The sequence below is a fragment of the Sanguibacter biliveldensis genome (assembly GCF_033798665.1).
Taxonomy (GTDB): Bacteria; Actinomycetota; Actinomycetes; order Actinomycetales; family Cellulomonadaceae; genus Sanguibacter; species Sanguibacter inulinus.
Genome location: NZ_CP138359.1, coordinates 745,323 through 802,993, shown reverse-complemented (window position 1 = coordinate 802,993; position 57,671 = coordinate 745,323). Strand labels below are relative to the sequence as shown.

The window sequence follows — 57,671 nt, the reverse complement described above, 5'->3', positions numbered from 1 at the left end:
TCGACCGCAGGCGGCATCAAGGTGACGACCCTCGCCGTGATGATGATCGCGATCGTCGCCGAGGCGCGCGGTGACCGTGACGTCGAGGCCTTCGGCCGGCGCATCCCGCGCGAGACCCTGCGGCTCGCCGTCGCCGTGGTGTTCGTCGGCGCGACCGCTGTGCTCGTGTCGTCGCTGCTGCTCCTCGAGATCACCGGCTGGTCGCTCGACGTGGTCTTGTTCGAGGTGATCTCCGCCTTCGCGACGGTCGGCCTGACGACAGGCGTGACGCACGAGCTCCCCGAGGCCGGGAAGTACGTGCTCGTCGCCTTGATGTTCATCGGCCGTACCGGCACCATGACCTTTGCTGCAGCTCTTGCGCTGCGCGACCGCCGCCGGGTCATCCGGCTGCCCGAGGAGAGGCCGATCATTGGTTGACAGCACCGCCGGACGCGTGGACCGCGCCGCGAAGGCGTCGAAGTCCGACGCCGGCGTCCTCGTCGTCGGCCTCGGCCGCTTCGGCTCCGCGATGGCCATGACCCTCGACAGGCTGGGGCAGGACGTGCTCGCCGTCGAGAGGTCTCCTCAGCTCGTCGCGCACTTCTCCGACCGCCTGCCGATCGTCGAGGCGGACGCGACGAGCCCCGAGGCTCTCGAGCAGCTTGGCGCGCGCGACTTCTCGGTCGCGGTCGTCGGGGTCGGCACCTCCCTCGAGGCGAGCGTGCTCATCACCGGCAACCTCGTCGACCTGGGGACCGCGCAGATCTGGGCGAAGGCGATCTCGGCCGAGCACGGGCGCATCCTCCAGCGCATCGGGGCGCACCACGTCGTCTTCCCCGAGGCCGACGCGGGCAACCGCGTCGCGCACCTCGTCTCCGGCAAGCTGCTCGACTACATCGAGGTCGAAGACGGGTTCACGATCGTCAAGATGCGTCCCCCGCGCGAGACGCAGGGCTTCACGATCGCGCAGTCGAAGGTCCGTGAACGGTACGGCGTGACGATCATCGGCGTGAAGTCGCCCGGGCAGGAGTTCGTCTACGCCGAGCCGCAGACCCGGATCGCCGCCACAGACCTGCTCGTGGTCTCGGGCCACTCTGATCTCCTCGAGAGATTCGCAGCGCGCCCCTGACGGGTGGAAGACCACCACTCAGCACCACATTCCCTGCACGGTAGATCCTCCGCTCCGCCACCTATCTCCCGGCTTCTTCGCAGCCAGCACTGGCACGCTCGAGGCATTGTTGCGGAGCCCTGCGCCCGCACCCCTCGAGGAGATGCCGACCCCGATGCTCGACCGACTACCCCCGATGCCGTCGCGCCTGCGGTTCACCCCGGACCTCAGCACGAGGTCCGTCCTGAGCCTGCCCGTGCGCGAGGCCGTCGCAGCCGCCGAGGGCCGCACGGGATGGATGTCCCGCCTGGGGGCCTACAGGCCCGCAGAGCCCCCGTCACGTCCCTGGACGGGGCCGGCTGGACCGGAGCGCGCACCTCGGGCGGAACGTCGTCCTGACGGTGCGGGGTGCTCTCCGTGCAGCTGTGGGCGTGCACCCCAGGCCGGGGACCTCGAAGGCCGCCGGGACGGCTGAGCCGCTCGCGCCGGTCTCGCGACGGAGCTGCGGCAGAGTCACGACGATGCTGTCGAGCTCGGCCGCGTCGATGGCGTCGACGGGGAACGCCGACCAGCACCGGCCCGAGATATGACAAGACCGCCGTCGCCCTCGGTCTGCGCCCCCTGCGGCGCTCGTCGAGGACGACGGCGGGTCTGAGCTCGGGACGCAGGACGCCCCGAGAGTCTGTGACGGTTCGAGCCTAGAGCCCGGGAGCGGTCCGTGCAGCGCAGCGGTTGTGGACCGCTCCCGGGCTCAGGTGCTGGTCAGGGGGTCAGAAGCCCTGGGCGAGCCTGTAGTACGCCTGGTTCCAGCGGAGCTCCTGGGCGAAGCCGCGCGACGTGGTCGTCTCGTCGATCGTCGCGAGCTCGGTCCGCGCCATGTCCGAGAAGTCCTGGAAGGCCTCGAGGCCCACAGCCGTGCTCATCACGGTGTGGTGCGCGGCGCCGGCGATCAGCCAGGCCTCCGCAGAGACCGCGAAGCTCGGCTGCGGCTTCCACACGGCGCGGGCCACGGGCAGGTTCGGCAGCTCGTGGCCGGGCTCGACCACGTCGACCACGTTGACGGTGAGGCGGAAGCGCTCGCGCATGTCCGACATCGCGACCACCACGGCGGGCCCGGGGTCGGTGTCGAAGACCAGGCGGACCGGGTCCTCCTTGCCGCCGATGCCGAGCGGGTGCACCTCGAGCGAGGGCCTGGACGTGGTGAGCGAGGGGCAGACCTCGAGCATGTGCGCCCCGAGGATCTTCTCGTCGCCGGGGGTCAGGTCGTAGGTGTAGTCCTCCATGAGGGACGCCCCACCCGGGAGGCCGTAGCCCATGACCTTCGCGGCGCGCACGAGCAGCGCGGTCTTCCAGTCGCCCTCGGCGCCGAAGCCGTAGCCCTCGGCCATGAGCCGCTGGACGGCGAGCCCGGGGAGCTGGCGCAGCGCGCCGAGGTCTTCGAAGTTCGTCGTGAAGGCGCCGAAGTCGCCCGCCTCGAGGAAGGACCGCAGCCCGGCCTCCTGGCGAGCGCCGTAGCGCAGCGCGTCGTGCCGCTCTCCGCCGGCCCGCAGCTCCGGGGCGACGTCGTAGAGCTCTTCGTACTCGGCGACGAGGGCGTCGATCACCGACTCCTCGACGGCGTCGACAGCCTCGACGAGCTCGTTGACGCCCCACGTGTTGACCGAGACACCGAGGCTGATCTCGGCCTCGGTCTTGTCGCCCTCGGTGACGGCCACGTTGCGCATGTTGTCGCCGAAGCGCGCCAGGCGCAGGTTGCGGACGGCGTCGAAGCCGGCGGCGGCACGCGACCACGTGGCGATCTTGGCGATGACGGCGGGGTTGGAGACGTGCCCGACGACAGTCTTGCGCGGGACGCCCATGCGCGTCTGGATGTACCCGAACTCACGGTCGCCGTGCGCGGCCTGGTTGAGGTTCATGAAGTCCATGTCGATGTCTGCCCAGGGCAGCTCGACGTTGGCCTGCGTGTGCAGGTGCAGCAGCGGGGTGTCGAGGGCGTCGAGACCGCGGATCCACATCTTGGCGGGCGAGAAGGTGTGCATCCAGGCGACGAGGCCGATGCACGCCGGGTCGGCGTTGGCCTCGAGGGCCGTCCGCTTGATCGACTCGGAGTCCTTAAGCACGGGCTTCCACACGACGCGGATCGGCACCTCGCCGGCCTCGTCGATGGCCGCGGCGATCGCCTGCGACTGCTCGGCGACCTGCTGGAGGGTCTCCTCTCCGTAGAGCCCCTGCGACCCGGTCAGGAACCAGATCTCTTTGCCCTCGAACGGGTTCTTCATGGTGTGTCCTCACTCCGGCGGGGTGTGCCGGTAGGCGACGCGGCACGGGGCCGCTGTCATGGGTGGTGTGACGTGCTGTGCGCTCGGGGCAGATCAGCGTCCGTAGACGTTCTGGTACCTGTCGTAGAGCGAGTCGATCTGCTCCTGCGGGATGCGGGTGGGCTCGCCGAGCTGCCGCGAGATGTGCACCGTGCGGGCGACCTCTTCGACCATGACGGCGGCCTTGACCGCAGCCTTCGCGTCGGCACCGATCGTGAAGGGCCCGTGGTTGCGCATGAGGACCGCCGGGGACCGGCTGCCGGAGAGCGTCTCGACGATCCCCTGGCCGATCGAGTCGTCACCGATGAGGGCGAAGGGACCGACCGGGACGTCACCGCCGAACTCGTCCGCCATCATCGTCAGGACGCAGGGGACAGCCTCGCCGCGGGCCGCCCAGGCCGTCGCGTAGGTCGAGTGGGTGTGCACCACGCCCCCGACCTGCGGCATGTGCCTGTACACGTAGGCGTGGGCCGCGGTGTCCGACGACGGCGACCGGGTCCCGTCGACGAGCTCGCCGTCGAGGGTGCAGACGACCATCGACTCCGGGGTGAGCTCGTCGTAGGTCACCCCCGACGGCTTGATGACGAAGAGGTCCGCCGTGGTGAGCCGCTGCGAGACGTTGCCCGCGGTCCACACGACCAGCTCCCAGCGCGGGAGCTCGGCGTGCAGGCGCGCGACGACCTCACGGACGCGGGCCACCTCCTCGCGGACCTCGTCGCTGTAGCCCGCGAGGCCAGGAGCCTGGGCGGCGCTCACGCGTCAGCCCCGGAGGACTTGCTGCTGGTCTGCTCGGCGCCGTCGTGTACCGAGCCGGTCTGCGCTGCGGAGGCCGGGGCGCTCTTGGCGGCACGGCGGATGTCCTTGAGACGGTGCATGACCTCGTTGACCCCACGGCCGAAGTAGTCGTGGAGCGCCGTGTACTCGGCGAAGAGCGCGTCGTAGCGGACGGCGTTCTCCTCGATCGGCAGGTACGCGGCGACGGTGCGCTTGCCCATCACCTGGGCGGCGGCACGGACGTCGGGGTAGGCGCCGGCAGCGACAGCCGCGTGGATGGCCGAGCCGAGCGCGGGTCCCTGGTCCGAGGCGATCGTCGACAGCGGCAGACGCGTGACGTCCGCGTAGATTTGCATGAGCAGCGTGTTCTTCAGCAGGCCGCCGGCCACGACGAGCTCGGTCACGGGGACGCCCGAGCCCTGGAAGGCCTCGACGATCGTCCGGGTGCCGAAGGCTGTCGCCTCGAGGAGCGCACGGTAGGTGTCCTCCGGGGTGGTCGCGAGCGTCTGGCCGACGACCACTCCCGAGAGCTCGTGGTCGACGAGGACAGAACGGTTGCCCGAGTGCCAGTCGAGGGCGATCAGGCCGTGCTCGCCGATCTGCTGCGGGCGGGCCAGCTCGGTGAGGTGCTCGTGGACCGAACGACCGGCTGCGGCCGCGGCGTCGACGTAGGCCGGCGGCACGGCGCTCTTGACGAACCAGCCGAAGATGTCGCCGACACCGGACTGACCCGCTTCATAGCCCCAGAGCCCGTCGACGATCCCACCCTCGACGACCCCGCACATGCCGGGGACGGAGTGCAGCTCTTCGCCGTTCATCACGTGGCAGGTGGACGTCCCCATGATCGCTGTCATCTGACCAGGCTCGACGGCGTTGGCTGCCGGGGCCGTGACGTGGGCGTCGACGTTGCCGACCGCGACGGCGATGCCCTCGGGCAGACCGGTCCAGTCGGCTGCCTCGGCGGAGAGACGTCCTGCCGCGGCTCCGAGCTGACCGATGGTGTGCTCGACCTTGTCGGAGACGAAGGAGCCGAAGTCGGGGTTGAGCGCCGAGAGGAACTCCTCGGAGGGGTACTGACCGTCCTGGTAGATGCCCTTGTACCCGGCTGTGCAGGCGTTGCGGACGTAGTCACCGCTGAGCTGCCACACGATCCAGTCAGCAGCCTCGACCCAGTGGTCCATGCGGTCGTAGACCTCGCGGTCCTCCTCGAGGATCTCGAGGCCCTTGGCGAACTCCCACTCGGAGGAGATGAGTCCGCCGTAGCGCGAGATCCAGGACTCGCCGCGGCTGTGCGCGAGCTCGTTGATACGGTCCGCCTGGCCCTGCGCGGCGTGGTGACGCCACAGCTTGACGTAGGCGTGGGGACGGTCGCCGAGCCCGTCGAGCTCGCAGAGCGGCGTGCCGTCGGAGGTCGTGGGGACCATGGTGCAGGCAGTGAAGTCTGTGCCGATGCCGATGATGTCGGCGACGTCGATCCCGTGGTCCGCCTGGGCCTGCGCGATGGCAGCAGGGACAGCGACCTTGAGGACGTCGACGTAGTCCTGAGGAACCTGGAGCGCCCAGTCGGGGGCGAGGGAGACGGGCGTGCCGGCCTCCCAGGCAGGGCCCGTGGTGAGCTGCCGGTCCATCACCGCGTGCGGGTACTCGTGCACCCCGGTGCCCAGCTCGGCTCCGTCGTGCACGCGCACGACGACAGCACGGCCAGAGAGAGTTCCGTAGTCCACGCCCACGACCAGGGCGCGCTGCGAGTCAGTCATTCGAAGCCTCGTTGCTTGTGAAGACGGCTGGACGACATCGACCACGACCGGACGAGCCACCCGACGTCGGGAGACAGGGGACGGAGCGCACGGGCTCCCGCCCGACTCCGCGCCGACGAGACCGGGTACCGGACCTGACCCCCTCGACTCAGTCATGTTAACGTTCACAATCACCGCAGCGCAAGAGCGCGGATGGCGGGTTCGACCCTCTGTGGTTCTCACGGTGGACCGGGCCCGTGATCCGGCCGCGCGGGGGCACTGGGGGCACTGGGGGCACTGGGGGCACGGAGTCTCCCGGTCACGCGATCACGCGTTCACAGCGTCAGGCGGAAACGCGGACACGGCGTCCGGCGGAAACGGCGTCACGGGGTCACTCGGTCACTCGGTCACGCGCTGATGCGAGAAACGTCACGCTCGAGCCTCAGAACATCCGGGTACGACAAGAGCCCACCCCTGTGAAGGGGTGGGCTCTTGTTGAATGGTTGTCCGGCGGCGACCTACTCTCCCACACAGTCTCCCGTGCAGTACCATCGGCGCAGAGGGGCTTAGCTTCCGGGTTCGGAATGGGACCGGGCGTTTCCCCCTCGCTATGACCGCCGTAACTCTATTGGGTTGTCAACCGGTTCTCGGCCGTTACCCGAGAACCGCACAGTGGACGCGTAGCACACAAAATTTTGAGTGTTATCAAGTTGTCGGCTTATTAGTACCGGTCAGCTCCGAGAGTCGTTAGTCCTCTCTTCCACATCCGGCCTATCTACCCAGTGGTCTGCTGGGAGCCTCTCGAGGGTCAAGCCCTCATGGAAACCTCATCTTGAAGCAGGCTTCCCGCTTAGATGCTTTCAGCGGTTATCCCTTCCGAACGTAGCCAACCAGCCGTGCTCCTGGCGGAACAACTGGCACACCAGAGGTTCGTCCGTCCCGGTCCTCTCGTACTAGGGACAGCCCTTCTCAAGTTTCCTGCGCGCGCAGCGGATAGGGACCGAACTGTCTCACGACGTTCTAAACCCAGCTCGCGTACCGCTTTAATGGGCGAACAGCCCAACCCTTGGGACCTACTCCAGCCCCAGGATGCGACGAGCCGACATCGAGGTGCCAAACCATGCCGTCGATATGGACTCTTGGGCAAGATCAGCCTGTTATCCCCGGGGTACCTTTTATCCGTTGAGCGACGGCGCTTCCACAAGCCACCGCCGGATCACTAGTTCCGACTTTCGTCCCTGCTCGACCTGTCAGTCTCACAGTCAAGCTCCCTTGTGCACTTGCACTCGACACCTGATTGCCAACCAGGCTGAGGGAACCTTTGAGCGCCTCCGTTACATTTTAGGAGGCAACCGCCCCAGTTAAACTACCCATCAGGCACTGTCCCTGATCCGGATTACGGACCGAGGTTAGATGTCCAGAGCGACCAGAGTGGTATTTCAACGTTGACTCCACGAACACTGGCGTGCCCGCTTCACAGTCTCCCACCTATCCTACACAAGCCGCACCGAACACCAATACCAAACTATAGTAAAGGTCCCGGGGTCTTTCCGTCCTGCTGCGCGTAACGAGCATCTTTACTCGTAGTGCAATTTCGCCGAGTTCACGGTTGAGACAGCGGAGAAGTCGTTACGCCATTCGTGCAGGTCGGAACTTACCCGACAAGGAATTTCGCTACCTTAGGATGGTTATAGTTACCACCGCCGTTTACTGGGGCTTAAATTCTGAGCTTCGCCTTGCGGCTAACCCGTCCTCTTAACCTTCCAGCACCGGGCAGGCGTCAGTCCGTATACATCGTCTTGCGACTTCGCACGGACCTGTGTTTTTAGTAAACAGTCGCTTCTCCCTGGTCTCTGCGGCCCTTGCACGCTCGGCCAGCTAGTGGCTTCACGCTCCGGGCCCCCCTTCTCCCGAAGTTACGGGGGCATTTTGCCGAGTTCCTTAACCATGATTCTCTCGATCGCCTTAGTATTCTCTACCTGATCACCTGAGTCGGTTTAGGGTACGGGCGGCTTGAACCTCGCGTCGAAGCTTTTCTCGGCAGCATAGGATCACCAAATCCCCACCTAGGGTGGGTCCCGTCAGATCTCAGGCTATATGAACAGCGGATTTGCCTACTGTTCGCCCTACGTCCTTAGACCGAGACAACCGTCGCTCGGCTTGGCTACCTTCCTGCGTCACTCCTGTTAATACGCTTACCTACTACAAGTTCGGGTCCCGCGCTCCCCTGAGTCCTCAGCCCCGAAGGGCCTGTGGACCAGGCTTGGGCGGTTAGCATCACCTGGCTCGGTATGGGCGGTTCTTCGCCGGTAGGAGAATATCAACTCCTTGTCCATCGACTACGCCTGTCGGCCTCGCCTTAGGTCCCGACTTACCCAGGGCGGATTAGCCTGGCCCTGGAACCCTTGATCATTCGGCGGACGGGTTTCTCACCCGTCTTTCGCTACTCATGCCTGCATTCTCACTCGTGTAGGCTCCACCACTGGGTTACCCCGCAGCTTCACTGCCCACACGACGCTCCCCTACCCATCCACACACCTGGACCACGAAGGCCTGGTTATTATGTGAATGCCACAGCTTCGGCGGTGTACTTGAGCCCCGCTACATTGTCGGCGCGGAATCACTTGACCAGTGAGCTATTACGCACTCTTTCAAGGGTGGCTGCTTCTAAGCCAACCTCCTGGTTGTCTGTGCAACTCCACATCCTTTCCCACTTAGCACACGCTTAGGGGCCTTAGCTGGTGGTCTGGGCTGTTTCCCTCTCGACTATGGAGCTTATCCCCCACAGTCTCACTCCCGCGCTCTCACTTACCGGCATTCGGAGTTTGGCTAACGTCAGTAACCTTGTAGGGCCCATCGGCTATCCAGTAGCTCTACCTCCGGCAAGAAACACGCGAGGCTGCACCTAAATGCATTTCGGGGAGAACCAGCTATCACGAAGTTTGATTGGCCTTTCACCCCTACCCACAGGTCATCCCCCCAGTTTTCAACCTAGGTGGGTTCGGTCCTCCACGCGGTCTTACCCGCGCTTCAACCTGCCCATGGGTAGATCACTTCGCTTCGGGTCTAGACCCAGCGACTCATTCGCCCTATTAAGACTCGCTTTCGCTACGGCTTCCCCACACGGGTTAACCTCGCCACTGAGCACTAACTCGCAGGCTCATTCTTCAAAAGGCACGCTGTCACCCCTGCTAAGGAGGCTCCAACGGATTGTAGGCACACGGTTTCAGGTACTATTTCACTCCCCTCCCGGGGTACTTTTCACCTTTCCCTCACGGTACTTGTCCGCTATCGGTCACTAGGTAGTATTTAGGCTTATGAAGTGGTCTTCACGGATTCACACGGGATTTCTCGGGCCCCGTGCTACTTGGGATCCCCTTCGGGAGGTCACGTCATTTCGTCTACGGGGGTCACACCCTCTACGCCGGGCCTTTCAATGCCCTTCGACTATAACGAGACTTTCTGACTCCCTGACAAGCCGGCAGACTCATCTGAAAGGTCCCACAACCCCGCCCATGCAACCCCTGCCGGGTATCACACATGAACGGTTTGGCCTCATCCGCTTTCGCTCGCCACTACTCACGGAATATCTCTTCCTGTCGGTACTGAGATGTTTCACTTCCCGACGTTCCCTCCACACACCCTATATATTCAGGTGCAGGTAACACGACATAACTCGTGCTGGGTTTCCCCATTCGGAAATCCTCGGATCACAGTTCGTTTGCCAACTCCCCGAGGCTTATCGCAGGCTACTACGTCCTTCATCGGCTCCTAGTGCCAAGGCATCCACCCTGTGCCCTTAAAAACTTGACAACAAAAAATTGCAAAGAACCAAAGATAAATCTTTGATCTTACAAAGATGCTCGCGTCCACTGTGCAGTTCTCAAGCTACGGACGATCCCACCCAACACCACCGCCTACCCCCGAGCAAAGCTCAAGAGCGGTTCAACTGGTTCAGGGTGACCCGTGTCGAAAGCAACCAACCCGATCCGCCACCACCCGAAGGTGCTAGCCGGCTTGGCGCCTGAAGTTCACTTGCGTACAAGACGCCCGTGCCTTCAGGACCCAACAGTGTGCTCATGTCCCCACCCTCACAAGCCACCCGTTCCAACCAGACGAAGCTGGTGTACTGAAGCGACCGCTCGAGGCGAGTCCTAGTCAATGTTCCACCCGTGAGCAACCACCCACACCCTCATTCGGAGTGTGGAAGTGGCCACCTGAACCCTGCCGGGGTAGTCCCCGACTCGAGCCAGTGTGTAGCTCCTTAGAAAGGAGGTGATCCAGCCGCACCTTCCGGTACGGCTACCTTGTTACGACTTAGTCCCAATCGCCAATCCCACCTTCGACGGCTCCATCCCACAAGGGGTTAGGCCACCGGCTTCGGGTGTTACCGACTTTCGTGACTTGACGGGCGGTGTGTACAAGGCCCGGGAACGTATTCACCGCAGCGTTGCTGATCTGCGATTACTAGCGACTCCGACTTCATGGGGTCGAGTTGCAGACCCCAATCCGAACTGAGACCGGCTTTTTGGGATTCGCTCCACCTCGCGGTATCGCAGCCCTTTGTACCGGCCATTGTAGCATGCGTGAAGCCCAAGACATAAGGGGCATGATGATTTGACGTCATCCCCACCTTCCTCCGAGTTGACCCCGGCAGTCTCCTATGAGTCCCCACCATAACGTGCTGGCAACATAGGACGAGGGTTGCGCTCGTTGCGGGACTTAACCCAACATCTCACGACACGAGCTGACGACAACCATGCACCACCTGTACACCAGTCCGAAGACGCACACATCTCTGCATGATTCCGGTGTATGTCAAGCCTTGGTAAGGTTCTTCGCGTTGCATCGAATTAATCCGCATGCTCCGCCGCTTGTGCGGGCCCCCGTCAATTCCTTTGAGTTTTAGCCTTGCGGCCGTACTCCCCAGGCGGGGCACTTAATGCGTTAGCTGCGGCGCGGAACTCGTGGAATGAGCCCCACACCTAGTGCCCAACGTTTACGGCATGGACTACCAGGGTATCTAATCCTGTTCGCTCCCCATGCTTTCGCTCCTCAGCGTCAGTAGTGGCCCAGTGACCTGCCTTCGCCATCGGTGTTCCTCCTGATATCTGCGCATTCCACCGCTACACCAGGAATTCCAGTCACCCCTACCACACTCTAGTCTGCCCGTACCCGATGCAAGCTCAAGGTTGAGCCTTGAGTTTTCACACCAGACGCGACAAACCGCCTACGAGCTCTTTACGCCCAATAATTCCGGACAACGCTTGCGCCCTACGTATTACCGCGGCTGCTGGCACGTAGTTAGCCGGCGCTTCTTCTGCAGGTACCGTCACTTTCGCTTCTTCCCTACTGAAAGAGGTTTACAACCCGAAGGCCTTCATCCCTCACGCGGCGTCGCTGCATCAGGCTTTCGCCCATTGTGCAATATTCCCCACTGCTGCCTCCCGTAGGAGTCTGGGCCGTGTCTCAGTCCCAGTGTGGCCGGTCGCCCTCTCAGGCCGGCTACCCGTCGACGCCTTGGTGAGCCATTACCTCACCAACAAGCTGATAGGCCGCGAGTCCATCCTTGACCGAAAAACTTTCCAGACGCCGACCATGCGGTCGCGTCTCGTATCCGGTATTAGCCCCGGTTTCCCGGAGTTATCCCAGAGTCAAGGGCAGGTTACTCACGTGTTACTCACCCGTTCGCCACTGATCAACCAGAGCAAGCTCTGATGTCACCGTTCGACTTGCATGTGTTAAGCACGCCGCCAGCGTTCGTCCTGAGCCAGGATCAAACTCTCCGTAAATGTTTGCTATCAACTGGCCGAAACCAGTTAACAACCATACGAAGCAAGCCTCCCTGCAAAGAGAGAACTTGATTAATCAAGGCTACAAACCGAAAACTTGCGTTTTCAATTCATACCAAATAAACCTTGCCACCAGACCAGCCCCGACCGAAAGGCCGAGCACCAATCCAAGACAAGGGGTCTTGGCATTGACTATTAAGCACACTGTTGAGTTCTCAAGGAGCGGACGCGCACCACCATCGAGCCATTCTCAGGCTCATCCGCATGGGGCTGCCGTTCAAGTTGACCTGTCGTTCTCCGGTCAGCCGTCCCCGCGACTAGCGCAGGTTCTTCCGGCCTGGAACAGGTTACCTCATGTCTTCGGAGTCGATGTCCAGACTGTGTCTGGCCTCGGTACTTCTCGATGAGGTTCGGTCACGCCCCGGGAACAGCCACTTCGCGGCGGCTCTTGCGAGCTTCGCAGTGGTGTCTGTGCCTCCCTGTCGGGCTGACATCCAGAACACTACGTTACGGATCGGGGACTTGGCCAATCCGGTACCAGTGACCCCGGTCACCCGCCACCGGAACGAGAGATCGGCGGGCACTCGGGCACTCGGGCACTCGGGCACTCGGGCACTCGGGCACTCGGGCACTCGGGCACAGCCGACCACGCCCCCTGGCAGGGAACGGTCAGACGGCCCGAGGGGCTGCGGTGCTCGCGCGCACCACGAGCTCGGGCACGAGCACAGCGTCTCCGACGGTCATGCCGTCGAGCAGGCCGCGGAGCGTCTCGATGATCTGGTGCCCCAGCGCGACGAAACCCGGGCGGACCGTCGTGAGCGGCGGGATGAAGTCCTCCGAGCCGGTGATGTCGTCGAAGCCGACCACCGAGACGTCGTGCGGCACGCGCATCCCTGCCTCGTGGAAGGCCCTGAGCAACCCCAGCGCCAGGTGGTCGTTCGCCGCGAAGACAGCGCTCGGCGCTCCTTCGGCAGCCATGCGCTGGCCGAGCTCGTAGCCGCACCCCGAGGTCCAGTCCCCCTCGACCACCTCTGGTACCCCCAGACCTCTGGCCCGCGACTGCTCGCGCCACCCCAGCACCCGCGCCTCCGCGTCCAACCAGCCCGCGGGCCCCGACACGTGCACGACGTCCCGGTGACCGAGACCTGCCAGGTGGTCGACCACGGCTCGCGCGCCGAGCACCTGGTCGACCGACACCGTGGTCACCGACTCGGGCGGGTCCGCGAGCGCAGCCACGACGACGACGGGGAGCTGCTCGTGCGCGGCGCGCACGGCGTCGACGACCTCGGCGTGCGGGGCGATCACCACGATGCCGTCGACCCCCTGCTGCATGAGGTGGTCGAGCGCGTCACGCATCGACTCCGCGTCGACGGTGCGCAAGGTCGCCACGGTGATGAAGTAGCCGGTCTCCCGCGCCGCCTCCTCGATCGCCACGAGGGTCTGCGACGGGCCGAAGGAGAACGAGCCCGTCGTGACCACCCCGACGGTGCCGGACCGCTGGGTCACCAGCGTCCGCGCGGCAGAGTTGCGGCGGTAGCCGAGGTCCGCGATCGCGGCGAGCACCTTCTCCCGGGTCTCGTCGCGCACGTTGGGGTGGTTGTTGAGCACCCTGGAGACCGTCTGGTGCGAGACACCGGCAGCGCGCGCGACGTCGTTCATGCCCGGTCGCCTGGTGCTCACCCGCATCAGAGGCCGAAGGCCGTCGCGAAGTTGACGAGCTCGGACGACGGGCCGACCGCGCGGATCGCGACGGTCCCGTTGGTCCACACCGCTGTCCCGGTCGTGCCGCCGGACGGGTAGTAGGACAGGGAGCCGGTGACCTCGCCACCGACGGTCACCTCTTCGGTCGTCGCGGGCTCACCGAGCTCGGCCGCGAGCGCCTGCGCTCCCGCGGTCGCCTGCTCGGCGTCCTCCCACTGTCCGACGGTGACGGTGAAGGCCGGGGTCCCGGACGCGGGGACCTCGGCAGCGGCGCTCTCGTCTGCCTCCTCTGCGGGTGCACCATCGGACGAGGAACCGTCCGAGGGGGCGGCGTCCGACGCTGCGTCTGCACCCTCGACCGGCGTGCCGTCCTCTCCGAGGACCTGGCCCGAGTACGTCACGGTCCAGGCCTCGAGAGCTCCGTCGAGGGTGTCGGTCGGCTCGACGGTCCCCAGGACGAACTGACGGACCGTCCCGGGGAGCGCCTGGACGAGCGCTGTCGCACCGGTCCTGTCGAGAGGCTCGGCCGTCGGGGTCGGGACGTCGATCGTCGTCGTGACCGTCTGGGCTGCAGGCTCTGCCTCGTCACCGGAGAGGAGAGCGAAGAGCACGACAGCCGCGACGACGATCGCGACCGCGCCACCGATGACGGCCCACAAGACCCAGGTACGCCGCCGGGTCTTGTCGTCTGGGCGTGTCCCGTCGGGCTCCGCGTCCAGGCCGTCGAGAGGGTGCGCACCAGGTGTCTCGTCGACAGCACCAGCGGCGCCCCCTGCACCTGCGGCGCGTCGGGCCGAGCGGGTGGGCTGCGCCGGGCTACGCGTCTCGGGCTGCGCGTCCTCGGCCGTGTCGCGCTCGGTCGCGTCGTCCGACGTGCGGCGGGCTGACAGCGCCTCGCTGTCCGGGTCCGTCGCGACCGCACCTGCACCGTCCGCACGACCGCGTCCACCGCGGCGGGGCGGAGGTGTCCAGGGGATGTCGGGCATGCCTGACGCGGGAGCCGGCTCGGCTGCCGCTGCGTCGGTCGTCGTGCGCGTGGCGTGCTCGCCTCGAGGGGGCTGGCCGGGGACTGCTGACCCGGTCTGCTCGTTCTCGGACATGGTGCTCCCTCGTGGCAGGCGCGGGTCGGACCCGGCGGTGCGCCGGAACCTGTCGGCCGGCGAGACGTGCAGATGACGAGGTCAGCCTACGGTCAGGGTCTGTCAGCGTGGTGGAGCCACGACGACGCCGGTCGCCCCGGGGGTGTCAGGGGGTGCCGTTACCGTTCTCGGCATGGCCACCACCACCAGGACCACGTCCTCCGCCGCCCGGGCGACCCGTCCGGGCTACCGCTGCTCCGAGTGCGGCTGGACCACGTCCAAGTGGGTCGGCCGCTGCGGGGAGTGCCAGGAGTGGGGCACCGTGGCCGAGACGGCCGCAGCCGCGTCCGGGCCCAAGACCGTGGCGTCCGCACCGACCCGTTCTGTCGCGCAGCCGATCGGCGAGATCGACGTCGACACCGCACAGGCGTCCCCGACAGGCATCAGCGAGTTCGACCGTGTCCTCGGCGGCGGGATCGTCCCCGGCGCCGTGGTGCTCCTCGCCGGTGAGCCCGGCGTCGGCAAGTCGACCCTGCTGCTCGACGTCGCGAGCACGACCGCCCGCGCGGGTCGCAAGGTCCTGTACATCACGGGCGAGGAGTCCGCGGGGCAGGTGCGGCTGCGCGCCGAGCGGATCGACGCCCTCGCCCCGAGCCTGCTGCTCGCGGCAGAGACCGACCTCGGGCAGGTCCTCGGCCAGATCGAGGCGACCGACCCCGACCTGCTGATCGTCGACTCGGTCCAGACGATCGCGTCAGCCCAGGTGGACGGCTCACCCGGCGGTGTCAGCCAGGTCCGGGAGGTCGCCGGCGCGCTGATCGCCGCAGCCAAGGGACGCAACATGCCTGTCGTGCTCGTCGGGCACGTCACCAAGGACGGCTCGGTCGCCGGGCCGCGCACCCTCGAGCACCTGGTCGACGTGGTGCTGCAGTTCGAGGGTGACCGCCACTCGCGTCTGCGCATGGTGCGGGCCGTCAAGAACAGGTACGGACCGACCGACGAGGTCGGCTGCTTCGAGCTCACCGAGGACGGCATCACCGGTCTCGCCGACCCGAGCGGCCTGTTCTTGTCGCACATCAACCTGGCCGTACCGGGGACCTGCGTGACCGTCACCCTCGAGGGCCGCCGACCGTTGGCCCTCGAGATCCAGTCGCTGGTGGTCGCGAGCCCGCTCGCCAACCCGCGGCGGACCACGAGCGGGATCGACTCGAGCAGGCTCGCGATGATCCTCGCCGTGATCCACCGCCACCTCGGCGCCCGGCTGACGGACGCCGACGTGTACGTCTCGACCATCGGCGGCGCACGGGTCACGGAGCCCGCGGCCGACCTCGCGATCGCCCTGGCGACGCTCAGCGCGCTCGAGAACAAGCCTGTGCCCGTCGGGACCATCGCGATCGGAGAGGTCGGTCTGGCTGGCGAGCTGCGCGCGGTCGCCGGGATCTCACGCCGGCTCAGCGAGGCCGCCAGGCTCGGTTTCACCCGCGCCGTCGTGCCTCCAGGCACGTCCGGGCCTGCGCCCGCAGGCATGACGCTGCTGCCCGCCGCGAACCTGGCCGAGGCCGTCCAACGCACCCAGCAGAGCCTCCTGCCGCAGACGCGTCCTGACGCGTAAGATCGCCCCGTGGCCAACTCCCCCGCGCACGTCGACGAGCTTCTCCGCGAGACCCTGGCCGCCGTGGCGCCAGGGACCGAGCTGCGGGACGGGCTAGAACGCATCCTCCGCGGCCGGACCGGCGCGCTCGTCGTGCTCGGCTTCGACGAGACCGTCGAGACGATGAGCTCAGGCGGCTTCGCCCTAGACGTCGAGTTCTCGGCCACCCGCCTGCGTGAGCTCGCCAAGATGGACGGTGCGATCGTCATGGACCGCGAGGCCAGCCGGATCTTGCGGGCCGCCGTGCAGCTCCTTCCCGACCCGTCGATCGAGACCACAGAGTCGGGCACCCGGCACCGCACCGCCGAGCGGGTCGCGAAGCAGACCGGCTTCCCCGTGATCTCCGTCAGCCAGTCCATGCGCATCGTCGCCCTGTACGTCGGCGGCTCCCGCTACGTGCTCGAGGACCCTGACACGATCCTGTCCCGCGCGAACCAGGCGCTCGCGACCCTCGAGCGCTACAAGGCTCGCCTGGACGAGGTCAGCGGCACCCTCTCAGCACTCGAGATCGAAGACCTCGTCACCGTCCGTGACGTCTGCGCCGTCGTGCAGCGTCTCGAGATGGTCGGACGCATCTCCGAGGAGATCGCCGGCTACGTCGTCGAGCTCGGCACCGAGGGACGTCTGCTCGCGCTGCAGCTCGACGAGCTCATCGGCGGGCTCGGGTCGGACCGGGAGTTCGTCATCCGTGACTACGTCGAGGTCGGGCGCAAGGACCACTCCGTCCAGGACGTGCTCGCGAGCCTCGCGGTCCTCGACTCGACCGAGCTCCTCGACCTCGGGCTCATCGGCCGCGTGCTCGGTCTGCCCGGCGGCGGCGAGGCGCTCGACGCTGCTGTCGCGCCGCACGGGTACCGCCTGCTCGCCAAGGTGCCCCGACTGCCAAGCACGATCGTCGCCCGTCTCGTCAGCCACTTCGGCGGTCTGCAGAAGCTCCTCGCGGCCACTGTCGAAGACCTCATGGTCGTCGACGGCGTCGGCGAGCAGCGCGCACGCTCGGTCCGAGAGGGTCTGTCCAGGCTCGCAGAGTCCAGCATCCTCGAGCGCTACGTCTGACCTGGGTGCAGCCACCGGCCCGCTTTGACCCGGCCCTGCACAGCTCCTGAGCAGCGCGCCGAGCCGAGAGGCCAGACCGTCGTCAGCCGACGGTGAAGACCAGCGGCTCGGTCGCGGTCGTCGAGGTCGTGACTGTCGCCTGGTAGGTCCCTGCCCCGATCGGCGGGAGGTCGGCGGGGCACTCGGGGGCAGAACGGTTCGTCGCCCACTCGATGGTGCTCACGTCGGAGCTGCCGGAGTCGAGCAGCAGCAGCCTCGGGTCACCGGGCTCGCAGTCGGCGCTCGACCAGATCCTGTCGGCTCCGGAGGTCACGACCAGCTGGGCCGCCGTCCGGCCCGCGTCGATCGTGCACGGTGCCTCGCCGACGTTCGTGAGGGTCAGCGTGAAGACCGCGGTCTGGCCGAGGGCGTACGCCCCGGCGTCGGAGGCGAGCTCGACGGCGAGACCCTCTGCGCTGCACTCCGCAGGGGTGGCGGGGTCGGATGTCGGTTCGGCGGCCGCCTCGGAGGTCGCCGGGGCTGGGTCCGGGGTGTCGTCGGTCCCGCCCCCGCCGAGAGCACCGGCGATGGCTCGGATGCCGAAGGCGATCCCGGCGACGACGACGGCGAGCACGAGGAGCACCACCGCCCACCGCACGACCAGGACCCTCGGGCTGGGGCGTCCGCTGCCTGTGGGACGGGGTGCGCGCGGCCCCTGCCCACCGGGCCCTCGTCCACCAGGACCAGCTGCGGGACCGGCACCGGTCCGCGCGGCGTGCGGGACCCCGGGTCGCGAACCGCCGGGCCTGCCTGAGCGAGAGTCGTCAGGGCGCGGGCTGCCGTCCTGGGGGTGCTGCCGGCCTTCGTGCTCCATGCGTGTGAACCACCCTCGTCTGCCAGCCCGACCACGGATCTCGCCACGCGGCGTCGGCCCACCGTACGGGGACGCGACACTGCGGCGACGACTGCTGAGAACTACCATATGCGGCGCGACCTCGTCACGCGGGCCGCGACCCGCGACCGGACGCCACCGGGGCCCAGCAGCCGGTGGCCCGTGCACCACCTAGCCGAGACCGAGGACATGACCGCACCAGACAGCGTCGCCCCGGCCCTGGTCGCCGAGCTCCAGGAGACTCTCGGCGACTGGTTCGAGCGCACAGCGCGCCCGCTCCCGTGGCGTTCCCCCGACCGGACCCCGTGGGGTGTCCTGGTCAGCGAGGTCATGTCTCAGCAGACCCCCGTCGCGCGGGTGGCTCCGGTCTGGCTGGAGTGGATGGAGCGGTGGCCGACACCCGCAGCCTTCGCGGCGGCCTCGACGGCCGACGTCCTGCGTGCCTGGGGACGGCTCGGCTACCCACGACGCGCGCTGCGCCTGCAGGAGTGCGCCAGAGCCGTGGTCGAGCGTCACGACGGCGAGGTACCCGAGGACGAGGCTCTGCTGCTCGCCCTCCCCGGGGTCGGTGCCTACACGGCTGCGGCCGTCATGGCCTTCGCCTTCGGGCGACGGTCAGTGGTCGTCGACACCAACGTGCGCAGGGTCCTGGCCCGCACCCTCGGCGGCGATGCGCTGCCGATGCCCGCGCTGACGGCTGCCGAGTCTGCGCGGGCCGCGCGGGTCGCCCCGGTCTCCGACGACGACGCCGCGCTCTGGGCAGCCTCGTCGATGGAGCTCGGCGCTGTCGTCTGCACGGCGCGCACCCCCTCGTGCGACAGCTGCCCGGTGAGCCACCTGTGCGCCTGGCGGGCGGCGGGCTACCCGCCCGACGAGCACGCCGGGCGCAGGCGCACCCAGGCGTGGAAGGGCACGGACCGGCAGGCCCGCGGCACCGTGATGGGCGCGCTGCGCGCCGCGCACGGTCCTGTCGCGCGGGCGGTCCTGGACGACCTGTGGCCTGACGCGGCTCAGCTGGGGCGGTGTCTCGCCTCGCTCGTCGAAGACGGTCTGGTCGAGCAGTGCGACGCGGACCTCTCAGGAGGCCCGGACGGACGCGCTCCCAGGCGCGACGCCGGCGCAGCTCAGGTGTACAGGCTGCCCGCCTGACACGACCCGTCGCGCCGGGGGAACGGGCGGCGGCTCCCGGCCTCCGGGGCACGTTCGGCCCTGGTCGGTCCCGCTCCTGCCCTGCCCTGCCCTGCCCTGCCCTGCCCTGCCCTGCCCTGCCCTGCCCTGCCCTGGTCAGCCGTGCCCTCTCCTGGTCAGCCCTGCACTGCCCCGCCCTGTCCTGGTCGGTGCTGCTCTGCCCAGGCCTTTCTTCGTCAGCCCTACAGCTCGATGAGCATCCGGCTGTTGCCCAGGGTGTTGGGCTTCACGCGGGCGAGGTCGAGGAACTCGGCGATGCCGTCGTCGTGCGAGCGCAGGAGCTCGGCGTACACCGCAGGGTCGACCGGTGTGCCCTCGATCTCGTGGAAGCCGTGGCGGACGAAGAAGTCGACCTCGAAGGTCAGGCAGAACACCCGACGCAGACCGAGCGTCCGAGCGCGGGCCAGCAGCTCGTCGACGAGGGCGTGGCCGAGCCCGCTGCCGTGCATCTCGGGCGCGACGGCTAGCGTGCGGATCTCGGCGAGGTCCTCCCACATGACGTGGAGCGCCCCGCAGCCGACCAGGCGCGGCTGGTCGACCGGTCCGGCCTCGGCGACGACGAACTCCTGGACCGACTCGTAGTACGCGACAGCCTCCTTCTCGACGAGGATCCGGCGCTGCGCGTAGGGCTCGACGAGCGCGCGGATGTGCCGCACGTCGGAGGGGCGCGCAGCTCGGACTGTCGCGGTCTGCGTCGGGGGTGCAGGAGTCACGCGGACAACCTACGCCCATACTCAATCGACTGCATACTTATCCACCTGACGGTCACCCGGCCACGTCCTGGTCGCGCTCCGCCTGCTCGGGGGGGTGCGAGGACCCCGGTCTCCCCCTCCGCCATCCGCGAGACCCAGCGCTCCCCCGCTCAGGCGTCGGCGAGACCCAGCGCTCCCCCGGTCAGCCGTGCGCGAGGTCCTGCGTCTCCCCGCTCAGTCGTCCTCGAGCAGCTTGGTCGCCGTCACCTCGTCGACGATGAGGTGCGTGACGACCCGGGCACGCAGCGCGGCCCGCAGCGGCACCACCTTGTTGTCGCCCGCGACGGCGCACACCCTCCGCGGCACACGACGCAGCTCGCTCGGCGAGGGCCCTGTCGCCCGGGCGTTGAGCGCGACGTCCTTGTACGTCCCGTCCTCCCGCAAGAACACCGTGCAGACGTCCCCGACGACACCCTCGTGGTCGAGCACGGCGACGTCGCTCGCCTCGAGGTACCCGGCCGTGTAGACGTGGCTCGGCAACCCGCCCGACAGCGCGCCGACCGAGAACAGCGCGATGTCTGCCCGCCGTTGCTGGGCGAGCACCCTGCGCACGGAGCGCTCGCGCCACATGGCCTCTTTCGTCTCGGCGTAGTCGAAGAACGCCGGCACTGGGAAATAGTGCACGTGGGCGTCGAAGGCCTTGCCGAACTCCGCGATGAGGTCTCCGGCGTACTCGACACCCGAGGTCCGGGTGTTCGCCGCACCGTTGAGCTGGACGACGGCGCTCCCCCGCGTCGTCTTGCGCGGCAGGTTCCGGGCGATCGCGCTGAGCGTCGTGCCCCAGGCCACGGCGAGGATCATGTTGGAGTCGAACCAGGTGCCGATCAGGCGCGCCGTCGTCAGTGCCACCTGCTCGAGCCTCTCGACCTCGCTGTTGTGGTCGGGAACTGCGACGACGTAGGCCTCGATGCCGTAGACCTCACGGATCTTCTGCCCCAGGCTCGGCGCGTTGGAGTGCGTCGGGCGCAGCGTGATCTCGACGAGCCCGGTCTCGCGGGCGTGCTTGACCATCCTGGAGACCGTCGACCTCGACGTGCCGAGGTGCTTGGCGATGGTCTCCATCGTGAGGTCCTGCAGGTAGTACATGGACGCAGCCCTCAAGACGTCCTTGTCTCGAACCGCCATAGCGCAAACTCCCTCGTGAGACGACCCTTGCACCCGCCGGTGCACATATGTGCATCCAGGTTGCGCGAACGTTCTGACAGTGTGACCTTAGTCCTAGCCGTAGTGCGAGTCGAAAGGTCATCCATGTCCACGTCCGGAACGTCGTCCAAGCTCACCCCGCAGAGCCGAGCACAGTCGCTCGACGCCCTCCGCGCGAGCGCCGAGGGAGAACCTCTCGATGTCCTCGTCATCGGTGGTGGCGTCACCGGCGCTGGCATCGCGCTCGACGCCGTGACGCGTGGACTCACCACAGCCGTCGTCGAGTCCCAGGACTGGGCGGCAGGCACCTCGAGCCGCTCGAGCAAGCTCGTGCACGGTGGCCTGCGCTACCTGCAGATGCTCGACTTCAACCTCGTCCACGAGGCGCTGACCGAGCGCGACCTGCTCATCAAGAAGCTGGCCCCGCACCTCGTCAAGCCCGTCTCCTTCCTCTACCCGCTCGAGCACAGGGTGTGGGAGCGCGGGTACGTCGGCGCGGGCATCATGCTCTACGACACCCTCGCGAGCCTCATCCCGGGCAAGCGCGCGCTGCCGTTCCACAAGCACGTGTCCCGCAAGGGCATGGAGCGCCTGTTCCCGGACCTGCGCCACGACGCCGCAGTCGGAGCCGTCCGTTACTGGGACGGCTCGGTCGACGACGCACGTCTCGTCTCGACCCTCATCCGCACCGCAGCGTCCTACGGCGCGAGCGCCGCGTCCCGCACGCAGGTCGTCGAGCTCACCAAGGACCCGAGCGGCCGTGTCGACGGTGCCGTGCTCAAGGACCTCGAGACCGGTGACACCTTCCCGGTCAAGGCCCGCAACGTCATCAACGCGACGGGCGTGTGGACCGAGGAGACCGAGGCTCTCGCCGGCGGGACCGGCGGTCTGCGCGTGCTCGCCTCGAAGGGCGTCCACATCGTCGTCCCGCGCGAGCGCATCAAGGGCACCGTCGGGCTGATCCTGCAGACCGAGAAGAGCGTGCTCTTCGTCATCCCGTGGTCGCGCTACTGGGTCATCGGCACCACGGACACCCCGTGGAAGCAGGAGCTCCAGCACCCCGTCGCAACCGCTGCGGACATCGACTACGTGCTCGATCACGCCAACGCCGTGCTCGCCGACCCGCTCACCCGTGACGACATCATCGGCACGTGGGCCGGTCTGCGCCCGCTGCTCCAGCCGGGCACCAAGGAGGGCACCTCGTCCGCCAAGGTCTCCCGCGAGCACACCGTGGCCTCGCCCGTCCCCGGCCTGACGGTCATCGCGGGCGGAAAGCTCACGACGTACCGCGTCATGGCAGAGGACGCCGTCGACTTCGCCCTCGGCGAGGGCGCCAAGGCCCGTCCGTCCATCACGACCGAGGTGCCGCTGCTCGGCGCCGTCGGCCTCGACGTCCAGCAGAACTGGGGCCGCCGCTACGCCGCCACCTACGGGTGGACCCCGGCGCTCGTCGACCACCTCCTGCACCGCTACGGCTCGCTGCTCTCCGACATCGTCGAGCTCTGCGAGTCCGACCCGGAGATGGCCAAGCCTCTGCAGCACGCCCCGGCGTACCTGCGGGCCGAGATCGCGTACGCGGTCAGCCACGAGGGCGTCCTGCACCTCGAGGACATCATGCTGCACCGCACCCGTCTCAACTACGAGGTCGCCGACCGCGGTGTCGCCGCCCTCGAGGAGATCTCGCAGATCGCCGCTGCCGGACTCGGCTGGGACGAGGAGACCCGCCTCGCCGAGGTGGCCTCGTACACGGCTCGCGCCGAGGCCGAGGCCGCTGCCGAGCACGACCTCGACGACGCTGCCGCCGAGCGCACCCGCCTCGCGGCCACGGACGTCACCCCGATGACCGCGCTCTCCTCCTGACAACCCTGTGGTGCGGCGGACCTGCTCGGTCCGCCGCACCTCTCAGCGCTACTCCCCGATCTGCCAGGGTCGGCGACGACCCTGGCCGCACCACACCTCCACAGCACGACCTCGGACGCAGAGCCGCTCCGAGGAGCCCGGGACGCAGCAGTCCCTGACACATGAGGACACGACATGAATTTCTCCGCTGGTGAAGTCTTCGCATCAGAAGTCGTCGGAACCGCACTCTTGATCCTGCTCGGTGCAGGCGTCGTCGCCAACGTCATCCTCCCCAAGACCAAGGGGTTCGCAGGCGGCACGCTGATGATCAACTTCGGCTGGGGCCTCGCGGTCTTCACAGGTGTCTACGCCTCGTGGAAGTCCGGAGCCCACCTCAACCCCGCCGTGACCATCGGCATCATGACCAACGGCCAGGACACGTTCGCCCCCGACGGCCTGCCGGTCAACTTCGGCAACATGCTCCTCTACCTCGCCGCCCAGATGATCGGTGCCGTCATCGGTGCCGTCCTCGCCTTCCTCGCGTACAAGAACCACTTCGACCTCGAGGCTCCTGCAGCCACCAAGCTCGGCGTGTTCTCGACGGGCCCGGAGATCCGGTCCTACACGTGGAACTTCATCACGGAGGTCATCGCGACCTTCGTCCTCGTCTTCACCATCCTCAACTTCGGCAACACCCCGAGCGAGCTCGGTCCGCTCGCTGTCGCGCTGCTGGTGGTCGGCATCGGTGCGAGCCTCGGTGGCCCGACCGGGTACGCCATCAACCCGGCTCGTGACCTCGGCCCGCGCATCGCCCACGCCTTCCTGCCCATCAAGGGCAAGGGTGGCAGCGACTGGTCTTACGCCTGGGTGCCCGTCGTCGGCCCGCTCGTCGGTGGCGCGCTCGCCGGTCTCGCCGCGACGGCGATGGCCTGAGCCGATCCACCTGCGGGTGGCCGCGCACGACCCCGGCCACCCGCACCCCTCCTCTCGCTCTTCCGGGACACCGCACGACCCGTCCGTCTCGACCGCACACCGAAGTGAAGGACTCACCTCATGACCGAGCAGTACGTACTCGCCATCGACCAGGGCACCACGAGCTCGCGTGCCATCGTCTTCAAGCACAACGGCACCATCCACTCCTCCGGGCAGCTCGAGCACGACCAGATCTTCCCGCGGGCTGGCTGGGTCGAGCACAACCCGGAGCAGATCTGGAACAACGTCCGCGAGGCTGTCGGCCTGGCGCTCACCCGCGGCAACCTCACGCACGACGACATCGCCGCCGTCGGCATCACCAACCAGCGCGAGACCGCTGTGGTGTGGGACCGGAACACCGGCAAGCCCGTCTACAACGCGATCGTCTGGCAGGACACCCGCACGCAGAAGATCGTCGACGAGCTCGGCGGCGAAGAGGGCGCAGACAAGTACAAGGCGATCGTCGGCCTCCCCCTCGCGACCTACTTCTCGGGCCCGAAGGTCAAGTGGATCCTCGACAACGTCGAGGGTGCCCGCGAGGCGGCCGAGCGCGGCGACCTGATGTTCGGCAACACCGACTCCTGGGTGCTGTGGAACATGACCGGCGGGACAGAGGGCGGCGTTCACCTGACCGACGTCACCAACGCGTCGCGCACCATGCTGATGAACATCGACTCGCTCACCTGGAACGAGGACATCGCGAAGGACATGGGCATCCCGATGTCCATGCTCCCCGAGATCCGCTCCTCCTCCGAGGTCTACGGCACCGGCCGCGCACGCGGTATGGTCCCCGGCGTCCCGATCGCCGGCATCCTCGGCGACCAGCAGGCGGCGACCTTCGGCCAGGCCTGCTTCGAGAAGGGCACGGCCAAGAACACCTACGGCACCGGCAACTTCATGCTGCTCAACACGGGCACCGAGCCCGTGCACAGCAAGAACGGCCTGCTGACCACGGTCTGCTACAAGATCGGCGACGCCCCGCAGGTCTACGCGCTCGAGGGCTCGATCGCCGTGACAGGCTCGCTCATCCAGTGGATGAGCGACAACCTCGGCATGTTCGAAGAGGCCAAGGACGTCGAGTACTACGCGAGCAAGGTCGACGACAACGGTGGCGCGTACTTCGTGCCTGCGTTCTCCGGCCTCTTCGCTCCGTACTGGCGCCCGGACGCCCGCGGTGCGCTCGTCGGCCTCACCCGGTTCGTCAACAAGAACCACATCGCCCGCGCGGCCCTCGAGGCCACGGCCTTCCAGACCCGCGAGGTCCTCGACGCCATGAACGCCGACTCGGGCGTGGACCTCACCGAGCTCAAGGTCGACGGCGGCATGGTCGCCAACGAGCTGCTCATGCAGTTCCAGGCCGACATCCTCGACGTCGACGTGGTCCGCCCGCAGGTCGCCGAGACCACCGCTCTCGGTGCCGCCTACGCGGCCGGCATCGCGGTCGGCTTCTGGAACGGCGAGCAGGACGTCATCGACAACTGGGCCGAGGACAAGCGCTGGTCGTCGACGATGGAGAGCTCCGAGCGCGACCGCCAGTACCGCCTGTGGAAGAAGGCTGTCTCGAAGACCCTCGACTGGGTCGACGAGGACGTCGTCTGACCCGACGCACGACCGGACCCTCTCTGCGGTCTGAGGCACGACAGACGCCCGGCGTCTGGTGGGATCTCTCCCGCCGGGCGCCGGGCGTCGTCGTGCGATCAGAGGGGCGACGAGGCCGATCACGTAGACCCGCACGGCATAGGCTGTCCGGACCGACAGCACCTCAGCCTCCTGGAGCCCTCCCCCGTGACGAGCGTCAGCTATACGATCCCCGGCCTGCACGTGACCGACCACGAGGCCGAGGTACCGCTCGACTGGGCGTCGCCCGACGACGGCCGGACGCTCACGGTCTTCGCGCGCGAGCTCGTCGCACCGTCCCGACGGCACGACGACCTGCCGCTCGTGGTCTTCCTCCAGGGCGGGCCTGGCGGCAAGGGCCCGCGTCCGACCGCAGCCGACGGCTGGGTCGGGCAGATGCTCGCGACCCACCGGGTCGTGCTGCTCGACCAACGTGGCACGGGCCGGTCGAGCGCCGTGCGCGGCGCGGCGCTGGCGGCGCTCGGAACCCCGACCGAGCAGGCCGCGTACCTCGCGCACTTCCGTGCCGACTCGATCGTCGACGACGCCGAGCACCTCCGGAAGACCGTCTACGGCGGTCGGCGATGGGCGACGATCGGGCAGAGCTACGGGGGTTTCCTCACCCTGACCTACCTCTCCAGGGCACCGCACGCGCTGACCGCCTGCTACGTCACCGGCGGCCTGCCGAGCGTCTGGCCGGATGCCCACGAGGTCTACAGGCGGACGTACCCGCGGACGGCCGCGAAGAACGCCCAGTACTACGAGCGCTTCCCGCAGGACGTCGAGAGGATCGCGCGCATCGCGGACAGGCTCGACGCCGGGGACGTCCGTCTGCCCGACGGCGACGTGCTGAGCACCCGGCGCTTCCAGACCCTCGGCATGGACTTCGGCATGAAGCCCGGCTTCGAGCGGGTGCACTGGCTCGTCGACGAGGCCTTCGACCGTGGGTCTGACGACCTGAGCGACACCTTCCTCGAGGCCGTCATGGACCTCACCTCGTACAGGTCGCGCCCGCTCTACGCAGTCCTGCACGAGTCCATCTACGCCTCGGGAGAGGCGACGACGGGCTGGGCCGCGCACACGGTGCGCGCCGAGCACCCGGCCTTCGACCCGTCAGCCCGGCCGCTGCTCTTCAGCGGCGAGATGATCTACCCGTGGATGTTCGAGGAGATCTCCGGGCTGCGCCCCTTCCAGGCCGCCGCGGAAGAGCTCGCGGCGCGCAGCTCCTGGACGACTCTCTACGACCCTGACGTCCTCGCGTCGAACGAGGTCCTGGTCGCCGCGGCGGTCTACCACGACGACATGTTCGTCGACGCACAGCTCTCGCTCGCGACGGCCGCGCACGTCGGCTCTGTGCAGACGTGGGTGACGAACGAGTTCGAGCACGACGGCCTGCGCACCGGTGACGTGCTGAGCCGGCTGGTCCGACTCGTGGCCGACCAGGGCGGGCCGCGGCCAGAGACGGACGAGCCGTCCTCGGTCCGAGGCGCGAGGCACCTGTGACCCCCGACCTCGTCGTCGTCGGAGCCGGGTTCTTCGGTCTGACCGTCGCCGAGCGGATCGCCGAGGAGCACGGCCTCAAGGTCCTCGTCGTCGACCGCCGTCACCATGTGGGCGGCAACGCCTACTCGGAGGTCGAGGCGCAGACCGGGATCGAGGTGCACCGCTACGGCGCCCACCTCTTCCACACCTCGAACGAGCGCGTGTGGGAGTACGTCAACAGGTTCACCTCGTTCACGGACTACGAGCACAGGGTGTACACCACGCACCGCGGCGAGGTGTTCCCGATGCCGATCAACCTCGGCACGATCAACCAGTTCTTCCGCTCCGCGCACGGGCCGCAGGCTGCGCGCGACCTGCTCCTCGAGCAGGCCGCCGAGCTCGGCGGCAAGAGGCCGGAGAACCTCGACGAGCAGGGGATCTCGCTCGTCGGGCGCCCGCTGTACGAGGCGTTCATCCGTGAGTACACGGCCAAGCAGTGGCAGACGGACCCCAAGGACCTTCCGGCGAGCATCATCTCGCGCCTGCCCGTGCGCTACACGTACGACAACCGCTATTTCTCGGACACCCACGAAGGTCTGCCGACAGACGGGTACACCCGCTGGATCGAGCGGATGGCCGACCACAAGAACATCGAGGTCCGTCTGGACGTCGACTTCTTCGACGAGTCGCAGCCTGTCAACAAGAAGAATGTCGTCGGCAACGTGCCCGTGGTCTACACGGGCCCCGTCGACCGCTACTTCGACTTCGCGGAGGGCGACCTCTCATGGCGCACCCTCGACTTCGAGGAGGAGGTGCTCCAGGTCGGCGACTTCCAGGGGACCTCGGTGATGAACTACGCGGACGCCGACGTGCCGTACACGCGCATCCACGAGTTCCGCCACTTCCACCCCGAGCGGGACTACCCGAAGGACACGACCGTGATCGTGCGTGAGTTCTCGCGCTTCGCGGAGAAGACCGACGAGCCGTACTACCCGATCAGCACCGCGGCCGACCGTGAGCGCCTGCTCGCCTACCGCGACCTCGCCGCGGGCGAGAAGGACGTCTTCTTCGGCGGGCGTCTGGGGACCTACCAGTACCTCGACATGCACATGGCGATCGGTTCGGCGCTCTCGATGGTCGACAACCAGCTCACGCAGACCTACGGCTCCGCCTGACCCGCTCTGACCCGGACCTCGGTCTGACGAGCGCCTGTCCGCGCAGACGAGATCGGCGGGTGGCGTGACGACCAAGAGGTCGCCCCACCACCCGCCGACGGTCGGGTCCGCGCCGAGGCGGCGGGTCGGGCTACTTCGCGTGGGCGCCGGTGTGCGCCTCGTGCTTCGGCTCGTGGTGCGTCTCCGTGCGGGCCTCGAGGGACGCGCCCTCGATGTCGACGTTCGGCAGAGCCTTGTCGAGCCAGCGCGGCAGCCACCAGGCGGACTTGCCGAGGAGCGCCATGACGGCCGGGATCATCGTCATGCGCACGACGAGGGCGTCGACCGCGATGCCGAAGCCGAGCGCGAAGGCGATCGGACCGATGGTCGTGTTGCCCGAGAACACGAAGCTCGCGAAGACAGCGATCATGATGAGCGCGGCGGCGAGCACCACCCGCGCACCGTGGGCGTAGCCCGACCGCACGGCCTGCATGGCACCGGCACCGTGCGTGAAGTCCTCCCGCATGCGGGAGACCAGGAACACCTGGTAGTCCATCGCGAGGCCGAAGAGCACACCCACGAGCAGGACGGGCATGAAGCTCAGCAGCGGCGCCGGGGTCGCGACGCTGAACACGTCAGCCAACCAGCCCCACTGGTACACGGCCGTGGTCGCACCGAAGGCTGCGGCGACGGTGAGCAGGAACCCGAGGACCGCGGTGACCGGGACGAGCAGCGAGCGGAAGGCGACCAGCAGCAGGATGATCGCGAGGCCCACGACGATCGCGAGGAACAGCGGCAGAGCGTCCGCGAGCTTCTCGGTGACGTCGATGTTGGCCGCGGCCGCGCCGGTGACCCACACGTCGGCCCCGGTGGCCTCCTCGACGGCGCCGCGCAGGTCGCGGATGTCGTGGACGACCTCCGCGGTCTCCTCGGCGTTCGGTCCCGTCGTCGGGATCACCGTGATGATCGCGGCGTCGGCCTGCGGGGTTCCCGGGGCGGCCTCCATGCCCTCGACGGCCCCGTTGGGGATCGCCGGTGCGACGGCGGCGACGTTCGCGACGCCCTCGAGCGCAGCCGACATCTGGGCCATCGCGGCGGGCAGCGCGTCAGGGTCGGACTCTGCGTCGAGGAGCACGACGAGCGGTCCGTTGATCCCGGGGCCGAAGCCCTCGGCCAGCAGGTCGTAGGCCTGGCGGTCGTGCGAGGTGGCCTGCTCCTGGCCGGCGTCGGGCAGCCCCAGGCGCATGGACGTCGCGGGGAGCGCGACCGTCCCGAGGAGCAGCACCCCGACCAGCAGCGTCCACACCGGGTGCGTGGTGACGAAGGTGCCCCAGCGGTTCTCGGCCTTGGTCGAGCGCTGGGCACGAGCGGCAGCCCGGCCCTTCGGGATGAGCCTGTCGCCGGCGAAGCCCATGATCGCGGGCAGCAGAGTGGTGGCGATGAGCACAGCGATGGCGACTGTCGCGGCGGCTGCGAGACCCATGGTGGCGAGGAACGGGATCCCGGTGACGGAGAGTCCGGCAAGGGCGATGACGACGGTCAGACCTGCGAAGACGACCGCGGACCCAGCGGTGCCGACCGCACGGCCTGCGGACTCTGCCGGGGGGATGCCCTCGGCCAGCTGCTGACGGTGCCTGGAGAGCAGGAACAGCGCGTAGTCGATCCCGACGGCCAGGCCCAGCATGAGTGCGAGCGTCAGCGTCGCCGACGAGATCGTGACGACGGCCGAGAGCGAGAGGACACCGGCGACGCCGATGCCCACACCCAGCAGCGCGGTGAGGATGGGCATCCCGGCGGCGAGCAGCGAGCCGAAGGTGACGAGCAGGACGAGCAGCGCGACGACCACGCCGACGAGCTCGGTCGGTCCGAGGAGCTCGAGCGGCTCGGTGAACGGGCCACCCGCGACGGCGACCGTGAAGCCGTCGTCGCTGAGCGTGCTCTCGGCCGAGGCGATGGTGTCGAGGGTCGCGTCGCTCACGTCGTCCGCGGGGACCGTGAACTGGATGTCGACGTAGACGGCCCCGCCGTCGGGGGCGATCGTGCCCGTGGTCATGGGGTCGGAGACCGACTCGACCTGGCTCTCCTCGGAGATGGGCGCGAGCGCGCCGAGGACGGTCTCGAGGCTGCCGTCCTCGATGAGGTTGGTCCCCTCGGGCGCCTGGACGACGAACTTGGACGACGCGGGCTTCTCGGCCTCGGCCCCTGCGGCGGCCTGACCACCGGTCCCAGCACCGACACCCGAGGCGGCGTCGCCGAAGCGCTCTTCGAGGATGGTCTGCGCCGTCGCGGACTCGACGCCCGGGATGGTGAGCTCTTCGGTCATCTTCATGCCCGAGGCGACGGCTCCGGCGCCTGCGGCCGCGAGCACGAGGAGCCAGGCGATGAGCACGGTCCACCGTCTGGTGAACGAGAAGTGCCCGACCCTGTACAGGAAGGAGGCCATGGTGATCCCTTGGTCGTCCGGGAGGGGTCCCGGGGGTGGAGAACGGTCTGCGGGCGTGCCGCTGCGTCGCACCTCGTTGAACGACGTTGCCACCGTAAGCAACGATCGTCGTGTACGCAACACGTGTTGGCTTTCCGGTTTCGCGGATCGCTCTGGGCTGACAGAATGAGGGCATGGACCCCCGGATCGCCCGCACCCGAGCGCTGCTCCAGGACGCGCTGCTCTCGCTCGCCCGCGAGCGCGACCTGGACGAGATCGCCGTCGCGGACATCGCCGACAGGGCCACGATCAACCGCAGCACCTTCTACCAGCACTACGCCGACAAGGAGACGCTGCTCGCCGACGCCCTCGACACCCGGGCACGCCAGGCCGGCGCGGACCTGTCCGAGGCCGGCACCCTCGAGCTCACCGACGCCCCGCCCCTGCTGCTCACCCGGTACGTCGAGCACCTCGACGAGAACGCGGCGCTGTACAGGCGCGCCCTCGGCGAGGGCGGCTCGAGCATCGCGGCTGCCCGGTTGCGGGCCCGCATCAACACCGTGGTCATCCAGGGCGTGAGCGAGCACAGCGACCACCCCGAGACGGAGATGCCCCTCGAGATCGTCGCGGCGGGCATCACCGGGTCTCTCGTCGGCGTGCTCACGGCCTGGCTCGAGATGGAACCGCGCCCGTCGGTCGCCGAGGCGTCCGGGTGGGCGTGGCGGATGCTGGTCCCCGCCGTCGCGAAGGAGATCGCGCAGGGGGCTGCCGGGGGCGCCCCGGTGTGCACGGTGACCGGACCGCCGGAGGCCTGAGACCTCCCTGTCGTGCACGGGTCACGTGTAGGACGTGCCCATGAGCTCTCGGACGTCGTCGAGGGTGCTGTCGGCGATCTGGTTGGCGCGGGCGTTGCCACGCTCGAGCAGCGACAGCGGGTCGAGCGTGCTCTCCGTGAGCGCCGTCCGCCGCGCACGGACCGGTCGGAAGTACTCCACGAGAGCCTCGGTGACGAGCGCCTTGAGGGCTCCCGCTCCCCGGGCACCGATCTCGTCGGCCACGGTCTCGGGCGTCTCCCCCGTGCACAGCGAGGCGAGCGTCAGCAGGTTCGCGACCCCGGGCCTGCGCTCGGGGTCGTAGGTGACATGCCTGTCGGCATCGGTCACGCACCGCCTCACGAAGGCCGCGGTCTCGTCCTCCGTGGCCGAGATCAGCAGGCTGTTGCCGCGGCTCTTGCTCATCTTCGCGCCGTCGTGCCCGAGGATCGTCGGGGACGGCGCGAGGAGCGCGTCGGGCTCGGTGAAGAAGGGACGAGCCGGGCTGAACCTGTGGTTGAAGCGACGCGCGAGCGTGCGCGTCGTCTCGAGATGCGGCAGCTGGTCCTGCCCGACGGGGACGAGGTTCGCGCGGCAGAACAGGATGTCTGCCGCCTGGTGCACCGGGTAGGTGAGCATGAGGCCGCTCATCGCGCGGCCTCCCCCGGCACGCACCTCGTCCTTGACCGTCGGGTTCCGCTCGAGCTCGGCGACGCTCACGAGACTGAGGAAGGGCAGCACCAGCTGGTTGAGCGCGGGGACTGCGGAGTGCGTGAAGATCGTCGTGCGCTCGGGGTCGATCCCCGCAGCCTGGTAGTCGAGCAGGATCTCGCGGACCGTCCCGCGCAGGTCACCCGTCTCGTCGCGGTCGGTGATCACCTGGTAGTCGGCGAGCACGAGCAGCAGCTCGACGCCTGCCTGCTGGAGGCGCGCGCGGTTGGCGACGGTGCCGAAGTAGTGGCCGATGTGCAGCGCGCCCGTCGGACGCTCCCCCGTGAGGACCCGGAAGGCCGAGGGATCTTGTGCGATCTGGTCTTCGAGCTCGCGGCTGCGGACGCGGGCTGCGGCGACAGAGCCGGTCTCGTGGGTCGGTGCGGGAGGGGAGTCGTCCGGCCTCGCTGTCTTGGCTCCGGCCGGAGAGAGGACGGGCGCACTCGTGCTGGGCGCGAGGGGGTGGGTCACGGGCTGTGCTGGGACGTGGGTGGTCATCTCGGGGCTCCTCAGGTGGGGAGCGGCTCGACCCAGACCTGGAGGTGCACGACGATGGCGACCCGGCTGCGGCGAGCAGCTCGGGGACACGACAGGTCACGGCTGCTGAGGCAGCCACCACCATGCGCGCGTGATCATCGAGCCAGGCTACCCCCAGTTCCACTCGCTCACCTCTGCCCCTCTCCTCGCTCACCTCTCCCCCCTCGCTGACACGAGGTCGCATCCTCAGGCACGAGGTCGCACGGACACGCCAAGAACACCGCGCTGGGTCCGCGAGCCGGGGTATCCCTACGACTTCGCTGTTCGGCGGGCGACCTCGCGGGGAGGCAGGCGACCCCGGGGGGGCAGGCAGGCGCACGCCGGTGTGGGTGGCAGCCCGCACACTGGTGTCATGCTCGTCGTCGTCTGCCCTCAGCCCGACGGGACCGTCGTGGTGCAGGACGTCGACAGGGCGCAGCCCGGGCTGCCTGTCGTCGCGACGGAGACCGTCGAGGTCGAGGAGCTCCCGGCTCTGGTCCGCGCCCGTGAGGCTGCCGCCTCACCCACTGGGACAGCCCCGGACGCCGGCCTGCGGTGGGTCTGGGCCGACACCGCGGCGACCTACCCCGCGCTCCTCGACGCCGACGTCCGCGTCGACAGGTGCTGGGACCTGCGCCTGTGCCGCACGATCCTGCGCGGCAGCGCACTGACCGCTCGCACCCCGTACGCGAGCGCGCCGCGCTCAGCCTGGGACGAGGCACGGACGGCGGCCGCCCCCGAAGGCCTCTTCGACCTCACCCCGCCCGTCGCGCTCGACCCGCTGCGAGAGCTGCGCGATCAGCAGCGCGCCCTCACGGCAGCGGTCGGCGAGGACGGCCGTCCGGAGTCGTCCCGGTTGTGGTTGCTGCTCGCCGCCGAGTCTGCCGGAGCGCTCGTCGCCGCCGAGATGACCTTCGCGGGGGTGCCGTGGGACGTCGTCGAGCACGACCGTCTGCTCTCCGAGCTCCTCGGCCCCCGTCCTGCTCCCGGCTTCCGCCCCGCGCTGCTCGAGGCGAAGGCCGCGCAGGTCAGCGCGGCCCTCGGGGTCGGCGAGATCAACCCGGACTCCCCCGTCGAGCTGCTGCGGTCGATGCGCCTGGCCGGGCTGCCCGCGACCTCCACCCGCTCGTGGGAGCTCCAGCAGATCGACCACCCGGCGATCGCGCCGCTCCTGGAGTACAAGAAGATGTCGCGGCTGATGACCGCCAACGGCTGGCACTGGCTCGACACCTGGGTGGCCGGCGGCAGGTTCCGGCCCGTCTACGTGCCGGGCGGTGTGGTCACCGGGCGGTGGGCCTCGGACGGGGGTGGTGCCCTGCAGCTGCCGCACCAGGTGCGCAGCGCGGTCCGCGCCGACCCGGGCTGGGTGCTCGTGGTCGCCGACGCCGCGCAGCTCGAGCCGCGGATCCTCGCGGCGATGTCGGGCGACGAGGCGATGGCCACGGCCGGGCAGGCCGCCGACATGTACGAGGGCATGGTCGCCACGGGCGCCGTGGCGACCCGTCAGCAGGCCAAGTTCGGGATGCTCGGCGCGATGTACGGCGGGACGCAGGGTGAGAGCGGTCGCATGCTCCCCCGCATCACGCGGGCCTTCCCGCAGGCGCTCGCCCTCGTCGAGGCCGCAGCACGGGCCGGCGAGCAGGGCGAGATCGTCTCGACGTGGCTCGGGCGCAGCTCACCTCTGCCGAGCGCCGAGTGGCGGTCAGCGCACTCTGCGGCGGGCGCCGAGGGCGGGTCGGCCGCCGAGCAGGAGGCTGTCCGTTCCCAGGCCCGGTCGTGGGGACGTTTCACGAGGAACTTCGTGGTGCAGGGGACCGCCGCCGAGTGGGCCCTGTGCTGGATGGCTCTGCTGCGACTGCGGCTGCGAGCCCTGAGCGAAACCGTCACCGGCGGTCCGCACCTGGCGTTCTTCCTCCACGACGAGATCATGGTCCACACCCCGGCCGAGCTCGCCGACCAGGTGGTCGAGATGGTCCAGGAGACCGCGCACGAGGCCGGGCGCATCCTCTTCGAGGGCTCCCCCGTGGAGTTCCGGCTGACGACAGCCGTGGTCACGGCATACTCGGACGCGAAATAGACGTCCGAGCACTGGAGACCCGATGACGCGTCAGACCAGCAGTCGTGCCGAGAGCAGCAGCGGAACGAGCAGCGAGACTCACGAGAGCACCGAGAGCACCGCACCGTCCTCGAGCGCAGCCGAGGTCGTCCCGCCAGGCCTGGGACGCCCACGCCTGCTGCTCGGCGCCTACGCCCTCGCACCCGGCGACCCCGCCGGTGAGGCGGCCTTCCTCGCCGGTCTGGACGGGCTCGGGGTGCAGGCCCTCGAGATGCCGTCGCCCGCTCCCGGGACGGCCGCCGAGACGGCACGCTGGGTCCGGGCGCACCTGCCCGAGCACGTCGACCTCGTCGTGACGGCCGTCCCCCGGACGATGCAGCGACTCGCCTCTGACCCCGGCTACGGCTTGTCGTCGGCTGACCTCGTGCAGCGCCGGGCCGCCCTCGACGACCTGGCCGTCCTGCGGGACCTGGCACTCCGGCTCGCCGACGACGCAGGCCGTGCCCGCCTGGCCGCGGTCGAGCTGCACAGTGCCCCAGGCCCCGGCCTGGGGACCCTCACGGCCTTCCGCGAGTCGCTCGACGAGGTCCTCGCGTGGGACCTCGGTGGGGCGCACCTGCTCGTCGAGCACTGCGACGCACTCGTCGAGGGGCAGCCTCCAGCCAAGGGATTCTGGCCGCTGCACGAGGAGATCGCCGTGCTGCAGGCGATCGTCGACGACGTCCCTGGCTCCGCGTCGAGGCTCGGTGTGAGCATCAACTGGGGTCGTTCGGCGATCGAGGGGCGTTCCGCCCGCACTCCGGTCGAGCACGTGCGGGCTGCGGCCGAGGCGGGGCTGCTCCGGGCGGTCGTCTTCTCTGGAGCTGCTGCCTCCCAGACCCCGTGGGGCCTGGCCTGGGGTGACCAGCACATCGCCCCTCGTGGCTCTGACCCCGCCCTGGAAGCCTCCTCGAGGTCGCTCCTCGGCGCAGACGAGATCGTCGAGACTCTCGAGGCGGCTCGAGGTGCCACGCTAGAGGCTGTCGGGATCAAGGTCACCGCCCGTCCCGATGGTGCCGACGTCGAGACTCGGCTGGCTGTCGCGCGGGCCAGCCTCAGGCTGGTCTGCGAGGCCCTGCGCGGCGGGAGCGTGCACGGCGGCTGAGGGGCACCGCACACAGCCGGGGGAGGCTCTCCCCGGAGCCCAGCGCTCGGCGCCGGGCCACGCAGTGGCAGAATCGGCGGGTGAGTGAACTCCCGAGCATCGTCTTCCACGAGCCCCGCATCCCCCAGAACACCGGGAACGCGATCCGGCTCGCCGCCGTCACCGGTGCCGCCCTGCACCTCGTCGAGCCGCTCGGCTTCGACCTGTCCGAGCCCAAGCTCAAGCGCGCCGGCCTCGACTACCACGACCTCGCGCACCTGACCGTGCAGCCGGACCTCGAGACGCTGCTCGCGACCGACCCCGAGGCCCGCGTCTTCGCCTTCACCACCAAGGCGACGACGCGGTACTCCGACGTCGAGTACCGCCCGAGCGACCTGCTGGTCTTCGGCCCCGAACCCACGGGGCTCTCCGACGAGGTCCTCGCGCACCCACGGATCACCGACCAGGTGAAGATCCCGATGCTCCCCAGCCGGCGGTCCCTCAACCTCACGAGCAGCGCGTCGATCGTCATCTACGAGGCCTGGCGCCAGCTCGGGTTCCCCGGCGGCGAGTAGTGGCCCGGTCTGCCACGACCGCGAGCGCCCAGGCTCGCGGTCCTCTGCCCGTCACAGTCCTCGCCGGGTACCTCGGCGCGGGCAAGACGTCGCTCCTCAACCACCTGCTGACCCATCCCCGGGGACTGCGCATCGCGGCTGTCGTCAACGACTTCGGCGACGTCGGGATCGACCCGATGCTCGTCTCGACGAGCGCGACAGCCGTGTACGCGACGAGCGGCGGATGCTTCTGCTGCGTGCTCGACTCCGAGGACGACCTGCACCCGTTGCTCACCCGCCTGGCCCGTCGTGGCGCGGGCGTCGACGCCGTGCTGCTCGAGGCGAGCGGCCTGGCCGACCCGCAGGCCCTCGCCCGCAGGGTCGCCGACCACCCCGCGACGGTCCTCGCCGGGATCGTCCAGGTGGTCGACGCCGTCGAGACCGAGGCTCTGCTCGCCACCCACCCCTCCCTCGCGCGGCACATCGCCGGTGCCGGTCTCGTCGTGGTGACCAAGGCCGACCTCGTCGAGGACGTCGCACCCGTCCTCGCGCTGTGCCGTCGGCTCAACCCGCACGCCCCTGTCGTCGCGACCGTCGACGGCGCGCTCGACCCGCGACTCGTCCTGGACGCCGCCCCGGGGCCCTCCGGCCCGCAGGAGCAGCTGCTCGCGCACGCAGTGCTCGACGACGACGGGCACCGCGACGGCGGAGGCACCTCGCCGATCGCGCACCCGCACCTGCACCACAGCGCTCAGTCGCTCGACCTCGTCACCGACGCCCCCGTCGACCCCGGTGCGCTCATGGACCTTCTCGACGACCGACCGACGGGCCTGTTCCGCGTCAAGGGAGTGGTGCACCTGGCGATCGCGCCGGGCCAGACCGCACCTGTCGTCGTGCACGCCGCGGGCCGGCAGGTCCGCATCGACGTGCTGCACGAGACCCTCGACTCCACGAGCCGGCTCGTGGCCATCGGCTCCGGTCTCGACCTGCCAGAGCTGCGCCGCCGGCTCGACGCCTGCCGGGCGACACCGGACACCGCACCGTCGGAGGCCGACCTCGCCCGTGCGCGCCGCGCGACGGTCCGTCCGGGACGCCACCTCGACCCCCGGCATGCCCCTCAGCCAGACCCGCAGGCGAGCCCTCCGGCAGTCCCGAGCACAGCGTCAGAGACGCAGATCTCACCCACCCTGTGACCGGGCACAGAGGAGATGGTGCGGAATGCCCTCTCCGGGGTGGCCCTGCGTGTCCCTAAGATGACGGACATGACCGTCACCCTGAGCGATGTCGCACGCGAGGCCGGCGTCTCGCTCGCCACGGCGTCGCGCGCCATCAACGGCAGCGCGAACCGTACAGTCCGCCCGGAGCTGCGCGAGCGCGTCCTGGCCGCCGCAGCCCGTCTGCGCTACTCCCCCGACGCCAACGCGCAGGCGATGGCCCGTGGTCGGACCACGGCGCTCGGACTGATCGTGCACGACATCGCCGACCCGTACTTCTCGACCATCGCCTCGGGCGTCACCGCCGCCGCCGAGCGCGCCGGCCTGGTCGTCACGCTCGCGAGCACAGACCGCGACCCGGACCGCGAGATGGCCTTCGTCGAGCTCATGCAGCGTCAGCGTGCCCGGGCGATCATCGTCGCGGGCGGGCGCTACGACGACGAGGCGGCGAACGCCGCGCTGGCCGAGGCCCTCGTCGAGTACAGGTCCCGCGGGGGCGGGGCCGCAGCCGTCGGCCAGCCGCTGCTCGGCGTCGACACCGTGGTCATCGAGAACCGCAGCGCGACAGCCGAGCTCGCCCGCCAGCTGCACGGACGCGGGTACAGGCGCTTCGCGGCGCTGGCCGGTCCGGCGCACCACCTCACCGCGCACGAACGCTTCGACGGCTTCCGCGGGAGCCTCGCCGAGCTCGGTGCACCCGTCGACCCTGACCTCGTGGTCCCCTGCGCCTTCACCCGTGACGGTGGCTACGAGGCGATGGAACAGCTCATCGCCCGCGGCGTGGTCGGGCGACGCGACGACCCGTCGACGAGCGTGGACGCCGTGTTCGCCGTCAACGACGTCATGGCCGTCGGTGCCATGGCCGCGGCCCGCGCCGCCGGGCTGGACGTCCCGGCCGACGTGGCGATCGCCGGCTTCGACGACATCATCACGCTCCGCGACATCACACCGTCGCTCACGACCATCCGGCTGCCCCTCGCCGACATCGGCGCGATGGTGACCGAGCTCGCGCTCGCCCCGGACAACGAGAGCCCGCGTCTGGTGCCCGTCGACGGCGAGGTCATCCTCCGCGACTCGACGCCGCCGCGCAGCTGACGGCTCGCGGTCGCGCCGCTGCTGGTGCGTCACCGGCCGGACTGCCGCTGCTGTCGTCTCACGCCGACGTGCGACGGCCGGCACCTCCCACCGGACGTCTCGCCGCTCGGGCGCGGCTTGGTCCGGACCACGCCGTGGAATACGCTTCCCGGATGGCTCTCACCGACGCGAACCGCCCTCAGACCCCTGCCGCCACGACCCCTGAACAGCAGCCCGACAGCACTCCGGGGGGCCGCCCGGGCTGGCCCACGGGCCTCGAGGGATTCGGCTACGGCGGCGACTACAACCCTGAGCAGTGGCCCCAGGTCACCCGCGTCGAAGACGTCGAGCTCATGGTCGAGGCCGGTGTGACCATCGTGAGCGTCGCGATCTTCGCCTGGGCGACCATCGAGCCGGCCGAGGGCGAGCAGAACTTCGGGTGGCTCGACGAGACGATGGACCGCCTGCACGCCGCAGGCATCCGGGTCGCCCTCGCGACGGCCACCGCGAGCCCACCCCCGTGGCTCACCGCCCGCCACCCCGAGATCCTCCCGCAGACGGCCGACGGCACGGTCCTGTGGCAGGGCGGACGACAGTCCTACTCCGTGACGCACCCGGTGTTCCGCGAGCACGCGCTGCGCCTGGCGACCCTCGTCGCCGAGCGCTACAAGGACCACCCCGCGCTGGCGGTCTGGCACGTCGACAACGAGATCGGCTGCCACGTCCCGCGCGACTACTCCGACGCGGCGGCAGCAGCCTTCCGCTCGTGGCTCGCCGCCCGCTACAGCACCGTCGAGGCGCTCAACGAGGCCTGGGGCACGGCCTTCTGGTCCCAGCGCTACTCCGCCTTCGAGGACATCCTCCCCCCGCGCTCGGCCCCGACCTACGCCAACCCGACCCAGCAGCTCGACTTCGACAGGTTCAGCTCCGACGCGCTGCTCGGCTACTACCGCGAGCACCGCGACGCGCTGCGGGTCATCACGCCCGACGTGCCGATCACCACGAACTTCATGATGTCCTCGGCCACCAAGGGCATGGACTACTTCGGCTGGGGCCCGGAGGTCGACGTCGTCGCCAACGACCACTACACGATCGCCTCCGACGAGGCCCGCCACATCGAGCTCGCCTTCTCGGCGGACCTCTCGCGCGGGATCGCCGGCGGGCGCCCGTGGATGCTCATGGAGCACTCCACCTCGGCGGTCAACTGGCAGCCGCGCAACCGGCCCAAGCTGCCCGGCGAGATGCTCCGCAACTCCCTCGCGCACGTCGCGCGCGGCGCCGACGCCGTGATGTTCTTCCAGTGGCGCCAGTCGAAGGCCGGTGCGGAGAAGTTCCACTCGTCGATGCTGCCGCACGCCGGCCGCGACACAGACGTGTGGCGCAGCACCGTCACGCTCGGCGAGACCCTGAAGAAGATCGCCCCTGTCGTCGGCTCGAGGGTCCGCTCCCGTGCCGCCCTGCTCTTCGACTACGAGGCCTGGTGGGCGAGCGAGCTCGACTCGCACCCGACCCAGCAGCTGCGCTACACCGACGAGGTCCTCTCGACGTACACGGCGCTGTGGAACCGGGGCGTGAGCACCGACGTGGTCCACCCCTCGGCCGACCTCTCCGGCTACGACCTCGTCGTCGTCCCGACGCTGTACCTCGTGTCGGACGAGGACGCCGCGAGTGTGGCAGCAGCCGCCGAGCGTGGCGCGACAGTGCTGGTCACGTACTTCTCGGGGATCGTCGACATCAACGACCACGTGCGTCTCGGCGGCTACCCCGGGGCCTTCCGCACGCTGCTCGGGGTGAGCACCGAAGAGTTCTACACGCTCCAGGAGGGCGAGGCCGTGCGTCTGAGCGGCGCTGGAGACGCGCTCACCGGGACGTTCTCGGCCGACCTCTGGACCGAGAAGACCCACCTGGTCGGCGCGACGGCTGTCGCGACCTACGACGAGGGCCCGCTCGCCGGTCTGCCGGCGGTCACGCGGGCCGACGTCGGGACCTCGGGAGGGTCCGCCTGGTACGTCGGCGCGCGCCTCGACCCAGCCGGCATCGCGGCTGTCGTCGACGCAGCCCTCGCCGACGCCGGGCTCACCGGCGAGTCCGACGTCCCGGCAGGCGTCGAGGTGGTCCGCAGGCACGCAGCCGACGGCACGAGCTATCTGTTCGTCCTCAACCACACCGGTGCTGCGGTGACCGTCAAGACGACGGGCACCGAGCTCACCGGCGGGGTCGAGGTCGACGGCGAGCTGACCGTGCCCGCCGGCGGCGTTGCCGTGGTCCAGGAGTCCTGACTCTCGGCCATCCCCTCGTCCCCCTGTCTGCCTCGTCTCCTCCGCCTCCCTGTCGCCCCTCGCCCCCTTCTCCCCTCCAGGTCGCACCGGCCAGTACGAGGTCGTACAGACACGCCAGATCCACGAGCCCGTGCCTCGTCTCTGGCGTGTCTGTACGACCTCGCCGGGCGAAGGACGACCTCGCGGGGCGGCGTGCGACCTCGCGGGGCGAAAGACGACCTCGCCGGGCGGGGTGCGACCTCGCGGGGCGCGGTGCGACCTCGCCGGGCGGGGTGCGACCTCGCGGGGCGCGGTGCGACCTCGCGGGGCGCGGTGGGACGTCAGCGGCGTGCTGCACGGGGGCGCGCGACACGGCATGATCGCTCGCACGGGAACCTTCCCGCGGGGCCGGCCGTTGTGCTGGCTACCTACCCCCTCCCCCGGAAGAGATGATGGACGCAGACAGTAGACATCCCCTCGTGCAGAACGACGTCACGAGGGGATGTGAGTGCCCGTGTGGATCCTGACCCTCCTGCTCGGAGTAGCGGTCATCGTGCTGATCACAGCAGCGACCGGCTACTTCGTCGCCCAAGAGTTCGCGTACATGGCGGTCGACCGGTCCAGGTTGAACGCCCGCGCCGCTGCCGGGGACGCCGGTGCCAAGCGCGCCCTGGCCGTCACCCGGCGGACCTCCTTCATGCTGTCCGGCGCCCAGCTGGGCATCACCGTGACCACCCTGCTCGTCGGCTACGTCGCCGAGCCCCTCGTCGGCCAGGCCCTCGGTGAGGCCCTCGGCGGCGTCGGTGTGCCGACGGGCGTCGGCATCGCTGTCGGCACCGTGCTCGCGCTGGTCTTCTCGACCTTCGTGCAGATGCTCTTCGGCGAGCTGTTCCCCAAGAACCTCGCGATCGCGCGCCCCGAACCTGTCGCCCTCTGGCTGGCGACGTCCACGACCGTCTACCTCAAGGTCTTCGGCTGGCTCATCACGATCTTCGACCAGGCGTCGAACCTGCTGCTGCGTGCGCTGAAGATCGAGCCCGTGCACGACGTCGAGCACTCGGCGACGGCCCGGGACCTCGAGCACATCGTGGCCGACTCGCGCCTCAGCGGCGACCTGCCCGCCGAGCTCTCGGTCCTGCTCGACCGCATCCTCGACTTCCCGGAGCAGGACGCCGAGCACGCGATGATCCCGCGGTCGCGGGTCGACGTGCTGCACGACGACGACACCCTCGACCACGTCCGCGAGACCATGTCCCGCGGCCACTCGCGCTACCCCGTGCTGTCCGAGGACGACCAGGTCCTCGGCGTCGTGCACCTCGACGACGTGCTGCGGGCGCCGTGGAGCGGCGACACCACGGTGACGACCTTCATGCGTCCCGCCGTGATGATCCCCACCACGATGACCCTGCCCGACGCCCTCAACCACCTCACGTCGACCCACAACCAGCTGGCCTGCGTCATCGACGAGTACGGCGGCTTCGCCGGTGTGCTCACCGCCGAAGACCTCGCCGAAGAGCTCGTCGGGGAGATCACCGACGAGCACGACCCCGCCACCCCGACGATCGCCCCGCGCGACGACGACGGCACCTGGGTCATGGCCGGCGACGTGCACATCGACGAGGTCGAGCGTGCGCTCGAGCACGACGTCCCGCGCGGGGACTACGAGACGATCGCCGGGCTCGTGATCGCCGAGCACGGCTCGCTGCCCACAGTCGGGACCCGCGTGCTGGTCCAGCTGCCCCTCGACCCCGCAGACCTCGCGTCCGCGGAGGAGCCCGAGGTGGTGTGGATGTCCGTCGAGGTCCTCGACGTGGAGCGGCACGTGCCAGCCCTGGTGCGTGTCCTCATGCCCGCCGACCCCCCTGAGCCCGACCCCGAACCTGGCCTGGTCACCGACCACGCCACGACCGTCGACGACGGAGAGGACGCACGATGAGCAACCCGTGGACCATCCTCGTCATCACCGCTGTGCTCATCGCCCTGAGTGCCTTCTTCGTCGCCGTCGAGTTCGCGCTCCTCGCCGCCAAGCGGCACAGGCTCGAAGACGCGGCACCGACCAGCCGCTCGGCACGGGCGGCGCTGCGCAGCTCGACCGAGCTCACGGTCCTGCTCGCCGGTTCACAGCTCGGCATCACCGCGTGTGCCCTCGCCCTGGGAGCCGTCACCAAGCCCGCCGTGCACCACTGGCTCACCCCGCTCTTCGAGACGTGGGGCTCGCCGCTGTGGCTGGCCGACGTCGCCGGGTTCGTCCTGGCGCTGGTCATCGTGACCTTCCTGCACCTGGTGGTCGGCGAGATGGCACCGAAGTCGTGGGCCATCGCGCACCCGGAGACCTCCGCGACGATGCTCGCGATCCCCATGCGCGTCTTCATGTGGTTCACCCGGCCGCTGCTCATCGCCCTCAACTCGATGGCGAACTGGTGCCTGGTCAAGGTCGGCGTCGAGCCGGCCGCGCAGGTCAACAACGGTCAGAACCCTGACGACCTGCGTCACCTCGTCGAGCACTCCGCGAACGTCGGGGCCCTCGACGCGTCCTACGTCGGCCAGCTCGCCGGAGCCCTGGACCTCCAGACGCTCACGGTGCGCGACCTCGTCCGGGGTGACGGCCGCCCGACGACAGTCCCGAGCGGAGCCACGGTCTCGGCCGTGCAGGACGCCACGCGCGAGTCGGGTCACCTGCGCATCCTCGTGGGCGACATCGAGTCGATCACGGGTGTGGTGCACGTCCGCGACACCCTCGGCGAGCCCGACGACAGGCCGATCACGCACCTCGTTCGCGAGGTCCCGTCCTTCGCGCCCGAGACACCCGTGTACATCGCGCTGGCGACCATGCGCGAGACCCGCAACCACCTCGCGATCGTCACCGACGAAGAGACGATCCTGGGGGTCATCACCCTCTCGGACGTCCTCTCGAGGCTGTTCCCGCGCGCACCCGAGGAGCCCACGCTCCAGCACGCCTGAGGCCCGGGCGCACCAGCCCGGCGACGTCGGCTGAGACAGCACAGCACGCACCGCACGGCCCGTCCCGCTCTGGGGGCGGGCCGTCGGCCTTCCGGGACCCGCCTCGTGCGGGTCTCCGGACCCGTGGGGAGTGCAGCTTCTCCGGTGCACAGGCTCCGAGCCACCTCCGGCCGTCAGCCCATAGTTCAGCAGGCAGCGCCCGCCACGCCACCTCCCGTTCACCCCACCTACGCCTGGCTCCGCGACAGTGGCCGCACCTCTGCCTCGACGAACGGATACGCATGCGCGCGCCCTCCCTCCGGCCCGGGGCGATGCTGATCGCCGGCACCCTCGCCGCCAGCAGCCTCGTCACCCTCGCCGCCTCCCCCGCCCTCGCTGTCACCGACCCGCCCGTGTCACCTGCCGGCGCGACCGCCGACCTCGTGGTCAACGAGGTCGAGTCGAACGGTGACGACACCGACTGGGTCGAGCTCACCACGACAGGCTCCGGGCCCGTCGACATCTCGGGCTTCACCTTCCGCGACGACGACGACGCGCGGACGCCGTACACGCTGCCCGCGGGCTCGGTCGTCGAGCCCGGCGAGTTCTTCGTGATCGACCAGGTGTCCGGCTCCAACCCTGTCGGCTTCGACTTCGGCCTCGGCAACGCCGACTCGGTCCGGCTCTACGACACGACAGGCACCCTGGTCGCCGACTACTCCTGGACCGCGCACTCGCTCGTCACCTACGGGCGCTGCCCTGACGGAACCGGCGACATGACGGCCACGACGGTCTCGACCAAGGGCGCACCGAACGACTGCTCCTCCCCTGTCCGGATCAACGAGGTCTCGACCTCGGGCGACTGGGTCGAGCTCACGAGCATCGGTGCGTCTGCCGTGCCCCTCGACGGGTACACGCTCACGGCGACTGACGGCTCCGGCACGACCGGCACGGCGACGGTCTCGGCCGGCACGTCCCTGGCACCCGCCGGCTTCCTCGCCCTCGACCTGCCGCTCGCCAGCGCAGGCACCCTCCAGCTGCGCTCGGGGAACGGCACCGTCGTCGACGAGCACACGTGGACCGCTGAGCCGGGCGCCTCCTACGGTCGTTGCCCCGACGGCACCGGTGACATCACCACGACTCTGGCTCCGACCCGCGGCACCGCGAATGCCTGCGAGGGTGTGCTCACCCCGCAGCCGTGGCCGGGTGGACCCGACGAGGTCCCGCTCGACGCTGTCGACACCTTCTCCGGCGACCTCAGCGGACTGGACTACGAGCCCTCGGGCTCGGCTGCTCCCGGCACCCTGTGGGCCGTGCAGAACGGCGACGGCCTGCTCTACAAGATCGTCGCCGACGGCGACGGCGGGTGGGCCCCGACGACAGCGGCCGGCTGGTCGGCGGGCAAGACCCTCCGCTACCCCGACGGCGGCGGAGCAGTCGACGCCGAGGGCGTCACGGTCGCCGCAGACTCCTCAGGCGGAGGCGTCTACGTCTCGACCGAGCGCAACAACGACCAGTCGTCGGTGAGCCGACCCTCGGTCCTGCGCTACGACGTCACGGGCGACGCGACGACCCTGGTGGCCACCGACGAGTGGAACCTCGCTGCCGACTTCCCGGGCCTCGGCGCCAACGCCGGCCTCGAGGGCATCACCTGGGTGCCGGACACCTTCCTCACCGCGCAGGGCTTCGTCGACCAGCGCACAGGCTCGGCCTACGCCCCGGCGAGCTACCCCGGCCACGGCGACGGGCTCTTCGTCGTCGGCGTCGAGGGCACGGCGGGCGTCTACGCCTACGCGCTCCTCGACGACGGCAGCTTCGTCCGGGTCGCCGCGATGGAGACCCCCTTCGACCTGGTGGCCGACGTGCAGTTCGACGCCGACCTCGACGCCCTCTGGGTGGCGTGCGACGAGGCCTGCTCCGGGCGGACAGCACTCTTCGAGATCGACGACGCCGGTGCCTTCACGGCGACCACGGTGTACGAGGCACCGGCCGCGGCCGACACCGGTCTCGCCAACGAGGGCTTCGCGATCGCCGACGCCGCCACCTGCGTCGACGGCTCGCGCGCGACCTTCTACGCGGACGACAACGACACCGACGGGTACTCGCTGCGCACCGGGACCTTCCCGTGCTCGAAGAGCCCGACCGAGCCCGGTGAACCTGGGGAACCTGGCGAGCCCACCCCGGGCGAGCCGGGTCAGCCGGTCCCCGGTGAGCCTGCGCCCGGCACCCCGGGCACGCCCGGGTCACCGGCTCCCGCGACGACCCCCGTCGACACCGCGCTCCTCACCGACGCGACCCGTGGCAGCATCGCCGCACCGACGACCGCTGTCCCGGGTCAGGCGGTGACGATCACGGTCGACCCCCGGTACGCGGGCCAGACCGTCTACGTGTGGCTGCACTCCGAGCCTCGTCTGATCGGCTCGCCCGTCGTGGCCGCCGACGGGGCAGTCCGCGTGACGATCCCGGCTGACGTCCCTGTCGGCCTCCACCGCCTCGTGGTCCTGGACTCGACCGGCGCGATCATCGGGTGGCAGGAGATCGAGATCGTCGCAGCAACCGGCGCACCGGGTCGCGTGGGCGGCGGGTCTGCCGCGACCGGGCCGCTCGCGTCGACGGGGGTGGACGGCCGTGGCGCCGTCCTGGCCGCGATGGTCCTCGTGCTCGCCGGGGCGACCGTCCTGGCCGCCCGCCGACCTGCTCGGCGCGACAGGGTCTGACGCGAGCGGGTCTGACGCGATCAGTACCGCTGTGCTCGACAGCACGACAGCACGACGAAGAGGGCCGGGCAGACGACTGCTCGGCCCTCGTCGCTGTCAGAGGTCTTTGGCGTACCAGTGCGTCGCGTTGGGGTTGTCGTTGTAGGCGGGGACGTCCAGGTACCCGCTCGACCTGTACAGTCCCGCGGCGGCTGCGAGCGAGGCGTTGGTGTCGAGCACCGTGCGCGAGGCACCGAGCGCAGCAGCGGCTTCTTCGAGGGCGGTGAGCAGCGCACGGCCGTAGCCCTTGCCACGAGTCGAGGGGCGCAACCACAGATGCTTGACCTCGAAGCGCACTGCTCCGTCCGGGGCGTCGTCGATCCTGCGGACCCCGCCGCAGCCGACAGCCGTGCCGTCCTCGTCCAGCGCGACGAGGAACGTCCCCGCAGGCGGCGTGAACCGCGCAGGGTCGGGGGTGAAGACCTGGTAGGTGCCGCCGGTGAACCCGAGCTCCCTCGAGGTGAAGTACTCACCGAGCAGCGTCGCAGCGGGTTCGGCGTCGACGGGCGCAGGGACGAAGGTCAGCATGGATCTAGCCTAGGCGGCACCCTGAGTGCTCCCCGGCGTCGGTGCTACGGTTCGAGCACACCGCGAACCCTGGTCAGTCCCCCAGAGACAGCCTGTCGACCCGCAGGTCATCACGCCACACGCACCAGACCAGACCAGACCATTCAGAGGATGACCGATGACCGACCCTGACAGCAGAGACCACCCCGTCGTCGCGACGGGCGAGCCGCTCGTCGACGACGTGGCGGCACCAGCGCCCGAACCTGCTGCGACGGAGGGCGACGGACCAGCACGCTGGTCGCTCGTGAGCCGCGCCAGGTTCGCGGCGCTCAGGTCTGCCCAGAAGGTCGACGAGTGGATCACACCGATGTCGACGACCGACCCCTGGCGCTAGCCGGGGCCACCGGGAGGACAGCAGCCACCGCTCGGACGATCAGGGCCCCTACCGCCGCGGCGCGGGCCCGGAGCTGTCGCGGACGATGAGCTCGACCGGGACCAGACGGAGCGTCTTCGCGCCGCGTCCCTGCTGCTCGATCTGCTCGAGCATCGTCTGCACGCACAGCTCACCGACCTCGTCGAAGCGCTGACGCACGGTGGTGAGCGGGGGCCACACGTACTCGGCCTCGTCGATGTCGTCGAAGCCGACGACCGACACGTCCTGCGGGATCCGCACCCCGCGCTCGTGGAAGGCTCGCATCAGGCCGATGGCCATCTGGTCGTTGGCGCAGAACACTGCCGTGAGCTCCTCGCGCGGGACCTCGGCGAGCAGCGCGCCGATCCTGTAGCCCGAGCCGGCCGTCCAGTCGCCCTGGTGGACCGGCGGCACAGGTGCGCCCGCACGCTGCAGCACCTGGCCCCAGGCCTCGGTACGCTCCTGCGCGGCGCTCGACGTGGTCGGACCGGAGACGTGCCACACAGTCTCGTGACCCATCGCGAGCAGGTGCTCGACAGCACGCCGCACGCCGCCCTCCTGGTCGGTGTCGACGATCGGGTAGTCCGGGTGCGGCGAGGGGTAGGTGTCGGTGATGACGACCGGCAGCGTCGGGCCGATCACCAGCGACGGGACGTCGAGGATCTCCGCCTGGATGATCACCACCCCGTCGACGTTCTGCCCGGCCAGGTTCGCGATGGCCGCGCTGACCCCACCGAGGGTCGGACGCTCGACGACCATGAGGTTGATCGAGTAGCCGGCGGTGCGGCTCGCGTTGGCGATGGCCTCGATGGTGCGGGCGTCGCCGATCCTCGAGATCGAGAAGGAGATGACGCCGAAGGCGCCGAAGCGGCCCGTGGCGAGCGCGCGCGCGGCACCGTTGGGCTGGTAGCCGACGACCTGCATCGCGTCGAGGACCTTGTCGCGGGTCGCGCGGTCGACGTTGGCGCGGCCGTTGGCCACGCGGGAGACCGTCTGCGCCGAGACGCCGGCGATCTTCGCGACGTCGGCCATGGAGGGTGCGCGGCGCCGACCGGCCGGGCGGCTGTCGGTCTCGTCGGCCCTGTCCCGGTCGTGGTCTCGCACTGCGGCCAGAGCCGTCGCTCGATCCTCGGACGCCATCGTCTTCCCCTTCTGCGTGCACGGTCCACGAGTGGTGAACCGAGGACAGTTCGGAGAGTAGGCCTCCGTCGGCTGTTAGCGCAACCATAGCGAAGTCCCAGGCGAATCCGACGTACCGCCCGCGGCCGATCGTTGAGATCTTGCCGTTACCCGTTCGCAACACTTCCGCAGTTGACCAAACCCGACTCCGGCTGTGATGCTGTGCGGACCAGAAAATGTTTGCGCTAACACGGCGAGGGTGCCGAAGCCCTCCTCGGGGGGTCCGCAGCACCGCCGCCGCACGAGCAACCGAAAGACGAGAGACGATGACGTCCGCTACGCAGCACGCGGTCCCCGGTCACGCAGACCCGGCACCGACCCCCCGACCTCGACGTCGCACCAGGTACAAGCGGCAGGACTGGGCCGGCGCGGCTTTTGTCGCACCGTTCCTCGCCGTCTTCTTCTTCGCGATCGTCGCGCCGCTGGTCTACGCCATGTACCTGTCGTTCTTCCAGGACAGGCTCATCGGCGGCTCCTTCTTCACGGGGCTGAGCAACTACACGCAGGCCATCGCCGACCCGCTGCTGCGCACGGGCCTCGGCCGCGTGCTGCTGTTCCTCGCGGTCCAGGTGCCGATCATGATCGGCCTTGCGCTCTTCGCGGCGCTGGCCATCGACTCCGGCCGCCTGCGCGCCAAGGGCGGCTTCCGCATCGCGCTGTTCCTGCCCTACGCGGTTCCCTCGGTCGTCGCGGCCCTCATGTGGGGCTACATCTACGGCAAGGACTTCGGCCTCATCGGTCAGGTCTTCGAGTTCTTCGGGGCTGAGCCGCCAGCGCTGCTCGCCGGCTCGTGGGTGCTCGTCTCGATCGGGAACATCGTCACCTGGTCCTTCGTGGGCTACAACATGCTCATCCTCTTCTCGGCGCTGCGGGTCATCCCCACCGAGCTCTACGAGGCAGCCGAGATCGACGGGGCCGGCGCGATGCGCACAGCCTTCTCGATCAAGCTCCCGGCACTGCGCCCGGCGCTCCTCCTCACCGTCATCTTCTCGATCATCGGCAGCTTCCAGCTCTTCAACGAGCCGAACGTGCTGCAGGCGCTCGCGCCGACCGAGATCACGACCTACTACACGCCGAACATGTACGCCTACAACCTCGCGTTCAACGGCCAGCAGTACAACTACTCGGCCGCCGTCGCCATCATCGTCGGTCTCATCACCGTCGTGGTCGCCTACCTCGCACAGCGCGTGAGCAACCGCCTCGAGACCGGAGGGAAGAAATGACCACCGCCAGCACCCCCGCACCCGTCTCCGGAGTCGTCGACGCGACCGACAGCACGACCGTCGCCTCGGCTGCCAAGCAGAGCCGCGCTGGTCGTGGCCGCCGCCGTCCGACCTCTCCGCGCCAGAAGTCCTCGATCACCCTCACCGTGATCATGGTCGTGATGTTCCTCTACGTGCTGCTCCCGCTCGTGTGGCTGGTCATCAACTCGACCAAGACCAACGGTGGGCTGTTCACCTCCTTCGGGCTCTGGTTCGCGGACGACTTCGCCCTCTGGGACAACATCAAGCAGCTGTTCTCCTACCAGAACTCGGTCTACCCGCGCTGGCTCGCCAACACCGTGCTCTACGCCGGCGTCGGCGGCATCGGTGCGACGATCCTCGCGACCTTCGGCGGCTACGGCCTGGCCAAGTACAACTTCCCGGGTCGCCGCGCAGCCTTCGCGATCGTCATCGGGGCCATGACCGTGCCGATGACCGCCCTCGCGGTCCCGACCTTCCTCATGTTCAGCCAGCTCGGTCTGACGAACACGGTGTGGGCTGTGCTCATCCCCGCGCTCGCCAGCCCCTTCGGTCTGTACCTCATGTACGTGTACTCCCAGGACTCGGTCCCCGACTCCCTGCTCGAGGCAGCCCGCCTCGACGGCGCCGGTGAGCTCCGCACCTTCCTCACGGTGTCGCTGCGCCTGCTGGCCCCCGGCTTCGTGACGGTCCTGCTGTTCGCGGTCGTGGCCACCTGGAACAACTACTTCCTGCCGCTCATCATGCTGACGGACCCCAAGCTCTACCCGCTGACCGTCGGCCTCAACCAGTGGAACTCGCAGTCCGGGTCCTCCGGCTCGACCGAGCCCGTGTACAACCTCGTGCTCGTCGGCTCGCTCGTCGCGATCATCCCGCTGGTCATCGTCTTCCTCTCGCTGCAGCGCTTCTGGCAGTCCGGCCTCGCGGCCGGCGCCGTGAAGCAGTAGCGCGAGGTCCGCTCTACCACCACCGGCTTTCCCCCTCCTGCGCCCTGGCGCATACGACGAAGTACCCAAGGAGAGATCATGAAGAACCACACGACCCGCCTCACGCGGACGATCGGGGTCACGGCAGCGCTCGCGCTGACCTTCGGCCTCGCGGCCTGCGGCGGCGGCGACGACTCCGGCGAAGGTGCCGGTTCGACCGACATCACCGCAGCCGACGTCGACGCAGCGCTCGAGTCCGACGAAGAGGTCACCCTCGAGTTCTGGTCCTGGGTCCCGAACCTGCAGCCGACGGTCGACCTCTGGAACGAGAAGCACCCGAACATCCAGGTGACGCTGACCAACGCCGGCCAGTCGGCCGACCAGTACACCAAGCTGCAGAACGCTGTGAAGGCCGGCACCGGTGCCCCCGACGTCGCGCAGATCGAGTACTTCGCCCTCCCCCAGTTCGCCCTGAGCGACGCAGTGGTCTCGCTGAGCGACGTCGGCCTGTCCGACCTCGAGCCCAAGTTCGCGGGCTCCGCCTGGGACCAGGTCTCCGTGAGCGGCGACCAGTACGGCTTCCCGCAGGACACCGGCCCCCAGGTGATGTTCTACCGCGCCGACATCCTCGAGAAGCTCGGCCTCGAGGTCCCCGAGACGTGGGACGAGTTCACCGAGGTGGCCCGCGCCATCAAGGCCGACAACCCTGACAACTACATCACCTCGATCGACCCGGGTGACGCCGGCGGCGTCGACTCGCTCATCTGGCAGGCCGGCGGACGCCCCTTCAGCGTCGACGGCACCACTGTCGGCATCGACTTCACCGACGAGGGCACCACGAAGTTCACCGAGACCTTCGACACCCTCATCCAGGAAGACCTCATCGACGTGGCCCCGGGCTGGAACGACGCCTTCTGGCGCTCCTTCTCCGACGGCAAGTACGCGATGTGGCTGACCGGCGCCTGGGCTCCGGGCTCGATCCGCACCAACATGCCGGACACCTCCGGCATGTGGCGCGCAGCCCCGATGCCGACCTACGAGGCCGGCACCCCGATGAACGCCGAGAACGGTGGCTCGGGTGTCTCCGTCCTCAAGCAGGGCGACAACCAGGCTGCGGCCCTCGCGTTCTCCCGCTGGCTCACGACCGACATCGAGGCCGTGCAGTCTCAGGTCGACGCCGGTCTGTTCCCCGCGACGACCGAGATCATGGCTGACGAGACCTTCCTCGGCTTCGAGGACCCGTTCTTCGGCAACCAGAAGATCAACGAGGTCTTCGTCGAGTCGTCCAAGGCTGTCTCGTCCGGATGGCAGTACCTGCCCTTCCAGGTCTACGCGAACTCGATCTTCGGTGACACCGCAGGTCAGGCTCTCGGCGCCAAGACCGACCTCGCACCGGGTCTGGCGACCTGGCAGGAGTCGGCCACGTCGTACGGCTCGAGCCAGGGCTTCACGCTGAAGTAAGCACCACCGAGACGACGGTCGGGGCACGGCCTGCGCCGAGCCCCGACCGTCGTCGTCTCCCCGGGTCCCCCAGACCCGGTCCCCGCACCACAGCTCGACCGACTGGCGCCTCGCGTCGTCGCACCACCCTTCTCACGCACAGGACTGATCACATGGCTTCCCGTTGGATCCGCTGGCCCGAGCCCCTCGCCGACGCTGCTCCCACAGCGCGCGGACCTCTCGCCTACGGCGGCGACTACAACCCTGAGCAGTGGCCCCGCGAGGTCTGGCTCGAAGACGCCCGCCTCATGCAGGAGGCCGGGGTCAACCTCGTCTCCGTCGCGATCTTCTCGTGGGCGCGGCTCCAGCCGGCCCCCGACCAGTGGGACTTCGAGTGGCTCGACGACGTCCTGGACATCATGCACAGCCACGGGATCGCCGTGGACCTCGCGACGGCGACGGCCTCGACGCCCGCGTGGCTGACCACGCTGCACCCGGAGATCTTGCCCGTCGACGTCGACGGCCACACGCTCTACCACGGGTCGCGGCAGTCCTGGAGCCCGAGCTCACCGGTGTACCGCGAGTACTCGCTCGCCCTCGTCGAGAAGATGGCCGAGCGCTACGGCTCGCACCCGGCCCTGGCCATGTGGCACGTGTCGAACGAGCTCGGCTGCCACAACGTCCTGGACTACTCCGACGTCGCCGCCATCGCCTTCCGCGGCTGGCTCGAGGCTCGCTACTCCACGCTCGACGAGCTCAACCGCGCGTGGGGCACCGACTTCTGGGCGCAGCGCTACACGGCCTGGGACCAGATCCTCCCGCCGCGCCGCTCGACGGCCTTCGTCAACCCGACGCAGCAGCTCGACTTCGCGCGCTTCTCCTCCTACCAGCTGCGCGAGCAGCTGCGCGCCGAGCGCGAGGTCCTCACCCGCATCACGCCGGACGTGCCCGTCACCACCAACTTCATGGTCATGGGCGACACCAAGGCGATGGACTACACCTCGTGGGCCGGCGACGTCGACCTCGTGTCGAACGACCACTACATCACCTCGGCCGACCCCGTCTCGCACATCGAGCTGTCCTTCTCCGCGGACCTCACGCACGGCATCGCCGGCGGCGAGCCGTGGATGCTCATGGAGCACTCGACGTCGGCCGTCAACTGGCAGCACGTCAACCTGCAGAAGCGCCCGGGCCAGATGCGCCGCAACTCGCTCTCGCACGTCGCCCACGGCGCCGACGCTGTCTGCTTCTTCCAGTGGCGCCAGTCCCAGGCCGGGGCCGAGAAGTTCCACTCCGCGATGGTCCCCCACGCCGGGACCGACTCCGCCCTGTGGCGCGGCGTCGTCTCCCTCGGCGCGGACCTCGTCTCCCTCGGCGAGATCGCCGGGTCGACGGTCCAGGCGCAGACCGCCGTGCTGTTCGACTACGAGTCCTGGTGGGCCACCGAGATCGACTCGCACCCCAACAACGAGTTCCAGTACCGCCGCCGCGTGCTGTCCTGGTACCGCTCGCTGTGGGAGAAGCAGGTCGGCACGGCCGTCGTGCCCGCGCACGCCGACCTCTCGGGCTACAGGCTCGTGGTCGTCCCGCACCTGTACCTCGCCGACGACTCCCTCGTCTCCCGCCTGACGGCCTTCGCCGAGGCTGGCGGCACCGTCGTGGTCACGTACTTCTCCGGGATCGCGGACCAGGACGACCACATCCACCTCGGTGGGTACCCGGGTGCGTTCCGCGACCTGCTCGGCGTCCGCGTCGAAGAGTTCGCGCCCGTGCTCCCCGGTGACACGATCCACCTCGACGGCGACGTCGTCGGCGGGCCGTCCGCCGAGGCGTCCGGCTGGTCCGAGCCCGTCGCGCTCGTCGACGCCGAGGCCCGTGCGACGTACGTCGACGGCCCGAGCGTCGGATGGCCCGCGATCTCGCGCGCTGCTCGTGGCACCGGTGCCGCCTGGTACGTCACGACAGACCTGTCCGACGCGGCCCGCGGCGAGCTCGTCGACGTGCTGCTCGCCGAGGCCGGCGTCACCGCGATCGCCCAGGCCGACGCGGGTGTCGAGCTCGTGGTGCGCCGAGGGGCTGACGACGTCGAGTTCCTCTTCGCGATCAACCACACGGACGACGCGACGACAGTCGAGGCGTCGGGGACGGACCTGCTCACCGGCGACGTGCACGACGGCTCGGTGAAGATCGACGCAGGCGGCGTCGTCGTCCTGCGCCGCGTGGCGCAGCAGGGCTGACCCCCTCGGTGGGACGGTCGCGCGAGAGCGCACCCGTGCCGCCACACAGCTGACCTCGCGGGCCGCCCCCCCTCGGCCCGCGAGGTCGCACCATCGTGCGCGACGTCGGAGGAAGCTCCCCGAGGTCGCACGAACACCGACGAGGTCGTACGGACACGCCAGCCCTGGCTCGATCCAGGGCTGTATGGCGTGTCTGGACGACCTCGTCGTCCTCTGTGCGACGTCGTGGCCCGCGCGGGCACCACCCCTGGTCGCGGCGAGAACCACGGCGCTACGATCCGAGAGCGGGCAGCGTCAGCCGCGACCAGGCGCCCCAGGCGCCCGGAGAGAGGTACGACGATGAGCGACTACCCCCCGCAGACTCCCCCTCCGCCCGCAGGACCACCCCCGGTCCCGCTGACCGACGCCGAGGCTCAGCAGTGGGCCGGGCTGAGCCACCTGCTCGGCGGTGTCCTGGGGTTCTTGGCCCCGCTGATCATCTGGCTCGTCTTCAAGGACCGCAGCGGCTACGTCTCCGCCGAGTCGAAGCGCGCGCTCAACTTCCAGCTGGTCGTCACCGTCGGGTACGTCGTCTCCTACGTCTTGATGATCGTGCTGATCGGCTACCTCACCTGGTTGGCCCTGTGGGTCCTGTCGATCTACCTCGGTTACACCAACTTCCAGGCCGTCAACCAGCGCCGAGCCACCTCCTACCCGGTCGACGTCCAGATCATCAAGTAGCCCGAGCCTCGGGCTGAAACCCGAAGCCGCACCTCGCTTCTCCACCCTTGACGACGGCAACCCTTTTCCATACGCTGGAAAGCGCATTCCGTTGCAGTTCTTGCCACGGCCGCAGCGGCGACGACGCCGCTGGACCACCGCCGCGTCGACCCACCCGGAGACCTTTGATGACCACCCGCACGCTCCGCATCGCCATGAACGGCATCACCGGCCGCATGGGATACCGCCAGCACCTGCTCCGCTCGATCCTGCCGATCCGCGACCAGGGCGGCTTCACCCTCGAAGACGGCACCAAGGTGCAGGTCGAGCCGATCCTCATCGGTCGCAACGAGGCCAAGGTCTCCGAGCTCGCCGAGCTGCACGGCGTCGAGCACTGGACCACCGACCTCGACGGCGCGATCGCCGACCCGACTGTCGACGTCGTCTTCGACGCCTCGATGACGAGCCTGCGTGCCGAGACCCTCAAGAAGGCCATGAAGGCCGGCAAGCACATCTTCACCGAGAAGCCGACGGCCGAGACCCTCGACGAGGCCGTCGAGCTCGCGAGCATCGCGCAGGAGGCGGGCATCACCGCAGGCGTCGTGCACGACAAGCTCTACCTGCCGGGGCTCGTCAAGCTGCGCCGCCTCGTCGACGAGGGCTTCTTCGGACGGATCTTGTCGATCCGCGGCGAGTTCGGCTACTGGGTGTTCGAGGGCGACATCCAGGCTGCGCAGCGCCCGTCGTGGAACTACCGCAAGGAAGACGGCGGCGGCATGACCACCGACATGTTCTGCCACTGGAACTACGTCCTCGAGGGCATCATCGGCACCGTGAAGTCGGTCAACGCGACCACCGTCACGCACATCCCGACCCGTTGGGACGAGACGGGCACCGAGTACACCGCGACGGCCGACGACGCCGCTTACGGGATCTTCGAGCTCGAGACGCCTGACGGCGACCCTGTCGTCGGCCAGATCAACTCTTCGTGGGCGGTCCGCGTCTACCGCGACGAGCTCGTCGAGTTCCAGATCGACGGCACCCACGGGTCGGCCGTCGCCGGGCTCAACAAGTGCGTCGCCCAGCAGCGAGCGCACACCCCGAAGCCCGTGTGGAACCCGGACCTGCCTGTCACCGAGTCCTTCCGCGACCAGTGGCTCGAGGTGCCCGCCAACGCCGACCTCGACAACGGCTTCAAGGCCCAGTGGGAAGAGTTCCTGCGCGACGTGGTCGCCGGACGCGAGCACCGTTTCGGCCTGCTCTCTGCGGCGCGCGGTGTTCAGCTCGCCGAGCTCGGCCTGCGGTCGTCCGCCGAGCGCCGGACCCTCGACGTGCCGGTCATCTCGCTCTGACACGACGCACGGTTCACGTCACGACGGTCACCGTTTGACCAGCTCGTCCCTGAGGCGCCCCGCGACCAGCGGGGCGCCTTCGCGCGTCAGACCATCCATCTCCTGTCGCACGAGCCCAGAGTGCGACGAGTCGGGCGAGAATGACCTTCGCGACAATGGTGCGCTACCGTGAGGAGCTGTCCGGGTCGGGCTCCCGTCCCTCACCCAGGACACCTGTGCGAAGAGGAGACGCAGCATGAGCATCGATCACACCAGCCTCGCCGGAGAGCACGCACCTGGAGCCTCGACAGACGGTGCAGCTACGGGCCGGTCCGTCCGCCGCGGCCGGCCCCCGCTCGACCCACGCACGGCACCAGGGGCCTGCTCCCCCGTCTGGCACGTCCGAGCACCGCTGCGTCTCGACGTCGCCGCCCGGGACCGGGCAGCGAAGGAAGGCTGGGACCTCTCGACCCTCGTGCGGGACGCCGTGGCGGCCTATCTCCGTGCGCCGTCCGAACCAGAGAGCACCTAGCGCGTCACCAGCGGGACGACGAGAGGCGTCTCGCTCTCCGGGTCGGTGATGATGCGGCACCGCAGCCCGAAGATCTCTTCGACACCCTCGGCGGTGACCACCTCGTGCGGTGTCCCCGTCGCGACGATCTCGCCGTCGCGCATGGCGATCATGTGCGTCGCGTAGCGGGCCGCGAAGTTGAGGTCGTGCAAGACCGCCACGAGGGTCCGGCCCTCACGGTGCATCTGGGCGCACAGCTCGAGGACGTCTACCTGGTGCGCGATGTCGAGGAAGGTCGTCGGCTCGTCGAGCAGCAACAGGTCGGTGTCCTGAGCGAGGACCATCGCGATCCACACGCGCTGACGCTGCCCGCCCGAGAGCTCGGACACCTTGCGGTCGGCGAGGTCCGTGGTCCCCGTCGCCTCCATGGCCGCACGGACGGCGACGCCGTCGGAGGCCGACCACTGGCGCAGCAGGGTCTGGTAGGCGTAGCGCCCGCGACCCACGAGGTCGCGGACGGTGATCGCCTCGGGTGCGATG

41 protein-coding genes and 3 rRNA genes (2 of these 44 cut by a window edge) are annotated in these 57,671 nt (G+C 69.2%); 28 read left to right on the top strand and 16 right to left on the bottom strand.

Translation table 11 applies throughout. The features are described 5' to 3' along the window. Nucleotides 1-417, top strand: partial view of a TrkH family potassium uptake protein gene (locus tag SANBI_RS03430; RefSeq protein ID WP_319161166.1) — the 3' portion only. Its footprint begins 960 nt before the window's first position; the window shows 417 of its 1,377 coding nt (coding positions 961-1,377); its start codon lies off the left edge, out of view; its stop codon occupies nucleotides 415-417. Further along, nucleotides 410-1,108, top strand: coding sequence for a potassium channel family protein (locus SANBI_RS03425; protein WP_056136520.1), 699 nt, complete (start codon nucleotides 410-412; stop codon nucleotides 1,106-1,108). The genes SANBI_RS03430 and SANBI_RS03425 overlap by 8 nt, the downstream gene beginning before the upstream one ends. Nucleotides 1,109-1,857: 749 nt before the next feature. Here the strand turns inward: SANBI_RS03425 and araA are convergent. From araA to SANBI_RS03385, 8 genes are all read right to left on the bottom strand, one after another. Beyond that, the gene (gene araA, locus SANBI_RS03420; protein WP_319158941.1) at nucleotides 1,858-3,366 is read right to left on the bottom strand and encodes an L-arabinose isomerase; all 1,509 of its coding nucleotides are present in this window, start codon (nucleotides 3,364-3,366) and stop codon (nucleotides 1,858-1,860) included. A gap of 93 nt (nucleotides 3,367-3,459) precedes the next feature. After that, nucleotides 3,460-4,161: an L-ribulose-5-phosphate 4-epimerase gene (locus SANBI_RS03415; protein WP_179914206.1), complete on the bottom strand. Its 702-nt coding sequence runs from the start codon at nucleotides 4,159-4,161 to the stop codon at nucleotides 3,460-3,462. Continuing rightward, nucleotides 4,158-5,936, bottom strand: coding sequence for a ribulokinase (gene araB / locus SANBI_RS03410; protein WP_319158938.1), 1,779 nt, complete (start codon nucleotides 5,934-5,936; stop codon nucleotides 4,158-4,160). Before araB ends, SANBI_RS03415 begins: the two co-directional genes overlap by 4 nt. Before the next feature lie 484 nt (nucleotides 5,937-6,420). Beyond that, nucleotides 6,421-6,537, bottom strand: a 5S ribosomal RNA gene (gene rrf / locus SANBI_RS03405). Nucleotides 6,538-6,616: 79 nt separating this feature from the next. Continuing rightward, nucleotides 6,617-9,728: ribosomal RNA gene (locus tag SANBI_RS03400) — 23S ribosomal RNA — on the bottom strand. A 455-nt stretch (nucleotides 9,729-10,183) separates the two neighbouring features. Next, nucleotides 10,184-11,707 (bottom strand): 16S ribosomal RNA (locus tag SANBI_RS03395). The 16S, 23S and 5S rRNA genes sit together here, the layout of an rRNA operon. Before the next feature lie 669 nt (nucleotides 11,708-12,376). Next, complete coding sequence (locus tag SANBI_RS03390) at nucleotides 12,377-13,366, bottom strand: LacI family DNA-binding transcriptional regulator (RefSeq protein ID WP_319158936.1); 990 nt, start codon at nucleotides 13,364-13,366, stop codon at nucleotides 12,377-12,379. Nucleotides 13,367-13,392: 26 nt separating this feature from the next. Then, nucleotides 13,393-14,508 carry a hypothetical protein gene (locus SANBI_RS03385; protein WP_319158934.1) on the bottom strand — a complete coding sequence of 372 codons (1,116 nt, stop codon included), beginning with the start codon at nucleotides 14,506-14,508 and terminating at the stop codon, nucleotides 13,393-13,395. Between the two features lie 172 nt (nucleotides 14,509-14,680). On the opposite strand from SANBI_RS03385, the gene radA reads away from it, so the two are divergent. Then, nucleotides 14,681-16,099, top strand: coding sequence for a DNA repair protein RadA (radA, locus tag SANBI_RS03380; RefSeq protein ID WP_056136273.1), 1,419 nt, complete (start codon nucleotides 14,681-14,683; stop codon nucleotides 16,097-16,099). 9 nt (nucleotides 16,100-16,108) lie between these two features. Then, a complete protein-coding gene (disA, locus tag SANBI_RS03375; RefSeq protein ID WP_056136271.1) occupies nucleotides 16,109-17,194 on the top strand; it encodes a DNA integrity scanning diadenylate cyclase DisA in 1,086 nt (361 codons plus the stop codon). Nucleotides 17,195-17,276: 82 nt separating this feature from the next. On the opposite strand, the gene SANBI_RS03370 is transcribed toward disA, so the two are convergent. Beyond that, nucleotides 17,277-17,831, bottom strand: a complete 555-nt coding sequence (locus SANBI_RS03370) for a DUF4232 domain-containing protein (RefSeq protein WP_319158931.1) — start codon at nucleotides 17,829-17,831, stop codon at nucleotides 17,277-17,279. A 423-nt stretch (nucleotides 17,832-18,254) separates the two neighbouring features. On the opposite strand from SANBI_RS03370, the gene SANBI_RS03365 reads away from it, so the two are divergent. Then, nucleotides 18,255-19,214: an HhH-GPD family protein gene (locus SANBI_RS03365; RefSeq protein WP_319158928.1), complete on the top strand. Its 960-nt coding sequence runs from the start codon at nucleotides 18,255-18,257 to the stop codon at nucleotides 19,212-19,214. Nucleotides 19,215-19,435: 221 nt separating this feature from the next. Here SANBI_RS03365 and SANBI_RS03360 read toward each other — a convergent pair whose 3' ends face one another. Further along, nucleotides 19,436-19,966: an amino-acid N-acetyltransferase gene (locus SANBI_RS03360; protein WP_179913492.1), complete on the bottom strand. Its 531-nt coding sequence runs from the start codon at nucleotides 19,964-19,966 to the stop codon at nucleotides 19,436-19,438. A 213-nt stretch (nucleotides 19,967-20,179) separates the two neighbouring features. After that, on the bottom strand, nucleotides 20,180-21,130 hold the full coding sequence (locus SANBI_RS03355; protein WP_056136265.1) for a sugar-binding transcriptional regulator: 951 nt from the start codon (nucleotides 21,128-21,130) through the stop codon (nucleotides 20,180-20,182). A 123-nt stretch (nucleotides 21,131-21,253) separates the two neighbouring features. On the opposite strand from SANBI_RS03355, the gene SANBI_RS03350 reads away from it, so the two are divergent. The 5 genes from SANBI_RS03350 to glf all read left to right on the top strand — a co-directional run bounded on the left by SANBI_RS03350 (nucleotide 21,254) and on the right by glf (nucleotide 28,233). Beyond that, nucleotides 21,254-23,008: a glycerol-3-phosphate dehydrogenase/oxidase gene (locus SANBI_RS03350; protein ID WP_319158924.1), complete on the top strand. Its 1,755-nt coding sequence runs from the start codon at nucleotides 21,254-21,256 to the stop codon at nucleotides 23,006-23,008. A gap of 174 nt (nucleotides 23,009-23,182) precedes the next feature. Beyond that, nucleotides 23,183-23,920 carry an MIP/aquaporin family protein gene (locus tag SANBI_RS03345; RefSeq protein ID WP_319158922.1) on the top strand — a complete coding sequence of 246 codons (738 nt, stop codon included), beginning with the start codon at nucleotides 23,183-23,185 and terminating at the stop codon, nucleotides 23,918-23,920. A gap of 120 nt (nucleotides 23,921-24,040) precedes the next feature. After that, on the top strand, nucleotides 24,041-25,558 hold the full coding sequence (gene glpK, locus SANBI_RS03340; protein ID WP_319158920.1) for a glycerol kinase GlpK: 1,518 nt from the start codon (nucleotides 24,041-24,043) through the stop codon (nucleotides 25,556-25,558). A 186-nt stretch (nucleotides 25,559-25,744) separates the two neighbouring features. After that, nucleotides 25,745-27,079 (top strand): alpha/beta fold hydrolase, encoded by a 1,335-nt coding sequence (locus SANBI_RS03335; protein WP_319158918.1) that lies wholly within the window; start codon nucleotides 25,745-25,747, stop codon nucleotides 27,077-27,079. Continuing rightward, entirely contained in the window at nucleotides 27,076-28,233 is a 1,158-nt protein-coding gene (glf, locus tag SANBI_RS03330) for a UDP-galactopyranose mutase (protein ID WP_319158916.1), read from the top strand. Before SANBI_RS03335 ends, glf begins: the two co-directional genes overlap by 4 nt. 130 nt (nucleotides 28,234-28,363) lie before the next feature. On the opposite strand, the gene SANBI_RS03325 is transcribed toward glf, so the two are convergent. Next, complete coding sequence (locus tag SANBI_RS03325; protein ID WP_319158914.1) at nucleotides 28,364-30,655, bottom strand: MMPL family transporter; 2,292 nt, start codon at nucleotides 30,653-30,655, stop codon at nucleotides 28,364-28,366. A 173-nt stretch (nucleotides 30,656-30,828) separates the two neighbouring features. Between SANBI_RS03325 and SANBI_RS03320 the strand changes: the two genes are divergently transcribed. Beyond that, nucleotides 30,829-31,449 (top strand): TetR/AcrR family transcriptional regulator, encoded by a 621-nt coding sequence (locus SANBI_RS03320; RefSeq protein WP_319158912.1) that lies wholly within the window; start codon nucleotides 30,829-30,831, stop codon nucleotides 31,447-31,449. Between the two features lie 21 nt (nucleotides 31,450-31,470). On the opposite strand, the gene trpS is transcribed toward SANBI_RS03320, so the two are convergent. After that, entirely contained in the window at nucleotides 31,471-32,655 is a 1,185-nt protein-coding gene (gene trpS / locus SANBI_RS03315) for a tryptophan--tRNA ligase (protein WP_319158910.1), read from the bottom strand. A 391-nt stretch (nucleotides 32,656-33,046) separates the two neighbouring features. Between trpS and SANBI_RS03310 the strand changes: the two genes are divergently transcribed. From SANBI_RS03310 to SANBI_RS03270, 9 genes are all read left to right on the top strand, one after another. Then, nucleotides 33,047-34,750 carry a bifunctional 3'-5' exonuclease/DNA polymerase gene (locus tag SANBI_RS03310; RefSeq protein WP_319158908.1) on the top strand — a complete coding sequence of 568 codons (1,704 nt, stop codon included), beginning with the start codon at nucleotides 33,047-33,049 and terminating at the stop codon, nucleotides 34,748-34,750. 22 nt (nucleotides 34,751-34,772) lie between these two features. Further along, nucleotides 34,773-35,873 (top strand): DUF4862 family protein, encoded by a 1,101-nt coding sequence (locus SANBI_RS03305; protein ID WP_319158905.1) that lies wholly within the window; start codon nucleotides 34,773-34,775, stop codon nucleotides 35,871-35,873. 80 nt (nucleotides 35,874-35,953) lie between these two features. Then, a complete protein-coding gene (locus tag SANBI_RS03300; RefSeq protein ID WP_056136248.1) occupies nucleotides 35,954-36,427 on the top strand; it encodes a tRNA (cytidine(34)-2'-O)-methyltransferase in 474 nt (157 codons plus the stop codon). Continuing rightward, complete coding sequence (locus SANBI_RS03295) at nucleotides 36,427-37,599, top strand: CobW family GTP-binding protein (protein ID WP_319158903.1); 1,173 nt, start codon at nucleotides 36,427-36,429, stop codon at nucleotides 37,597-37,599. The genes SANBI_RS03300 and SANBI_RS03295 overlap by 1 nt, the downstream gene beginning before the upstream one ends. Before the next feature lie 69 nt (nucleotides 37,600-37,668). Then, a complete protein-coding gene (locus tag SANBI_RS03290) occupies nucleotides 37,669-38,715 on the top strand; it encodes a LacI family DNA-binding transcriptional regulator (protein WP_228087418.1) in 1,047 nt (348 codons plus the stop codon). Between the two features lie 152 nt (nucleotides 38,716-38,867). Further along, nucleotides 38,868-40,973: a beta-galactosidase gene (locus tag SANBI_RS03285; RefSeq protein WP_319158900.1), complete on the top strand. Its 2,106-nt coding sequence runs from the start codon at nucleotides 38,868-38,870 to the stop codon at nucleotides 40,971-40,973. Between the two features lie 493 nt (nucleotides 40,974-41,466). After that, nucleotides 41,467-42,888 (top strand): hemolysin family protein, encoded by a 1,422-nt coding sequence (locus tag SANBI_RS03280; protein ID WP_319161164.1) that lies wholly within the window; start codon nucleotides 41,467-41,469, stop codon nucleotides 42,886-42,888. Further along, complete coding sequence (locus SANBI_RS03275) at nucleotides 42,885-43,913, top strand: hemolysin family protein (protein WP_319158898.1); 1,029 nt, start codon at nucleotides 42,885-42,887, stop codon at nucleotides 43,911-43,913. The genes SANBI_RS03280 and SANBI_RS03275 overlap by 4 nt, the downstream gene beginning before the upstream one ends. A 281-nt stretch (nucleotides 43,914-44,194) precedes the next feature. After that, complete coding sequence (locus tag SANBI_RS03270; protein ID WP_319158896.1) at nucleotides 44,195-46,609, top strand: lamin tail domain-containing protein; 2,415 nt, start codon at nucleotides 44,195-44,197, stop codon at nucleotides 46,607-46,609. A gap of 96 nt (nucleotides 46,610-46,705) precedes the next feature. Here the strand turns inward: SANBI_RS03270 and SANBI_RS03265 are convergent, their stop codons facing one another. Beyond that, on the bottom strand, nucleotides 46,706-47,176 hold the full coding sequence (locus SANBI_RS03265; RefSeq protein WP_319158893.1) for a GNAT family N-acetyltransferase: 471 nt from the start codon (nucleotides 47,174-47,176) through the stop codon (nucleotides 46,706-46,708). A gap of 157 nt (nucleotides 47,177-47,333) precedes the next feature. Here SANBI_RS03265 and SANBI_RS03260 point away from each other — a divergent pair, with 157 nt between their 5' ends. Beyond that, nucleotides 47,334-47,549: a hypothetical protein gene (locus tag SANBI_RS03260; protein WP_319158891.1), complete on the top strand. Its 216-nt coding sequence runs from the start codon at nucleotides 47,334-47,336 to the stop codon at nucleotides 47,547-47,549. A 48-nt stretch (nucleotides 47,550-47,597) separates the two neighbouring features. Here the strand turns inward: SANBI_RS03260 and SANBI_RS03255 are convergent, their stop codons facing one another. After that, on the bottom strand, nucleotides 47,598-48,707 hold the full coding sequence (locus SANBI_RS03255) for a LacI family DNA-binding transcriptional regulator (protein WP_319158889.1): 1,110 nt from the start codon (nucleotides 48,705-48,707) through the stop codon (nucleotides 47,598-47,600). A 305-nt stretch (nucleotides 48,708-49,012) separates the two neighbouring features. Between SANBI_RS03255 and SANBI_RS03250 the strand changes: the two genes are divergently transcribed. The 7 genes from SANBI_RS03250 (at nucleotide 49,013) to SANBI_RS03220 (ending at nucleotide 57,152) form a co-directional block, all read left to right on the top strand. Then, nucleotides 49,013-49,969, top strand: coding sequence for a carbohydrate ABC transporter permease (locus SANBI_RS03250; protein ID WP_056136223.1), 957 nt, complete (start codon nucleotides 49,013-49,015; stop codon nucleotides 49,967-49,969). Continuing rightward, the gene (locus SANBI_RS03245; RefSeq protein WP_319158886.1) at nucleotides 49,966-50,934 is read left to right on the top strand and encodes a carbohydrate ABC transporter permease; all 969 of its coding nucleotides are present in this window, start codon (nucleotides 49,966-49,968) and stop codon (nucleotides 50,932-50,934) included. Before SANBI_RS03250 ends, SANBI_RS03245 begins: the two co-directional genes overlap by 4 nt. 78 nt (nucleotides 50,935-51,012) lie before the next feature. Then, on the top strand, nucleotides 51,013-52,374 hold the full coding sequence (locus SANBI_RS03240; RefSeq protein ID WP_319158884.1) for an ABC transporter substrate-binding protein: 1,362 nt from the start codon (nucleotides 51,013-51,015) through the stop codon (nucleotides 52,372-52,374). A gap of 152 nt (nucleotides 52,375-52,526) precedes the next feature. After that, nucleotides 52,527-54,590, top strand: a complete 2,064-nt coding sequence (locus tag SANBI_RS03235; RefSeq protein WP_319158883.1) for a beta-galactosidase — start codon at nucleotides 52,527-52,529, stop codon at nucleotides 54,588-54,590. Between the two features lie 339 nt (nucleotides 54,591-54,929). Beyond that, nucleotides 54,930-55,310: a DUF4870 domain-containing protein gene (locus SANBI_RS03230; RefSeq protein ID WP_319158881.1), complete on the top strand. Its 381-nt coding sequence runs from the start codon at nucleotides 54,930-54,932 to the stop codon at nucleotides 55,308-55,310. 167 nt (nucleotides 55,311-55,477) lie between these two features. Beyond that, on the top strand, nucleotides 55,478-56,641 hold the full coding sequence (locus SANBI_RS03225) for a Gfo/Idh/MocA family protein (protein ID WP_319158880.1): 1,164 nt from the start codon (nucleotides 55,478-55,480) through the stop codon (nucleotides 56,639-56,641). Nucleotides 56,642-56,876: 235 nt separating this feature from the next. Then, nucleotides 56,877-57,152, top strand: coding sequence for a hypothetical protein (locus SANBI_RS03220; RefSeq protein ID WP_319158878.1), 276 nt, complete (start codon nucleotides 56,877-56,879; stop codon nucleotides 57,150-57,152). Here the strand turns inward: SANBI_RS03220 and SANBI_RS03215 are convergent. Beyond that, a protein-coding gene (locus SANBI_RS03215; RefSeq protein ID WP_408669732.1) for an ABC transporter ATP-binding protein crosses the window boundary here: on the bottom strand, nucleotides 57,149-57,671 show its 3' portion. Its footprint extends 314 nt past the window's final position; the window shows 523 of its 837 coding nt (coding positions 315-837); its start codon lies off the right edge, out of view; it ends in the stop codon at nucleotides 57,149-57,151. The two genes, SANBI_RS03220 and SANBI_RS03215, sit on opposite strands and share 4 nt — an antisense overlap.

Coding starts and splice junctions, on each gene's coding strand:
- SANBI_RS03310 (WP_319158908.1), top strand. CDS start 33,047: ATGCTCGTCGTCGTCTGCCCTCAGCCCGACGGGACCGTCGTGGTGCAG.
- araB (WP_319158938.1), bottom strand. CDS start 5,936: ATGACTGACTCGCAGCGCGCCCTGGTCGTGGGCGTGGACTACGGAACT.
- SANBI_RS03345 (WP_319158922.1), top strand. CDS start 23,183: ATGAATTTCTCCGCTGGTGAAGTCTTCGCATCAGAAGTCGTCGGAACC.
- SANBI_RS03265 (WP_319158893.1), bottom strand. CDS start 47,176: ATGCTGACCTTCGTCCCTGCGCCCGTCGACGCCGAACCCGCTGCGACG.
- SANBI_RS03220 (WP_319158878.1), top strand. CDS start 56,877: ATGAGCATCGATCACACCAGCCTCGCCGGAGAGCACGCACCTGGAGCC.
- SANBI_RS03390 (WP_319158936.1), bottom strand. CDS start 13,366: ATGAACGACGTCGCGCGCGCTGCCGGTGTCTCGCACCAGACGGTCTCC.
- radA (WP_056136273.1), top strand. CDS start 14,681: ATGGCCACCACCACCAGGACCACGTCCTCCGCCGCCCGGGCGACCCGT.
- SANBI_RS03285 (WP_319158900.1), top strand. CDS start 38,868: ATGGCTCTCACCGACGCGAACCGCCCTCAGACCCCTGCCGCCACGACC.
- SANBI_RS03385 (WP_319158934.1), bottom strand. CDS start 14,508: ATGTCCGAGAACGAGCAGACCGGGTCAGCAGTCCCCGGCCAGCCCCCT.
- SANBI_RS03325 (WP_319158914.1), bottom strand. CDS start 30,655: ATGGCCTCCTTCCTGTACAGGGTCGGGCACTTCTCGTTCACCAGACGG.
- SANBI_RS03270 (WP_319158896.1), top strand. CDS start 44,195: ATGCGCGCGCCCTCCCTCCGGCCCGGGGCGATGCTGATCGCCGGCACC.
- SANBI_RS03355 (WP_056136265.1), bottom strand. CDS start 21,130: ATGGCGGTTCGAGACAAGGACGTCTTGAGGGCTGCGTCCATGTACTAC.
- SANBI_RS03290 (WP_228087418.1), top strand. CDS start 37,669: ATGACCGTCACCCTGAGCGATGTCGCACGCGAGGCCGGCGTCTCGCTC.
- SANBI_RS03245 (WP_319158886.1), top strand. CDS start 49,966: ATGACCACCGCCAGCACCCCCGCACCCGTCTCCGGAGTCGTCGACGCG.
- SANBI_RS03365 (WP_319158928.1), top strand. CDS start 18,255: ATGACCGCACCAGACAGCGTCGCCCCGGCCCTGGTCGCCGAGCTCCAG.
- SANBI_RS03350 (WP_319158924.1), top strand. CDS start 21,254: ATGTCCACGTCCGGAACGTCGTCCAAGCTCACCCCGCAGAGCCGAGCA.
- SANBI_RS03305 (WP_319158905.1), top strand. CDS start 34,773: ATGACGCGTCAGACCAGCAGTCGTGCCGAGAGCAGCAGCGGAACGAGC.
- SANBI_RS03255 (WP_319158889.1), bottom strand. CDS start 48,707: ATGGCGTCCGAGGATCGAGCGACGGCTCTGGCCGCAGTGCGAGACCAC.
- araA (WP_319158941.1), bottom strand. CDS start 3,366: ATGAAGAACCCGTTCGAGGGCAAAGAGATCTGGTTCCTGACCGGGTCG.
- SANBI_RS03235 (WP_319158883.1), top strand. CDS start 52,527: ATGGCTTCCCGTTGGATCCGCTGGCCCGAGCCCCTCGCCGACGCTGCT.
- SANBI_RS03320 (WP_319158912.1), top strand. CDS start 30,829: ATGGACCCCCGGATCGCCCGCACCCGAGCGCTGCTCCAGGACGCGCTG.
- SANBI_RS03240 (WP_319158884.1), top strand. CDS start 51,013: ATGAAGAACCACACGACCCGCCTCACGCGGACGATCGGGGTCACGGCA.
- SANBI_RS03250 (WP_056136223.1), top strand. CDS start 49,013: ATGACGTCCGCTACGCAGCACGCGGTCCCCGGTCACGCAGACCCGGCA.
- SANBI_RS03260 (WP_319158891.1), top strand. CDS start 47,334: ATGACCGACCCTGACAGCAGAGACCACCCCGTCGTCGCGACGGGCGAG.
- glpK (WP_319158920.1), top strand. CDS start 24,041: ATGACCGAGCAGTACGTACTCGCCATCGACCAGGGCACCACGAGCTCG.
- SANBI_RS03275 (WP_319158898.1), top strand. CDS start 42,885: ATGAGCAACCCGTGGACCATCCTCGTCATCACCGCTGTGCTCATCGCC.
- SANBI_RS03230 (WP_319158881.1), top strand. CDS start 54,930: ATGAGCGACTACCCCCCGCAGACTCCCCCTCCGCCCGCAGGACCACCC.
- SANBI_RS03225 (WP_319158880.1), top strand. CDS start 55,478: ATGACCACCCGCACGCTCCGCATCGCCATGAACGGCATCACCGGCCGC.
- trpS (WP_319158910.1), bottom strand. CDS start 32,655: ATGACCACCCACGTCCCAGCACAGCCCGTGACCCACCCCCTCGCGCCC.